We start from the raw sequence: 56,876 nt of genomic DNA, 5'->3' as shown, positions 1-56,876 counted from the left end.
GGCGCTGGGCGTCCGTCGGCGGATTCCAGCGGCTGAACGCGACAGACCCCCAGGGGCTCGCAGTGCTCTCGTCGTCCGGCCGCTCGTAAACGGAACGTCGACCTCGGCGGCCGCGAGACGGCTTGAAGGCTCATCGAGCACGACGTCGCCGGCGTCGGCCCGTCGCCGCATGAAGTTTTCGGGTGACTCGCCCGCGGGGCCTCCCCGGGCCTTCCTCGGGCGGCCCGAGGTCGGTACGCTTGCGAGGCCCGCCCGGCGTCGCGCCGGGACGGGCCGACGCACCCACGTATCGATGGAGTTTCAGGTCTCATGCTGCGATTTTTGGGCCTCGCGATGCTGGCGCTGGCGACGACCGGCCGGGCGTCGGCCGGGACGGACCGGCACGTCGTGGTGATCTCGCTCGACGGATTCCCGGCCTGGTACCTCGACGACCCCGAGGTCTCGCTGCCGGTGATCCGCGGCCTCCGCGACGCCGGGGCCTCGACGGCCGAGGGCATGCACGTCGCCAACCCGTCGGTCACCTGGCCGAACCACACGACGCTGATGACGGGCGTCCGCCCCGAGAAGCACGGCGTCCTGTTCAACGGCCTGCCGAGGCGCGAGGCGGGCGCCCCCACCGTCGTCGCGGCCGAGCGGACGCAGGACGAGCTGGTCCGCATCCCGCTGCTGTTCGACCTGATCAAGGCGAAGGGCCTGACCTCGGCCGCGATCAACTGGCCCTGCACCGCCGGGTCCGCGAGCATCGACGACAACTGGCCCGACGTCCCCCGGTCGCTCGCCCACGCCACGCCACGCCTCAGGGCCGAGATCGAGAAAGCGGGCCAGGTCGAGGCGTTCGAGCGAGGCGGCGGCGCGGGCCGCGACGAGATCTGGGCCGAGGTCGCCGCCCGGGTCTTCCGCGAGCGCAAGCCGAACCTGCTGACCCTCCACCTCCTCGAACTCGACTCGACCCACCACCAGCACGGGCCCAACACGCCCCAGGGCCGCATCGTGGCGGGCAAGCTCGACGCCCTCGTCGGCAAGGTGGTCCAGGCCGTCGACGACGCCGGGCTCCGCGAGAAGACCACGGTGTTCGTCGTGGCCGACCACGGGTTCATCGCCCATTCCAAAACCCTGCGTCCCAACGCGATCCTCCGCAAGGAGGGCCTTCTGACCGAGAAGGACGACAAGGTGACCGCCGCGCGAGTGTACGTCGTCCCCGAGGGGGGCATCGGCATGGTCTACCTGACCCACCCGGCCACGAAGGACGAGGACCGCAAGACGGTGCATCGCCTGTTTGAAGGCGCCGAGGGCGTCGCGGCGGTGCTCGACCCCGCCGACTTCTCGCGCTACGGCCTGCCCAGGCCGGAAGACCACCCCGGCATGGCCGACATGATCGTCGCCGCCCAAGACGGCTACGGCGTCGCCGGCGGCGTGGCCGGCGATTCGCTCGTCCAGGAGCACTCCCAGAAGGGGAGCCACGGCTTCCTCGCGACCGAGCCCAAGATGAACGCCCTGTTCGTCGCCTCGGGCTCGGGCGTCAAGCCAGGCGCGAAGCTCCCCTCCATCGAGAACGTCGACGTCGCCCCCACCATCGCGCGACTTCTGGGCGTCCCCCTGGAGAACCCGACCGGCCGCGTGCTGACCGAGTTCCTCGTCGAGCCGAGGTGACGCCGAAGCCCATCAAGAGCCCTCGGCCGACAACGCCAAGTCGGCCGGAGGCGGGGCGATCGAGATCCGCCGGCGCTGGTCGTCGGAGAGGTGCGGGTCGGGGCCGACGACGACGGCCTCGCCCGATGTCAGGCCCGAGCGGACCTCGGTCGTCTCGGCGTTCGAGAGGCCGGGGACGACCTCGCGCCATTCGACGTCGCCGGCGGCCCCTCGAACGCCGACGTGGAACGCGCCGTCGTACCAGAGCAGGGCCTTCGTCGGCACGCCGAGCGCCCTTTCCGGGGCGTCGACCGCGAAGACGGCCTCCACCCCCTGCCCCGACCGGAGCCGGACCGACGGGGGCGGGTCCGGCAACGTGATCTGAACGGCGAAGAGCGTCTCACCCGGCCCGTCCTGGCTCGACCGATCGGGCCACGAGGCGATCGACTCGATGGTACCGTCCAGCGTCGATCCTCCGGGGACGACGACTTTCGCGGGCTGACCGCGTTCGAGAAGGTCGATCCGCGACTCCGGGACCATCGCCTCCGCCATCAGCCGGCCGTTGGGAGCCTGGACGAGGGCGAGCATCTGCGCCTCCAGGACCTGGCTCCCCGCCTTCAAGCGACCGCCGCCCCTCGTCTGCGCCTCGACGACGACCCCGTTGATGGGCGAGCGGATCGAGCATTGGGCGATCTGTCGCTCAAGCCTCGTCGCCTTTTCCTTCTCCCAACTTAGTTTCCTCTTGCCCGCCTCCTCATCCGAACGGGCCTTCTCGACGCGGAATTGGTGTTCCTTCGTCACCTTGGGATGGGTGAATTTCTCCAGGAGTTCGAGCTCGGACCGGGCCAGTTCCAGGGCGAACCGGTCCTTCTTCAGGTTCAGATCGGAGTAAGTCAGGCGATCGCCCAGCTCCTGGTCGGCCAGCACGTCGAGAGGCGTTTTGGCCTCCCCTCGCTTCTCCAGCAACTGGGCCGACAGCTCGTGGAACCGCTTCATCCGCTCCGCCTGTTTCTCGGATCGGGCCAGATCGGCCTCGGCGAGCTGCACCTTCTGAAGGGCCCCCGCCTTCTCTTGGGCATAGACCGTCTGCTCGTACATCTGGACGTCGATCTCGGCGAGATTGCGGGCCAGCTTGGCCTGCTCATACGTAAGCTCGACCGCCTGGCTCGCGATCGTCTGTTTGAAGAGCGACTCCCGGAGGTCCGCCGCGTCCAGCTCGACGACGATGTCTCCTGTCTTGACCTTCGTCCCGGAGGGGAGGATGGAGACGATCCGGACGCGTCCCTCCACCGGAGAGTACAGGGCCGTCCTCCCCGACGCCGTGAGCCTGGCCTTCGCCCGGACCTCCACCCGGATCGGGACGGGCCGGGCCTCGACGGTCGCGATCGCCGCCGCGGCCCGGGCGGGAGGCTCCTCGACGACGTTGAAGGCGGACGTCGCCACGACGGCCGACGCCGTCGCGGCCAGGGTCGACAGGACGGCGAGGGCTTTGCTGATCATGGCTCGGAGGGCTCCCGGAACGAGCGAAAGACGACGCCCGAAGCAAGACATCTCGATCGCGCCGATTCGACGCCGCCGAATCCAGTAGAACACCCGCCTCGGCCGCCGCATCCAGGAATCCGGAATTCCGACCTGGGTTCCATCAGGCCCGCCCGCTCATCCAGGGCCGTCGCCCGGCGGAAAGGCCGGCAGGGCCCGTTCGGCCGGGGGCGGGGCGATCGAGATCCGCCGGCGCTGGTCGTCGGAGAGGTGCCGGCCGGGCTCGACGACCACGGCCTCGCCCGGCTTGAGGCCCGAGCGGATCTCGGTCGTCTCGCCGTTGGAGAGGCCGACGACCACCTCGCGCCACGCGATCGCGCCGTCGGCCCCCGGGATGCCGACGTGGTGCGCGCCGTCGTACCAGACCAGGGCCCCCGCCGGCACGCCGAGCGCGTCTTTCGGGGCGTCCACGGTGATGACGACGTCTGCCTTCTGCCCCGCCATCAGCCGGGCCGCGGGGGGCTCGGTGAGCTTGATCCAGACGCTGACGAGGGCCTCGTCTTCCCCCTCCAGCCGATTCAACGGGTCGGGCGACGCGGCGATCGACTCGACCGTCCCGGCCAGCGGGGCGTCGCTCACCAGGCCGTCGACCAGGGTCACCTGGGCCGGCTGCCCCTTCCGAATCACCCCGATTCGGGATTCGGGGACCCTGGCCTGCGGCGCCAGACGGCCGTCGGGCCCCTGGACGTAGGCGAGCGTGCAGCCCCGCCAGACCTCGGTCCCCGCACGCAGGCGACCGGCCGTCGATGGCTTCGCCTCGGCGACGACCCCGTCGACGGGGGAACGCAGCTTGTAGGCGCCCCGCTCTCGCTCGACGGACTCTTCGTGCTCCCGCTCGATCGCCAGTTCCTGCTCCTTCACCTTCTCCTCGACGAAGGCCTTTTCGAACCGAGACCGGCACTCCTTGATCTTGACGCCTCGCGTGAATTTCTCCAGGACTTCGAGCTTCGCCTGCGCCTGCTCCAGGGCGAGGCCCGCTTTCAGGGACGTGAGGTCGGCGGCAGTCAGGCGATTGGCCGCCTGCTCGTCGGCCTGGACATCGATGGGCGTTTTCGCCCCCCCTTGCTTCTCCAGCAAGCGAGCCGACTCCTCGCGCAGGGCCTTCAGCCGCTCCGCCTCCCGCCGGGATCGGGCGAGGTCGGCCTCGGCCAGCTTGATCTCCCCCTGGGCGGCCGCCCGGTCTTGCGGGTAGATGCCGTCCTCGTATTCCTTGACGCCGATCTCGGCGATCTCGCGGGCCAGCTTGGCTTCCTCATAGGCGGCCTCGGCCTTCTGCGTCGCGATCTTCCGCTCGATCAGCTTTTCCTGTAAGTCCTTCGAGTCGAGTTCGACGACGACGTCCCCCTTCCGGACCTTCGTCCCTGAAGGAAGGATGGAGACGATCCGTTCCAGTCCGGAGCCCGAGCATGTGAGCGGAAACCTCCTCGTCGGCGCGACGAGGCCCTTAACCCCGACTTTCGACCGGATCGTAGCGGGCCGGGCCTCCGCCGTGCGGACGTCCGCGGCGTCCTTCGGGGCTGCGGCCTGGACGGGAGGCTCTTCCACGACGCGGGCGAGCGTCGCGACGACCCCGGACGTCGACGCGGCGAGGGTCGTTGCGAGTGCGACGGCTTTCCAGGTCATGGCGCGGAGGGCTCCCGGAGCGAGCGGGCGGCGGCGTCTCGATCGATACGAGATATCTGGATCACGCCGACCCGACGCTTCCGCATCCAATTAGAACAACCGCGGCGGGCGATGGTTCCAGGAATCCGGGATTCGTGCGGGGTTTCTCCGGGGCCCCGGCGGCCGGCCGGGCGTCACCGCCGCGTGCCGGGGCCCCGACGGCGCAGGGGCGAGGCGGGTCGGCGCACGCGGGCGGGGGGCGGCGCCGGGGCGCGGACTTCGAGGTCGGCGGCGGCGATCGCGATGTTGGTGTTCGGGCCGGTATCGGCGAGGATCTTCTGCGCGAGCTTCGCGTTGATCGGCGCGAGGATGGAGAAGTGGTCGCCGCTCGCCGCGGGGTGGAAGCTGACGAGGGGGTTCTTCGACGCGGCCTGCATCGCCTGGAGGGAGGGCATATTGCCATCCTTGCCCTCGAAGACGAACGTCCGGCTCCGGATCGAGTCCAGCCAGTTGATGGGAGAGCGCAGCTGGATCTCGCGGGGGTTGGCGACGTCGAACGGGAGGAAGACGGGCGGGTAGCCGGCGACGTCGTCCACCGGGCCGAACGAGAAGACGCCGCGGTAGCGGTCGGTCGAGGCGGCGACCAGCATGACGAGCGTGCCGCCCGTGCTGTGGCCGCCGAGGTAGATCCGCGACGGGTCGACGTAGGGCTGTTTGGCCAGGAGGTCGGTCGCGGCGAGCACGTCGTCGACCTCGCCGAGGAAGCCCTCCTTCGTCCCCGGCCCGTCGTTCCCGCCCCGGAGCGCGGGGAACATCATGACGATCCCGGCCTGGCGATACGCGGCGGCCGTCTGGTCGTTCGCCGAATCGGCCGACGACCAGACGTCGCCCACCGAATTGCAATCGCCGCCGGTGATCCAGACGATCGCCGGGTGCTTCGCGCCGTCCTTCGGGTCCGGGGTCAGGTAGGCCGACAGGGCCCCGGCTTTGGCCGGATACGTCACCTTGAGGAACGTCCCCGACGGCGGGTCGGGCACGGGGTCGCGGTCCACGCCCCGCGCGACGAGCTTCGGCTTGAACCCCTTGCGCGCCTCCACCAGCGGCGTCGCCGCCGCCGATTGTCCGCGCGCGACGTCGACCGACCAGGCCGCGACCACCATCCCCGCGACGACCCAGGCACCCGCGATCCGATGACGCATCGTCGGTCCTCCCCCGCGCGACGTCGACCGACCCCCGGCCTTGCGACGCGACGCCCGGGATTATCGCCGTGCGGCATCCACGCCCGCAAGGACCTGCGTCGGATCGGGTCGGGGGTGTCGTCCCCGCGCGGGGAGGGCTATCGTCGTAAGATGGCCGCGCCGGCGCGTCGATCGCCCCCGACGGCCCCTCGCCCATTCCTCTTCAAGGAACAACCTCATGACGAGTCTACGGTCGCTGGCCTGCTGCGCGTTGATCGGCCTGGGGGCCGTCGCCGCGCCGGCCCGGGGGGCCGACGAGCCCCTCGCGAAGCTGAAGGGGGTGCCGTTCACCGACGTCGCGATCGCCGACGCCTTCTGGGCCCCCCGGCGCGAGACGAACCGCACGGCCTCGATCCCGCTCAGCCTGGCGAAGCTCGCGGAGTACGGCAACATCGCCAACCTGGACCTGGCCGCGAAGAAGGCCCGCGAGGGCTACCACGGCCCCGTCTTCATGGATTCCGACCTGTACAAGGCCCTCGAAGCCGCCTCGTACTCGCTGGCCACCCACCCCGACCCGGACCTCGACGCCCAGGTCGACGACGTCGTCGCCAGGATCGCCGCCGCGCAGCAGTCCGACGGCTATCTCGACACCTGGTTCACCGTCAACGCGCCCGAGCGCCGCTGGACCAACCTCCGCGACCAGCACGAACTCTACTGCGCCGGGCACATGTTCGAGGCGGCCGTCGCCCACTTCCAGGCGACCGGCAAGCGGAACTTCCTGGACGTCGCCGTCAAGCTGGCCGACCACATCGACGCCACCTTCGGGCCCGGCAAGCGGATGGGCTACTGCGGGCACCCCGAGGTCGAGCTGGCGCTCGTCAAGCTCGCGAAGGCGACCGGCGACGACCGCTACTTCCAGCTCGCCCGCTTCTTCATCGAGAGCCGGGGCCGCAAGTTCTTCGCCGAGGAGCATCACGAGGATCCGGCCCGCTACGACGGCGCGTACTGGCAGGACGACGTGCCGATCTGCGACCACAAGAACATCAAGGGCCACGCCGTCCGCGCCGCGTACCTGCTCAGCGGGGCCACCGACGTCGCCGCCCGGACCGGCGACCCCGCGCTCCTGAAGATGATCCGCCGGGTCTGGCGGAACACGACCGAGAAGAACATGTACATCACCGGCGGCATCGGCCCGAGCGCCGCCAACGAGGGCTTCACGCACGACTACGACCTGCCCAACCGCACGGCCTACCAGGAGACCTGCGCCTCGATCGCGCTGGCCCAGTGGAACCACCGCCTCGCCCTGCTCTACGGCGACGCGCGCTACGCCGACGTCGTCGAGCGCTCGCTGTACAACGGCGTGCTGGCGGGCGTCGCGCTCGACGGCAGGCGGTTCTTCTACGTCAACCCGCTGGAGAGCGACGGCGGCCACCACCGCGCCGACTGGTTCAGCTGCGCCTGCTGCCCGCCCAACGTCACCCGCACCCTGGCCGCGCTGGGCGGCTACGCCTACGCCGTCGACGCCGAGGCGCTCTGGGTCAACCTGTACATCCAGGGGTCGGTCAAGGCCTCGTTCAACGGCCATGCCGCCGTCGTGGACGTCGAGACCGACTACCCCTGGGACGGCAAGGTGACGCTCAAGCCCAAGGTCGACGGGCCGACGACCTTCGCGCTGCGGCTCCGCGTGCCCGGCTGGTGCCAGGGCGCCACGGTCGCCGTCGACGGCGAGCCGGTCTCGTCGCCGCCGGTCGAGCGCGGCTACCTCGTGGTGGCCCGGACGTGGAAGCCGGGCGACGTCGCGACGCTCGACCTGCCGATGCCCGTGCGGCGCGTCGCCGCCAACCCGAACGTCGAGGCCGACGCCGGCCGGCTGGCCCTCCAGCGCGGGCCGATCGTCTACTGCGTGGAGGCCGTCGACAACGAGGCCGACCTGGCGTCGCTCTACCTGCCGCGCGACGCCGCGGTGGTGGCGGAGAAGGCGCCCGACTTGCTCGGCGGCGTGGTCGTGCTGGAGGGGACGGCCCGGACCAGCCCCGACCTGCCCTGGGACCGCACGCTCTACCAGGCCGCCCCCGCCGGCGAGCCAGCCCCGATCCGGGCCGTCCCGTACTACGCGTGGGACAACCGCAAGCCCGGCCCGATGAAGGTCTGGCTGCCCGTCGAGCCCCAGGCGACGCTCGCCGGCCCCGGCGAGAAGGGGGCGCGGGTGTCGATGTCGCACGTCAACTCCAACTGCCAGCCCGAGGCCGTCCGCGACGGCGTCGAGCCCGCGAGCAGCGGCGACCAGCCCGTCGCCAACTGCCACTGGTGGCCCCGCAAGGGGACCGAGGAATGGGTGCAATACACCTGGCCCGCGGCCCGGACGATCCGGGGCGCGAAGGCCTACTGGTTCGACGACGCGGGCCGCGGCGAGTGCCGCATCCCCGCCTCGTGGCGCATCGAGTACCGCGACGGCGACGCCTGGAAGCCCGTCGCCGCGACGGCCCCCTACGGCGTCGCCAAGGACGCCTGGAACGCCGTCGACTTCGCCCCCGTCGCCACCGACGCCCTCCGCCTCGTCGTCCAGCTCCAGCCCGGCTGGGCCGCCGGCGTCCACGAGTGGAAGGTGGAAGAGGCCGACGACTGAGCGACGCTTCCTGAAGGTCGACGGCCGGGGCCTCCCCCGACGGCCTTCCCCCCTCGCGGGCTTGCAGGGGGAGGTATTTTGCTCGACTTATGGCAGAGGGGTATGAGACGGGGCACGGGCCCGGTTTACAGCGGACGGCTTACCACGGCTGTCCGCCCATCGACCGGGAGGATCCCTGCCCCGCCCCGAGCCACTCTGCCAGTGGGCCGACCGCGTCGCGAGCCGGTTCCCCGGGCTCTCGACCTGCCAGGCCCGTGTCCTGGCCTGGTACAGCTTCGGCATGGTCCTGGCCCGCTCCGGCGGCCTGGACCGCGTGTCGATCCACCTGGCGGCCCTGCTGGGCGTCGGGGCCGGCACGGTCCGCCAGCGGCTCCGCGAGTTCTACCGCCCGGCCGCCTCGAAGCGCGGGCGGTCCCGCCGCGATCTCGACCCGGAGGCCTGCTTCGGCCCGCTGCTGGAGTGGGCCCTCTCCGGCTGGGGGGGACGGGCCCCTGGCCCTGGCGGTCGACGCGACCTCGCCGGGCGACCGGATGACCGTCCTGTGCGTCTCGGCCGTCTATCGGGCCTGCGCCGTGCCGAACGCCCGCAGCGGGGCGTTGAAGCGGCGGGCCGAGAGGGCGGCCATGTACAGGGCGTCGCGGACCGGCTTGCGGCCCCCTGGATCCGCCGGCGGCCCCGCCACGCGCCGCTCTCGGCGGCCATCGGCGCCGCGCCGACCAGGGCCGCGATCCGGCCGCCGGTCAGCCGGCCCAGTTCGGGCAGGGCGGCCAGGAGCGTCCGGCTCAGGACCGGGCCGATCCCCGGCGCCTCGCGCAGCAGGTCGTCCTTCTCGCGCCAGGCCGGGCTCGATCGGATCTTCTCGTCCAGCTCGCGGTCGACGCCCTCGAGGTGCGACTCGAGCCGGCGGACGTGCGCCTCCAGGTCGCGGGCCACCCGCCGCGACGGCGTCGCGGCCGGCCGGTCGGCCTCCATCGTCCGCATGCCGGCCAGCTGGCGGCGGGCCAGCAGCGCCTCCAGCTCGCGGGCGGCGGCGCCGGGCCGCGGCCGGGGCCGCAGGGGCGAGAGCCGGGCGGCCAGCCCGGCGTGGCCCTCGGGCGTGTTGGGCAGGGTGAACGCCGGGCCGTCGTCGCCGACGGCGACGGCCGGCTCGGCCTTGGACACGTCGACACCGACGAACGTCTCCGGGATGGGAGCCTCCATCGTGCGATCCTCTCGGGCCCGGGCCCTCGGCCCGGGCGTGGGCCTCGGCTCGGGTGCGTCGCGCGGCCCCTCCCTGCCATGCGGCCTCGAAGGCCGCTCGACCGTCCGGGCTCGGCGACGCGGCGTTGAAGTGCGGGGCGGCGCCCCGTGCTCATCCACGGCCTCCGAGGGCCCAGGGGGTGTCGGTCTGCCGCCTCGCGTCCCCTTGCAATGTGAAGCCATCTCAAGGCGCCTTTCAACATACAAGGGGGAGGTCGAGCGAGGCCCCGTCGGGATTCGCGATTCCGAGACACGATGGGCCGACGGCTTGCGTGCTCGTCCCCCCCTCATCCGGCCGTTCCGGCCACCTTCCCCCGCGAGGGGGGGATCTTGTGGTTCACGACCGCCCTCCGAAGGCCTTCGTCGCACGACCGTCGATGGCTTGGGCGGTTCCCCGCGCGGGGCGTGGGCCGTATGATGGAACTCGCGGGCGAGGGCCCGCCCGTCTTCCCGCGTGGACGGTCCATCCCCGTCGACCCCAGCCGGCGCATTGCGACCATGAACGACACCTCCGCCCCGACCGCCGACCCCTCCCCGTACATCCTCGACGCGACGACGGCGACGTTCGCGGCCGACGTCGTCGAGCGTTCGAAGTCGGTGCCGGTCGTGGTCGACGTCTGGGCGACGTGGTGCGGCCCCTGCAAGTTGCTGGGCCCGGTGCTGGAGAAGCTGGCGCGGGAGTACGACGGCCGGTTCGTGCTAGCGAAGGTCGACTCCGACCGCTCGCCCGAGATCGCCGCGAACCTGCGCGTGCGGTCGATCCCCAGCGTCTTCGGCGTCCGCGACGGCCAGATCCTCGACAGCTTCGCCGGCGTCCAGTCGGAGGCGTTCCTCCGCCAGTGGATCGACCGCCTGCTCCCCTCGCAGGCCGAGACCCTCGTCGCCGAGGCCCGCGCGCTGGAGGCGTCCGACCCGGAGGCCGCCGGGGCCCGCTTCGCCGAGGCCCTGGCGCTCGACCCCGAGCTGGGCCCGGCCCGCGTCGGCCTGGGCCGCCTGGCCCTGGCGGCCGGCCGCATCGAGGAGGCGCAGGCCGCGGTCCTGGAGCTGGAGCGGCGGGGCTTCATGGAGCCCGAGGCCGAGAAGCTCAAGGCCGAGCTGGTCCTGAAGGCCCAGTCCGAGGGCGCCTCCGACGTCGACTCCGCCCGCGCCCGGGCCGACGCCGACCCGGCCGACAAGACGCTGCGGCTCCGCCTGGCCGAGTCCCTCGCCTCCGCCGGCCGGTACGACGAGGCGCTGGCGATCGCGTTGGACCTCGTCGAACGCGACCGCAAGGGGACCGGCGAGGCCGCCCGCAAGCTGATGGTCGCCGTCTTCCAGCTCCTCCCCGACGACTCCGAGCTGGCCTTCGAATACCGCCGCCGGCTCTCGTTCGCACTCTGACACGACACGACACGAACCGGCCCGATCGCATCGCACGGAGACCCCGCGATGATCCCCCGACCCGACGACGACAACCGGATCAAGATCGCCCCGTCGATCCTCTCGGCCGACCTGTCCCGGCTGGCGGAGCAGGTGCGCGAGGTCGAGGCGGCCGGCGCCGACCGGATCCACGTCGACGTGATGGACGGCCGGTTCGTGCCCAACATCACGTTCGGCCCGGTGCTGGTGAGATGGCTGCGGCCCGTCACCAAGCTGCCCCTCGAAGCCCACCTAATGATCCACGCGCCCGACGAATTCCTCGACGCCTTCGCCGCGGCCGGGATCAACACCCTGATCGTCCACGTCGAGGGCGCGATCCACCTGAACCGCACGATCCAGCGCATCAAGGAGCTGGGCCTCAAGGCGGGGGTCGCGATCAACCCGGCGACGCCCGCGGTGATGCTCGAAGAGGTCGTCGCCGACCTGGACCTCGTCCTGGCGATGACCGTCAACCCCGGCTTCGGCGGCCAGGCGTTCCTGCCCGGGACGCTCAAGAAGATCCAGACGATTCGACATATGATCGACGAGGCCCAGCCCGCCTGCGAGCTGGAGGTCGACGGCGGCGTCGACCCCGAGACCGCGCCGAGGCTCGTCGAGGCCGGCGCGCGGGTGCTGGTCGCCGGCTCGTCCGTCTACGGCGCCGCCGACGGCCCCACCGCGGGGCTGAAGCGGCTGGCGCGCTCCGTCGGCCTGTGAGCGAGGACGCCCTCATGACCGAGTTCGAGGCCGAGTTCGAGCCCGGCGACGTCGACGCCGAGATCGAGGAGCTGTGCGACCTGGGCGTGGACCTCGCCGAGGCGGGGAGCTTCGCCAAGGCCCTCGAGGCCTACGAGGCCGCCTGGGAGCTGCTCGACGACCCGGCCGAGGAGCAGGAGGGCTCGGCCTGGATCCTGGGGAACATCGGCTACACGAAGTTCCTCCAGGGCCACTACGCCGCCGGCCGCGTCGACCTCGCCCGCGCCCTGACCCTCCCCGGCGGCGCCGGCAACGCCTTCCTCCACCTCCGCCTCGGCCAGTGCCTCTTCGAACTCGACGACCTCCCCCGCGCCGCCGAGCAGCTCCGCCTCGCCTTCCTCATCGAGGACGAGGCCGTCTTCGTGGACGAGGACCCCAAGTACCGCGCCCTGATCGACGGACGGCCCTCCTGAAGACGGGCCTTCGTCGGCGCGACGCGCCGATCGCCGGCGGGAGGGTCGCGTCCGGATTTGCGAGGCGGCTCCTCGGCGGGCCGTCCATCAGGGTTTGCACCGCTCCCATTTCTCGTCGATCTCGTAGTCCTGGCCATTCACCTGGATCGTCCCGATCTTGGTGAGCGTGTCGCCCTCGATCTTGACGGTGAACTCGAACGACTTGCCCACGAACGAATCGACCGCCTCCCCGCCGTTCGCGTATTCGACGATCTCGGTGAACTTGTCCTTCTCGACCTTGTAGCGACCGCCGGCCAGGCTTACGGCCTTCCCGTCCCTGACGATGATCCAGACGAACCGACCGCCGACGATGTAGTCGGTCATCACCGTCCCGCTTGGAGGTCTCTCGTAGGACGGGGCCCCGCCGTTCTTCTGCTCGACCTGCCTCCAGGCCCCTTCGACCGTCGCCGCCTTCTCCTCGGCGTCGGTTGTGGGCGCGAGCGTGGATAAGGCCATCAGGAGGAGTCCGGCCGTTCGGATCGTGCGATACATGAGAGGCTCCGGGAGGGTGGGTGGCGATCGGACGAGATTGTACGAAACAAGTTCGGCGCTTTCCGTCAATTATGTCGACGACCCGACGGACGCGACGTTTCCCGATCCCCCGGGCGGGGTTGAAGAAGCCGGCGACGGCTGGGGTCCCTGGCGTCCGACCCGGCGGGCGGTTACCCTCATGCGCATCGACGATGAACGACGAGCGACGTCGCGGAATTTCGGATGCGAAGCCGGGAGGGCGGACATGAAGGGCGCGTGGTGGGTCGCGGTGGTGGTCCTGGGGGCGGCCTGGGCGGGCGACGCGATCGCGCAGCCGACGCCGCATGCGAAGCAGGTGGGCGTGGAGCTGGACGGCCTCGGCGACGGCGGCCGAGCGCGGCCGTTCGTGGACCTGGCGAAGACGCTTCGGGGTTGGATGAAGGCGCAGGGCGAGGGCGACGCGCCCGTCGACGCCAAGGGCTGGCCGACGACCGACGCCAGGACCGTCCTGTTCGACGTCCGCCCGGCGTTCGCCTGGGCCCCGCCGATCGACGACCCCGACGCCTACCAGCCCGACTGGGGCGGCTCGTATCCGTTCACGCTCCAGGGCCGGGCCGAGGTCGCCATCGCCGAGGGGCCCGGCTGCAGGGTCGAGGGCGTGCGGTACGACGCGAAGACGAACGCGACCACCGGCCGGATCGTCGTCCCCAAGGCGTGCGGCATCCTGGTCGTCTCGTTCACCAAGACCCGGCGTGACCCGAAGGCCTCCGAAGGCTCGGGGATCTCCGGCCTCCGCATCATCCGGCCCGGCTATCCGGCCGATACCAAGCAGGTCTTCACGAACGAGTTCCTCAACAGCCTCCGCCCGTTCGCCGCGCTCCGCTACATGGACTGGCTCGACACCAACCACAACCCCGGCTTCTACGGCGACACCGGCCACCACGCCCTCGAATGGGCCGACCGCCGGCCGGCCGACTACGCGACCCAGTCCGGGACGCCCCAGGGCAAGTACGGCGTCGCCTGGGAGTACGTCGCGGCCCTGGCGAACGAGACCGGCAAGGACCTCTGGATCAACGTCCCGGTCGCCGCCACCGACGGCTACGTCCGCGAACTGGCCCGGTTCCTCAAGGCCGAGCTGAAGCCGGGGCTGAAGCTCTACATCGAGCACTCGAACGAGGTCTGGAACTTCGGCTTCCCGCAGTACATCTACAACAAGCTCGCGGCGATCGACGAGGCCAAGCGCGGCGGCTCGCCGCTGAACGCCGACGGCTCGAAGGACGAGGAGATCTGGACCCACCGCCGGCACGCCAAGCGGCTCGTCGAGATCGGCAAGACGTTCCGCGAGGTCTTCGGCCAGGATCAGGCCGACCGCATCCGGCCGATCTACGCCTCGTGGGCGATCTCCGCGGAGCCCCACTTCGCCGACGTCCTCGCCTGGGTGAAGGCGACCTACGGCGAGCCCCGCGACCACTTCTTCGGCCTCGCCGACGCGTCGTACTACAACGTCGCTAAAGCGGCGAAAGACGCGACCCCGGAGCAGCTCGTCGCGGCCATGCGGGCCAACTCCGACGAGAACCTCGCCAACCGCGAGAAGATCCGCAAGATCGCCGACCGGTACCGCCTGCAGCATTGCCAGTACGAGATCGGCCCCGACGTCGGCGGCGGCGACCCCACGAACGTCGCCAACCGCATCCGCGCCAACCGACTCCCCGCGATGGAGCCGCTCCTGCTCCACGACGCCGTCGACAACTGGTTCGACCGCGGAGGCGGCCTCTACATGTACTTCGCCCACATCAGCACGGCCAGCCGCTACGGCTGCTGGGGCCTGAGCGAGGACGTCGACCAGCTCGACACCCCCAAGTGGCGCGCGATCTACAAGCTGACCGGGACGTCGAAGCCCGCGAAGTGACGAGGCCCGTGGAAACGACATGAGCGATCCCTTGCGGCACGTCGCGACCTCGACGAACGGCCTGAGCCTCCACGTCGTCGAGGCGGGGCCGGAGGACGGGCCGCCGGTGATCCTGCTGCACGGCTTCCCCGAGACCTGGCTGTGCTGGCGGCGGCAGATCGGGCCGCTGGCCGAGGCCGGGCTCCGCGTGCTGGCGCCCGACCAGCGCGGGTATGATGCGAGCGACAAGCCGGGGCCGGTCTCCGCCTACGCGCTCGACACCCTCGCCGACGATGTGATTGGGCTGATCGAATCGACGGGCCGCCCCCGCGCCGCGCTGGTGGGCCACGACTGGGGCGGGATCGTCGCCTGGTGGGTCGCGACCCGAAACCCCGAGCGGGTGGAACGGCTCGCCATCCTCAACGCCCCGCACCCGGCCGCCTCGCGGCGCTACCTGCTCGGCTCGCCTCGGCAACTGATGAAGAGCTGGTACGTCTTCTTCTTCCAGACTCCCTGGCTGCCTGAGGCCCTGTGCCGCCGGAAGAACTGGCGGATGCTGACCGAGAGCCTGCTCAGCACCAGCCGCCCGGGGACGTTCAGCGAAGCCGATCTCGACGCCTACCGCGCGGCCTGGTCGCGGCCGGGCGCGATCACGGCGATGATCCACTGGTACCGGGCCCTGCTGCGATACGGCCCCTCGTTCGGCCCCGACCGGCGCGTGACGGTACCGACCCTCGTCCTGTGGGGCGCCGGCGACCGATTCCTGGAGCGCGGAATCGCCGAGGCGAGCCTCGACCTGTGCGACCGGGGCGAGCTGGAGTTCTTCGAAGAGGCCACCCACTGGATCCAGCACGAGGAGCCCGACCGGGTGAACCGCCGGCTCGTCGAGTTCCTGCGCGGGGGCGAGGTCACGCCTCGGTGAGCCGAGTCCGCTCACGGGGTCGCCGGGGGGAAGCGGCTGTCGCGTCTGGCAGGGCGTGCGCCGCGCGGATAGCCTGGTCTTCTTGAAGCCGACGCAACGAGGATCGGGAAGCCGGGAGGCGACGGATGAAGTCGAGCCGCGCGGGGCGGAAGTTGGGGATCATCGGGGGCTTGCTCGCAGGGCTGCTGGCGGGCCGGGCCCGCGCGGTGGACACGTCAGACACGCGGATGCTGGCGGCGCCGGCGATCGCGCCGGGGCGGATCGCGTTCGTCTACGCGGACGACGTCTGGACGGCCGACGAGGACGGCGCGCACGCGCGGCGGCTGACGTCGCACCCGGGGGCGGAGACGAACCCCCGGATCTCGCCCGACGGCGAGACGATCGCGTTCTCGGCCTCGTACGACGGCAACGTCGACGTCTACGTCGTCCCGGCCGCCGGCGGCGAGCCCCGGCGGCTGACCTGGCACCCGGGAGACGACCTCGTCCGCGGCTTCACGCCCGACGGCAAGGTCCTCTTCGCGTCGCAGCGCGAGGTGTTCACGAACCGCCACGCCCAGCTCTTCGCCGTCGCCCCGGCCGGCGGCGCGCCCGAGCGGCTCCCCGCCCCTTCGGCCGACATGGGCGCGCTCTCGCCCGACGGCGCGTCGCTGGCCTACACGCCGATCGCCGAGCGGTTCCGGCAGTGGAAGAACTACCGCGGCGGCACGGCCTCGCGGATCTGGGTGCTCAAGCTCGCGGACCTCTCGCACGTCGAGATCCCCAAGCCGGCCGGCGGCTGCAACGACACCATGCCCATGTGGGTCGGCCCGCTCGTCTACTTCCTCTCCGACCGCGACGGCGAGTTCAACCTCTTCTCGTTCGACCCCGCGACGAAGGCCGTCGCGCGGCTGACCGACCACCAGGACTTCCCGATCGACTCCGCCTCCGCCGGCGCGGGGAAGGTGATCTACGAGCAGGCGGGCTACCTCCACGTCTACGACCCCGCGAAGAAGGCGTCGACCCGGCTGAAGGTGGCGGTGGCCGCCGACCTGGCCGAGGCCCGGCCCCGGCGGGCCTCGAACCCCAAGCTGGTGCGAGGGGCCGACGTCTCGCCCAGCGGCAAGCGGCTCGTGCTGGAGTATCGCGGCGAGATCGTGACCGTGCCGGCCAAGAAGGGGGATCCGCGCAACCTGACCGACACTCCCGGCGTCCACGAACGCTCGCCGATCTGGTCGCCCGACGGCAAGTCGATCGCCTACTTCAGCGACGCCTCCGGCGAGTACGCGCTGCACGTCCGGCCCCAGGACGGCAAGGGCGAGGTCGCCGTGTACCCCCTGCACGGGCCGGGCTACTACCAGGACCCCGTCTGGTCGCCCGACTCGAAGAAGATCGCCTACGTCGACAACGCCAAGGCCCTGTCCTACATCGACCTGTCCTCGTCCGCCGTCAAGAAGGTCGCGAACGAGCCCTTCTTCGGGCTCGACGACATCCCCGCCGGGCGCTGGTCGCCCGACTCGAAGTGGCTCGCCTACACCATCGACACCCGGGCGGGCATCCGGACGATCGGCCTCTATTCGCTCGACCAGGACAAGACCTTCCCGCTGACCGACGGCCTCGTCGAGGCCGGCGTCCCCGCCTTCGACGTCGGCGGGAAATACTTATACTTCGCGGCCTCGACCGACGCCGGCCCGGTCAAGAACTCGTTCGACCAGTCCTCGACCGACGCCCCCGTCTCGTCGACCCTCTACCTCGTCAGCCTCCAGAAGGCGACGCCGAACCCGCTCCTCAAGGAGAGCGACGAGGAGGGCGACGAGGAGAAGGGCAAGGATAAAGACAAGGACAAGCCGAAGGACGACAAGGAGAAGGCGAAGAAGGACGAGGCCGACAAGGACAAGAAGGACGCGCCCGACGCGGAGCCGCCGAAGCCTGTGAAGCCGGTGGTGATCGACCTGGACGGGATCTCGGGCCGGATCATCCCCCTGCCGGCGGCGGAGGGCCTGATCGCGAACGTGGCGGCGGGCGACGAGGGCCAGGTCTACTACCTCCACCGGCCGGTCGCGCGGCCGATCCAGGAGGGGGGCGGGGCCAAGACCTCGCTGCGGCGGTTCGACCTCAAGACCCGCGAGGAGCAGACGCTCGCCGAGGGGATCGCCGACTTCCGGATCTCGGCCGACCGCAAGAAGATCCTGTACCGGGCCGACGACGTCGTCGGGGTCGTCGACGCCGGCAAGTTCGCCAAGGGCGACGGCGCGATCGGCGCGGTCGCCGCCGTCTCGATCGCCATCGACCCCCGCGCCGAGTGGCCGCAGATGTTCCACGAGGCCTGGCGGATCAACCGCGACCACTTCTACGCCCCCAACATGCACGGGGCCGACTGGGACGCCGTCCGGGCCAAATACGAGGCCTTCCTGCCCCACCTGGCGACGCGGACCGACCTCAACCGGGTCATCCGCTGGATGCTCAGCGAGCTGTCCGTCGGCCACAGCTATCTCGGCGGCGGCGAGCGGCTGTACGAGCCCAAGAAGGTCCCCGTCGGCCTGCTCGGCGCCGACTATCAGGTCGCCGACGGCCGCTACAAGTTCAAGACGATCTACGGCGGCGCGTTCTGGGATCCGACCCTTCGCGCCCCCCTGGCCGCCCCCGGGGTCGACGTCAAGGTCGGCGACTACCTGCTGGCCGTCGACGGCCGCGACGTGAAGGCCGACGCCGAGGTCTACAAGCCCTTCGAGGGGACCGTCGGCCGCCGGACCGAGCTGAAGGTCGGCCCCAAGGCCGACGGCTCCGAGTCGCGCACGGTCGTCGTCGAGCCCATCGCCGACGAGTCGGCCCTGCGCAACCGGGCGTGGGTCGAGGGGAACCTGCGGAAGGTCCACGAGCGGACCCAGGGCCGGGCCGCGTACATCTACGTCCCCAACACGGCCGAGCCCGGCTTCTCGTACTTCAAGCGCTACTTCTTCCCGCAGGCCGACAAGGACGCGGTGATCGTCGACGAGCGGTTCAACGGCGGCGGCCAGATCGCCGACTATTACATCACCCTGCTGCGCCGCCCCCTGATCGCCTACTGGGCGGCCCGATTCGGCGAGGCCCAGCGCTCGCCCAACGCGACGATCCTGGGGCCCAAGGTCATGCTCATCGACGAGACGGCCGGCTCCGGCGGCGACGTCCTCCCCTGGATGTTCCGCAAGTTCGGCCTCGGCCCGCTCGTCGGCAAGCGGACCTGGGGCGGCGTCGTCGGCATCACCGACATGCCCGTCCTCATGGACGGCGGCGGCGTCACCGCGCCCAACCTCGCCAACTTCACCGAGGACGGCTGGATCATCGAGAACATCGGCGTCCCGCCCGACGTCGACGTCGAGCAGGACCCCGCCCTCGTCGCCGCCGGCAAGGACCCCCAGCTCGACAAGGCCATCGAGATGATCCTCGAAGCCCTGGAAAAATCCCCGCCCCCGAAACGCCCCGCGGCCCCCGCCCTCCCCATCCGCGTCCGCCGACCGGCCGAGGCCAAATGAGGTCGCCGGTCTCGGGCTCGTCCTTCTGCCGCCGGGAGAAGGCGCCCGGCGGCAGATCTGGGTCGTCGGAGTTCGGGGGGAATGACGACGATGAGGGGCGCGGGCCCTCGCGAAGCGCCGCGACCCTCATCCGGCCCTTCGGGGCGGCTCAGTGCAGGATCTGGTAGTACCGACCGAGGCCCGGCGAGGCGCCGGACATGGCCGACCACGTCCAGCGGTCGTAGGCGTGGCCGTACGCCTGGCCCTGGTACGTGAAGGTGTCGGACGGGCCGTACGGGACGTACGTCCGCGCGGGGTTGGGGAAGTCGATGTAATAGCTGTAAGGGTGGATCGGCCCCGACTGCGACGTCGACGGACCCCCGAGGTAGATCGGGCTCGGCGAGCCGATGATCGTCCCCTCGATCGCCCCGCCCATGGGCGAGCCCACGATCACGCCGTCGCCGATCACGGGGCTGGGCGTGCCGATGATCGTACCGTCGGCGATGGGCCCGGCGATCGGGTAGGGGGACGGCTGGCCGACGATCTCCTGAGCCGAGGCCTGCGCCGAGAGGCCGACAAGGCCCACGATCCCCAGCGCGATCCACGATGTCCTCAACATGGGTGCTTCCCTCTTCTGGTGCTCAAATCTCGAAGCAGACGACTCCGCTTGCCCATATAGTATAGGTCGCGCAAATTTCGCAAATAAACCAGGTTCCCCGGATTCCTCGGCCGGGCGCAAAGAAAACGGCGGACCTCCCCAGGGGGTGGCCCGCCGTTCGGTCCTCTTCCTTCCGGCTCGTTCTCGGGCGAGATCATCCGCCCGCTCAGTTAGGTCAGGGCTTGGGGGCGGCCTTGGCGGGGGGGCGGCCCCCCTTCTTGGTCAGGGCGAACTGCTCGTACGCCTTGGCCTGGCTCTCGGACTCCGCCTTGTTGATGGGCGACGCCTGTTCGCCGTCGCCGCCGCCGTCGCAGCCGGGGAGGGCGAACAGGGCCAGCGCGCCCGTGAGCGCGAGGATCGATGCGGAGAGGGAGACGATTCGGAACGCTCGCATGCACAACCTCGATTCGGTTCTCGCCGGACTGGGGACGGATCTCGCGTCGGCCGGCCCGCCTCAGGATCAGGATCAGTAGCTGTCCGAGCCTACGACCTCGCCGCTGTCGCGGGTGCCCAGCGACCACCAGGTCGGCCGGGCGACCGAGTCCTTGACGAACCGGACCGAGCCGTCGGCGAAGAGGACGTTCACGCCCCCCGAGTGGTTGCTCTGGGCCCCGACCGACCAGGACTGGTCGAGCCCGCAGTCGTCGCAGCCGAACTGGCACGAGCCGAACTTGAACTGGCTGTCGTTGGGGGCCTGGATCGTCTGGAAGAGCGAGTACGCCCGCGCCCCGAAGCCCCAGAGCTGGCCCTTGTTGGTGGCGATCTTCTGGTTGTTCTTGAACGCATCGGCGCAGTTCTGGAGGCCCTTGAGGATCAGGTCGGGACGGGTCGCGGCGTTGTACATCACGATCCCGGGGTCGGCGACGCCCCGCGTGCTGTTGCCGCGGTACTGGTTGCCGACGTTCTCCTTGCCGGTCAGCGACTCGGAATAGGCGACCGCGTTGGCCGTGCCGTCGGTGATGTCGGCGATCCCGTACGTCATGAAGTAGGTGAAGACGCCGGTGCTGCCGGTCGGCTTGCAGTTGGGGTTGATGTTCCCCCAGCAGTCGTTGGTCATGAAGTCGGTCGTCGTGCCCACCGAGGCGTAATAGTTGTTGATGTTCGGCCGACCGGCGTTGGCGTCCGACGGGCAGAGGAAGGCGTTGAGCCGGGTGTTGGCGACCGTGCTGTTGATGTAGTAGCACGGGTCGCCGTAGGGGTTGATCCCCCACGCGAAGTTGGCCGCGCTGTAGAGGGCCGACTGCTCCAGGTAGGGGAGCAAGAGCGCGTTGGCGCCCCACGAAGCCCAGATCAGGTCGCTGTCCCCCGCCCAGTTCTTGGCGTTCTTCGACGCCCCCTGGGGGAAGCTGTTGGTGGTGCTGTGGTAGTTGTGCATGCCCAGGCCGATCTGCTTCAGGTTGTTGACGCACTGCGACCGCCGGGCGGCCTCGCGCGCCGCCTGCACGGCGGGGAGCAAGAGGGCTATCAGAACCGCGATGATCGCGATGACGACGAGCAGCTCGATGAGCGTGAATCCGCTCATGCGTCGGGGGCGCATGGCATAATCTCCATGACGATTCCGCACGATTGCGGAGATGGGATCGGGGCACGACGGGACGCGGACGGACGTGGACCGCAGGTTCCGGCATACCCCGCCCGCGCGCCGGTCGTCAAGCATGTTGATCTTTGATTGTCATGGATATACGACGACGTTATTAGGACTCTCGCCGCAGCGATCCGCCTCCGCGGGCCCCCTGGCGGATCACGAGGCGGAGCGTGCGAGCCACTCGTCGAAACGCGTCGCACCGAGGATGGGGCCGTCGCCGGGAGTGAGGCTCCGGTCGTCCAGCTCGGCGCCGAAGTAGCGGGCGTGCGCGTCCGTGGCCACCTCCCGGGGGTCGCGCCTCGCCTCCAGGTAGCGTCGGATCAGGTCGTCGAGCGGGATCGGCTCGGGGCCCGCCAGCTCGACGACGCCGTTCCGCGGCGCCGCGACGGCGACCTCGGCGAGCGCGGCGGCGACGTCGTCCGAGGCGATGGGCTGGACGTGGGCGTGCGGCAGGCGGATCGTCCCGCCGTCGTCGGCCGATTGGGCGATCCCCCCCGCGAACTCGAAGAACTGGGTCGCGCGAAGGATCGTATAGGGGATCGCGGAGGCCCTGATCAGGTCCTCCTGCGCCACCTTCGCGCGGAGGTATCCGCTGGCTGGGAGGCGGTCGGCGCCGACGACCGACAGCGCGACGTGGTGGCCCACCCCGGCGACGGCCTCCGCGGCGAGCAGGTTCCGCCCCGTCGTCTCGAAGAACTCCAGGACGGCCCGGTCCTCGAACGACGGCGAGTTCGCCACGTCGACGACGACCGCGGCGCCCGCGAGCGCCCCGGCCAGCCCCTCGCCGGTGCGGGCGTCGACGCCCGAGGAGGGGGACGCCGCCACGACCTCGTGGCCTCCCTGCCGCAGGATCTTCACGAGCTTCGATCCGATGAGTCCGCTGCCGCCGATGACCACGATCTTCAAGTTTCACCTCCCAGTAGTTCGAAATTCCGACCTCGACGACCGGCCCCTCCGGCACCGCCCGCCACTCACTTCTTCGGTTCCGGGACGGCGATCGGCCCGGAGTCCCTCGGCTGCAAGACCACGGCGAGGACGCGGGTCTTCCCCTTCGCGGCCGGGTTTCGGGATACGCGGTGCAGGCACCCGGTCGGCTCGTAGAACGTCTCGCCGACCTTGAGCACCCTGGCCGGCTGGTCGTCGACGGCCCACTCATACTCGCCCTCCAAGACGTACCCGAACCCGGGGCCGGGGTGGCGATGGGGGGCGCCCTCCTCGCCCGGCCCGATCGTCACCTCGACGAACGTCGCCTTCGCCGCCTTGCCGTCCAGCTTCTCGGCGATCTCCCCCTCGAAGACGACGGCCACCTTCTCGCCCTCGTCGTGAGCCGCGGCCATGCCGACGACCCCGACGCCGATGCCCACCACGAGAGCCAATGCCGTCCGGACCATGACTGTTCCTCCAACAGGTGCGCTTCAAGCGTTGTACGCGGGCGATCTCCCGCCGTTCCACCTGCCAAGGACGCACGGTCGGGGTGGTTTTGTGACGATCCGCGGCGATTTCCGGGAGTCCGGCTTGCGGGCGCTCGCCCCTCGGTCCGCCCCGGCGGGTTCCCCGAAGCCGCCGGAAGCCTTAGAATCGCGGGGGCCGGGGCGTCCGCGGCCGCCAGGGAGACGACCGGAACGAGAGCGAGGTTGGTATGTCCTGGAAGATCCGGCGGCCTTCGCCGTCGACCCTGTTACTCTGGTGCTTCATGACGACGCTCACCGCCTCGGAGGCCCTCGGGGCCGAACCGATCCGCTATTTCCTGCGGTTCCCCGCGCCCCAGACGCATTACGTGGAGGTCGAGGCCCGCATCCCGGCCGCCGGCAAGGCCGAGGTCGAGCTGATGATGCCGGTCTGGACGCCGGGCTCGTACCTGGTCCGCGAGTACGCCAAGGGGGTCGAGAACCTCGTCGCCCGCAAGGCCGACGGCTCGGCCCTGGAGGCCGTCAAGAGCCGCAAGAACCGCTGGAAGGTCGCGACCGGCGGGGCCGACGAGGTGGTCCTGAGCTATCGCGTCTACGGCCGGACGATGGCCGTGCAGGCGAACTGGATCGACTCCGCCTTCGCGATGCTCCAGGGGGCGGCGACCTTCCTGACCCTCGCCGACGGCGTCGCCCGCCCCCACGAGGTCGTCGTCGACCCGGCGCAGGGCTGGAAGCAGAGCGTCACGAGCCTCCGCGCCGCGCCCGGGGGCAAGCCGCACCACTACGTCGCCGCCGACTACGACGACCTGGTCGACAGCCCCCTCTACGCCGGCAGCCCGGCGATCTACGAGTTCACCGTCGACGGCGTCCCCCACGTCCTCTTGAACGAGGGCGAGGGGGGCCTGTGGGACGGCCCGCGGTCGGCCCGCGACGTCGAGGCGATCGTCCGCGCCGAGAAGGCCTTCTGGGGCTCGCTCCCCTACGAGCGCTACGTCTTCTTCAACATCCTGGGCGAGGCCGGCGGCGGCCTGGAGCACAAGAACTCGACGGTCTTGATGGGCAGCCGCTGGGCCACCCGCACGCGGGCCAGCTACCTCGCCTGGCTGAACCTCGTCGCCCACGAGTTCTTCCACACCTGGAACGTCAAGCGGCTGCGGCCCCGGGAGCTGGGCCCGTTCGACTACGAGAACGAGGTCCACACGCCGAGCCTCTGGGTCGCCGAGGGGATCACCAGCTATTACGACCGTCTCATCGTCCGCCGGGCCGGCCTGTGCAGCCTCGCCGAGTACCTCGCGGGCGACCCGCCCTCGGCCGGCGAGGACCGGACGATCAACGATATCGAGCGGCTCCAGACCACGCCGGGGCGGCTGGTGCAGCCGCTGGAGGAGTCGTCGTACGACGCCTGGATCAAGTTCTACCGCCGCGACGAGAACACCCCGAACACCCAGGTCAGCTACTACGTCAAGGGCGCCGTCGTCGCCTTCCTGCTCGACGCCCGGATCCGGAAGGCCACCGACGGCGCCAAGAGCCTCGACGACGTGATGCGCCTGGCCTATTCGCGCTACTCGGGCGACCGGGGCTTCACCGCCGAGGAATTCCAGAAGACGGCCGCCGAGGTCGCCGGCGCGGACCTCGGCGACTTCTTCCGGCGGGCGCTGCGGACCACCGACGAGCTCGACTACGCCGAGGCCTGCGGCTGGTACGGCCTCCGCTTCGGCCGGGACAAGCCCGACAAGAAGGCCGAAGCCGACAAGGACAAGCCGGCCAAGGCCTGGCTGGGCCTGACGACCAAGGTCGAGGACGGCCGCCTGATGGTGAGCCAGGTGAAGCGCGAGACCCCCGGGTTCGACGCCGGGTTCAACGTCGGCGACGAGATCCTGGGCGTCGGCGAGGACCGCATCCCGCCCGGCCAGTGGTCGAAGCGGCTGGAGGCCTTCCGCCCCGGCGACAAGGTCTCCGTCCTCATCGCCCGCCGCGACCGCTTCCAGCGCCTGGAAATCGCCTTCGGCCTGGAGCCCCCGCGCGACTGGACGCTCGAGGTCCTCCCCGACGCGAGCGACGCCCAGAAGGCCCACCGCAAGGCCTGGCTCGGCGAGTGAGCCGTCGCCGCCGCCTTCACGGGTCGTTGCGGAGCACCGCGAGCGCGGGCTCCGCGACGACCTGGTACGCGGCCTGGACCGTCCGCGTCGCCTTCTTCCTGTCCGTGATCGTCAGCTCGACCGGATAGTCGACGACGTGGTCGACCGTCGTCGGGTCGTCCCCGGGCTTGTAGCCGTCGAGCCTCGCGCCGGCCGCCTGGTCGGGGTCGACGAACCGGATCGGCGGCGACGCCGAGGCCAGCCCCTTCACCTTCCCCGCCCTCCAGGCGTCGAGCGCCGTCACCAGATGCCTCCGCGCCTCGTCGACCGGCGGCGCCTTCGCCGTCGTCCCCGGGCCCCCGCAGCCCGCCGCGGCCGTCGACGCGATGATCATCAGCACGTTCGCAGTCCGACGCATGAACGAACCCTTCTCCTGTCGAACGCGGACGTCGGTCAGTACGCGTCCGCCGAGACCACCTCGCCGCCGGCGACGCTGCCCAGGGCGCGCCAGGTCCAGCCGTTGATGGAGTCCTTGACGAAGCGGACGGAACCGTCGGCCATCAGGGCGTTAACGCCGCCGGCGTGGTAGCTGCGGGCGGTCACGGCGGCGAACGACGGCCGGCCGAGCTTCTCGCGGCTGCAGTTGACGTCGACGTCGGCGTAGATCCTGTTGGGCCCGCCCGGGGTCTTCTTGTTGGGCGGCCAGGCGGTGGTGAATCCGTTGTGGTGGACGCCCGACTCGAACCACTGCGTCCGCCCCTCCTCGACCCGCAGGGCGCAGCCGCCGAGGTATTCGGGCACGACCGCGTACGGGTCGGCGTCCGGGCCCGGCACGTTGTTCGGGTCGTTGACGATGCTGAAGGTCGGGCAGTCGCGGTAGTACGTCAGGTAGGCTTTCCCCTCGGACATGAACAGGGTGTTGCTCGTGCCGTCGGTGAACTCCGCGAGGCTCCGGCTCTGGTTCACTCCGAAGGCGGTCCGGTTCCGGGTCGCGCCGCCGAAGCCGCCCCAGACGAACCAGTCGCCGCCGCAATAGGCGTAGTTGGCGATGCCGTACGGGGCCCCGGTCGTCGTCGCCCGCGTCGACGGCTTGATCTCGCTCGGGCAGATCAGGAACGGGGTCACGACGGCGGTCGCCGTGGTGTTCATCGGCGTCTGCATGTCGACGGCGAAGTTGCAGGCGTCGAACAGGTTCGACCGCTCCGCGAACGACAGCACCCGCGCGTGCGCGCCCCACGAGTTCGTCCAGGTTACGGTCGTCCCGGTCCCGGAGATCGACAGCGTCATCGGCAGCGCCCCGACGGCCGACACGTAGTTGTGCAGCGCCAGCCCCATCTGCTTGAGGTTGTTCGTGCACTGGATCCGCCGGGCCGCCTCGCGCGCCGCCTGCACGGCCGGCAGCAGCAGGGCGATCAGCACGGCGATGATCGCGATGACGACGAGAAGCTCGATGAGCGTGAAACCGCGGGGGCGTCTCATGGACGGGCCTCGAAAGGTGAGGGCGTGGCTGCGACCTCGGTCCCCTCGACGCAATCGCCGCGCCCCCGCGGACCAATCGCCCAACGACTTGCGGTTTCACGAATTATGGAATCATTTGCATTATTTAATGCATTGTCGGCGGCGGGGTTTTGTCCGCGCGCGGCGGAAAATCAGCCGCCGGCCGGCTCGCGGGGGGACAGCTCCGGGAGCTGTTCGGCGGGCGTGGCCAGCATCTCCTGGGTCCGCTTGGCGAGGAGCAGGAAGTTGAAGGCGATGATCGCGGACATGAAGACGATCAGGCCCGACCGCACGGGGTCGGCGACGTAGAGCGCGACGGCGACCAGGCCGATCGCCTGCACGCCGAAGATCATGGCCTGGACGAGCCAGAAGACGGGCCAGTTGACGACGGCCTTGCCGCCGCGACGGCCGACGAGCGTGATCCCGCGTCTGGACATGAGTCGGCGTCTCCGAGATCGGGCGGGTCGGTGGGTTCAGGGGGTCGCGACGACGGTCGCGGTCAGGTCGTCGAAGGAGGAGCGGGCGTCGGACTTCGACCACAGGCCGATGCGGCCGGCGTCGGGGAAGGTGGAATCCTCGGCGACGAGGAGCTTGACGCCGTCGAGCCAGCCGGTGATCTCGCGGCCCGTCATGACGATCCGCAGGGTGTGCCAGTTCTTGTCGCCGGGGGCGTCGGCGTGGTCGAGCTGGGTCCGCCGCCCCGACTCGACCTTGTACACCCGGAGGTTGTCCTCCATGGGATTGTAGCGGGCGACGTAGTAATTGTCCCGGTCTTTCGCCCGCCAGACGATCCCGCCCCCCTGGTCGATCGCCCCGGCGTCGGCCCGCACGCGCACCGAGAGGTCGACGTCCCGATAGCTCGTCCCGTCGACGAGGGCGACGTTGAACGTCGGCTTCGGGCTCTCGGCCCGCTGGGCCAGGACGTGCGAGCCGCCGGCCTCGGCGACCTCCCAACGGCCGACCTCGGCGCGGATTCCCCTCGCCGCCGCGCCGACGGCGTCGCGCTCGAAATCCCAACGCTCGGGCGCCGCCGAGGCCGCCAGGGCCGCGACCGCCGCCAGTCCCGCCGCGGCCCGCCGTCGCAGGCCGGTTCCGATTCGATCGCCCATCGTCCACCTTCCTCGGCCGTCGCGTTTGGACATGTGTCGTTTCCGCACTCTATCCGGACGACCGTCGCGAGTCGAGAAGCTTGGGGCCTGCCGCTCCGTCCGGCGTCTCGTCGTCCGGTCTCGCCTGCATGATCCGGGAGCCGCTCGCGTTACAATATCGCCGACCGCCCCCGCGGGGGCGGTCGGCCAAGCCCGGCCGAGCCGCAGGGGGTCGCAAGCGAGCGGCAGGTCGTGGCCGCGCCTTGCGAAGCCGAGCGGCTCGCGAAACTCAGGAGACATGCGATGAGCGTCGTGCATCGACTCGGGCGTCCCCTGTCCGCCCTGATCGCGTGGGCCTTGGCGGCGACGTCGGCCGCCGCGGCCGAGCCCCCGGCCGCGCGGCTCGCGCACGTCCCCCTCGCCCGCGTGAAGATCGACGACGCCTTCTGGGCCCCGAAGCTCAAGACCTGGCGGACGGTGACGGTCGCCGACGGCTTCGACAAGTTCGAGAAGGACGGCGCCCTCCGGAACTTCGACCACGTCGCCCGCGGCGAGCTGGACGCCCCCCACGGCGGGCCGCCGTGGTACGACGGGCTGATCTACGAGATGATCCGGGGCGCGGCCGACCTGATGGCGCAGGAGCCCGCCCCCGACCTGGAGGCGAAGATCGACGGCTACATCGACCGGATCGCCGCGGCCGCGGCGCGCGACCCCGACGGATACATCAACACGTACACGCAGATGCGCGAGCCCTCGCACCGCTGGGGCCAGGACGGCGGCGACGACCGCCAGCAGCACGACCTGTATAACATCGGCTGCCTCGTGGAGGCCGGCGTCCACTACGAACGCGCCACGGGCAAGACGAAGCTGCTCGCCACGGCCGTGCGGGCGGCGAACGGCATGATCGCGCTGATGGGACCTCCGCCGCGGAAGAACATCATCCCCGGCCACGCGCTGGGCGAGGAGTCGTTCGTCCGCCTGTACGAGCTGTTCCGGGACCGCCCCGGGCTCAAGAAGGACCTGGGCGTCCCGGTCGACGAGAAGGGCTATCTCGACCTCGCCCGCTTCTGGATCGACGCCCGCGGCCATCACGAGGGCCGGCGAGACTTCGCCGAGTACGGCCAGGACCATCTCCCGGTGCTGCAGCAGGCGACGATCGAAGGTCACGCCGTGCGGGCCGTGCTTCTCGCCTCGGGCGTCGCCGCGTTCGGCGTCGCGGCCGATCAGCCTCCTTACATCCAGGCGGCCGACCGCCTCTGGAGCAACATGGTCACCCGCCGCCTGTACATCACCGGCGGCGTCGGAGCGATCGCCAAGGACGAGAAGTTCGGCGGCGACTTCGTGCTGCCGAACGACGGCTACCTGGAGACCTGCGCCGCGGTCGGGTGCGCCTTTCTCGACGACAATCTATTCCTCGCCACGGGCGACGCCCCGAAGGTCGACGAGCTGGAACGCTCGCTCTACAACGGAGCCCTCGCCGGCGTCTCGCTGCACGGGGACGCCTACTTCTACGAGAACCCCCTGGAGGCCGGCCGGGATCGCGCCCGGTGGTCCTGGCACGGCTGCCCATGCTGCCCGCCGATGTTCCTGAAGCTCATGGGGGCGCTACCCGGCGCCATCTACGCCCAGGACGGCGAAGGGGTCTACGTCAACCTCTTCATCGGTTCGCTCGCCCGGATCGACCTCGGCGGCGAGCCGGGGACGCGGCTCGGCCTCGTCCAGACGACGAACTACCCGTGGGAGGGGGACGTCCGGCTGGCCGTCGATCCCGAGCGGCCGGCGACGTTCGACGTCCGCATCCGCGTCCCCGCCTGGTGTCGCGGCGGCGCGATGAACGGCGGCCTCTACACCACGCCGGCGGCCGGGCCGGACGCCTTCCGCGTCGCCGTCAACGGCCGACCCGTCGCCGCGCCGCCGATCGTCCGCGGCTACGCGGTCATCCATCGCGAGTGGCGCGCGGGCGACGCGATCGACGTCCACATGGACATGCCGACGCGTCGCGTCGCCGCCGACCCGCGCGTCGAGAGCGATCGCGGCCGGGTCGCCCTCATGCGCGGGCCGATCGTCTACTGCCTGGAGTCCCCCGACAACCAGGGCCGGGTCCGGGACCTGTTCCTCCCGGAGGGCAAGCCCATCGCCGCCGAACGGCGTCCCGACCTGCTCGGCGGCGTGACGATCCTCCGCGCCGGGGCCGGCCGCCTGCCGGTCGACGGCGGAGCGCCCGTCGACGTCGAGGCGGTCGCCGTCCCCTACCACGCGAACGCGAATCGCGGCCCCGCCGAGATGATCGTCTGGGCGCCGACCGCCCCGTCCGGTGCGCAGCCCGCGACGATCGCGTCGCTCGCCACCCCGACGGCCTCGCACTGCTTCGTCGGCGACACGGTGGACGCGATGAACGACGGCGTCGCGCCGAAGGGCTCGTCGGACGAGAAGCGGAAGCGGTTCACCTGGTGGGACCGCAGGGGGACGGACGAGTGGGCCCAGTACGACTTCGGCCGGCCGCGGGCCGTCGGCTCCGCGAGCGTCTACTGGTGGGACGACCACCGGCTCGGCCGCCACTGCGCCCCGCCGGCGAGTTGGCGGATGGTCTTCCGCAAGCCCGACGGCTCCTGGGAGCCCGTCCGGGTTCGCGGCGAATACGGCACGAAGCTGGACGCGCCCAACACGGTCGAGTTCGAGCCCGTCGAGACGACGGCGCTCCGCATCGAGGCGAAGCTCCAGCCGGGCCTGTCGGCCGGGATCCTCCAGTGGCAGGTGTCCCCGGCCCCGACCGAGCGATGACCCTCGCCCCGGCGAACGGCCCCCGGGCTAGAAGTCGGCGTCGAGGACGATCCGATAGCGCGCCTTGCCCGCTTGCAGCCGCTCGAGCGCCTCGTTGATCCGGCTCATCGGGAAGTGCTCGGTGGTCGGGGCGACGCCGTGCCGGGCCGCGAACTCGAGCATCGTCGCGATCGCGACCGGCGGGCCGGTGGGGGACGCCGACACGCTCGCCTGCTTGAACAGGATCGGGAACACCGCCACGGGGATCGGCTCCAGCACCGCGCCCACGACGTGCATCCGGCCCTTCGGGGCGAGGGTCGACAGCATGGCGTCCCAGTCGAGCGGGACGTTCGTGGTGACGAGCAGCAGGTCCAGGCTCCGGCCCAGCTTGCGGACCTCCTCGGAATCGCGGGTCGCGACGACGTGGTGGGCCCCGAAGCCGCGGGCCTCCTCGAACTTGCCCGGGTTGGAGGTGAACGCGGTCACGTCGCAGCCGTAAGCCGCCGCGAACTTCAGCGCCATGTGCCCGAGACCGCCGATCCCCACCACCCCGACCCGGCTCGTCGGTAGGGCGTACAGGGCCAGCGGGTTGAAGACGGTGATCCCGCCGCAGAGGAGCGGCCCGGCCTCGCCGGCCGGCAGCCCTTCGGGGATCGGGATCGTCCAGGCCCAGTGCGAACGGACGCGGCTGGCGAACCCGCCCCGGCGGCCGACGATCGTCGCCTGGACCTCGGCGCAGAGGTGCTGGTCGCCCGAGAGGCACGGGCGGCAGTGCATGCAGCTCCCGGCGTTCCAGCCGACGCCCACGCGCTGGCCGACCTGGATCCCCTTGGCGGCCCGCCCGACATCGACCACCCGGCCGACCGCCTCGTGGCCCAGTACGGCGGGGTACTGGGTGACCCCCCAGTCGTCGGCCCACACCGAAAGGTCGGAATGGCACAGGCCGCAGGACTCGACCTGGATCTCGACGTCCTCGTCCCCGAGCGGGCCGAGGTCGACCTGCTGACGGGTCAGCGCCTGCCTGGCCGCCGGGGCGACCCACGCGTCGATCACGGACATCCGCATCCTCCCGAAAGTGATGCCTCGCCCCGGGAAGCCGGCGACGAGGATTCGCTCTCCTGGGCCGTCTCCGGCCCGCCTCGATCTCCCCGGGGCTCCTCTGTACCACAGAGGACGATTGGAAGGAAAGGGTGAGGATGAGGAGATAAGTCGAGGGGTCGATCGGTCGGAGCGGCGCCACGCCGGCGGTTCGGGCGCGGCGGTTCGACGCGAGGGGGGCGTGCTCGCATCGGAATCAAGGCGCAGGCGCCCTCGACGCCGGCGTGCGGCCGGCGTCGAGGGCGGCGAACAGGTCGAGGAGGGTGGCGACGATCTTGGGGGAGGCCTCGGGCTCGACGAAGTTGGTCCCCATCCAGGTCTCGTAGCCGCCGATCGCGAAGTGGCGAGGGCTGGGCAGGTAGCCGTAGAGGCCGTTGGCCAGCTCGATGGTGAACGTCGGCTTGAAGGGGCTCTTCGCCTTGATCTCCAGGCCGATCTCGGTGAAGACCTCGAACGGGATGGCGGCGATGCCCAGGTCGCCGACGCGGAAGGCCTGGAGCATGATCGAGACCTCGTCGGGGGCGTCGGCGAGCGCGAGCGTCCGCTCGGCGTAGATGCGCTCCAGGCCGTGGGCCCGGGGGGCGTCCTCGGGTTTGGCCAGGATCTTGCGGGCGTAGTCGAGCTGCTCGGGCGTCGGCCTGCGGGCCTTCAGGACCAGCTCGCGATGCGCCGCGGCCAGCGGGACCCAGTCGCGGAAGGCGACGCCGCGGTACGTCCCGGCGACGCGGTTCGCCAGGTCGTCGGCGACGCGGTCCATCTGCTCGTACGGGCCCGGGGGCGTCGCGGGCGGGGGCCCCTGGACGTCGATGTTGTTGACGTCGCCGCTCGTGCCGTTCGACAGGACGCCGACGAACGGGGGGTCGCGGAGCGGGTCGACGCCCAGCCGCTCGCCGACCTTGCGAGCGAAGACCGCGAAGTAGTCGGCCGAGACGTGCCCGGCCGGGACCCCGCCGACGTAGTGCAGTGAGTAGTTCGCCAGGAGCGCGATCGGCCGCCCGTCCGGGGCCTGCACGGCCAGGAACGCGACCTGCGGGTCGGTCGGCCCGGCCGGCTCGTGGATCTTGGGATGCCGCCCGGGGTTCATCACCGCGCGGTCCAGGCCGCCGAACGGGTTCGGAACGGTCTCGCCGGCCTTGAGGAGCCAACGGCGGTTGAACAGGTGTTCGGGGGCGTCGACGGTCCCCCAGCCCACCTTCGCCGGCGCCAGGTTGCCGGCGGCGAGGCGGATCGCGTCGGCGATGCGGCGGGACAGGATCCGCGCGTACTCCGAGGGTACCGCGTCCGGCTTGAGGAACTCCTTCGAGCCTCCACGGGTGGCCGAATGCGTGTGCGTCGCCGCGGCCAGGATATTCCCCGGCGGCAACCCCGCCTTCTCGGCCGCGAGCTTGCGCGCGGCGTCGAGCACCTCGCGGGTGATCCCCACGCTGTCGACGAGCACGAACGCGAGCCGGGTGGAGCCGTCGTCGAGCACGAGCGCCCGCGCGTGCAGCGGGTCGTGGACGTGGGCCGCCGGCGGCGCCACGTAGTTGCCGACGATCGGGTCGTCGAGGAAGGGCGTCACGTCGACGGCCGCCGCCCCCGCGCGGAAGGCCCGGTCCGCAGCCTGAGCCTCGGGGAAGGTCGCCCAGGCGAGCGTCGCCAGGGCCGCCGTCATCCAGGAACGTCGATGTGTCCGCATGGTGGCACCGGGTCGGGTTGGGGTGTCGAGGATCGGGGACGCGATTGACGGAGGCGGGCGGGGCCGTATCATCCTGACCGGGGATTACGTTTGGAAGCTTGGAATGCGACGCCCCCTTCGTCAGCTTCGCCTGCCCATCGGTGCGGACGAGCCAAGACCTTAGCGTACGATTTCGTCCGTTCCGAGGAGTGACCCCAGGTACAGCTGGCCGGGCCCAAGCGACTGGCAGGCCTCAGGGCCGCGGGCCGCCCGACCAGACCAAGACCCCGGTAACGAGGAAGACGACGAAATAGAAAACGATGAAGACGCGAAGGAAGCAGATGACCCGGAACGCCTCACCGTCGGGAAGTTCGCGAGGGCCCGAGGAATAGAGAAATCTGAGGAACGAAAGCCCTGAGCGGGGGGAATTGTCCCAGAAGAGGCTGGGAGTGCCGATCTTCCCATAGACCGAAGCATGTCGGGTGCGGAGGCGATGGAACAGCCAAACGAGTGAGGCGAGCCAGACGCCCGTCATGGCCATGAGTAGTACGATCCCGACCCCCGCGGGATAGGTGAGCCGGAATCCCCCCGGCCCAAAGGCTGCGATGCACGTTAAATCCTTAGGTATCATGCGGGATGCCCTCTAACGGGTGAGGGCGCGACAATACCCCGAAGGCCGGACGCCGGCAAGCGGGTCGCCCCGCGGCGGTCGATCACCCCTCGCGTCGGGTCGTAACGTCGGCTCGCCGGGTGGGTTCGGGGTCGGCGGCGATCGCCGGGGGCGAGACGACCCGGGGCCGGCCCGCCGCGACGTCGCGATCGTGAAGGACCGCGGAAAGATCGAGGTGCTTGCTGAGAAGCCCTCCAGGTCCTAGGATGAACTTTAGGACCCTGGACGGCGCGGCGACGCTCGACCCGATCTGGTCCCCGTCCCCGCCCCTTCGCTCCGGGACGCCCCGAGGGGCCTTGTCGATTTCGCCTCTCTCCTCGCCGACCGAAGCCGCCGGCGCGCGGCTCGCCTGAGACCCAAACGAGGTGGACGTGATCGGTCAGACACCGGATCGGCTGAAGACGCGGAGGCCCCGGCCGTTCGACCTGGGCGTTTCGGCCCGCTGGCTCGAGGCCCACGTGCGGCCGGTGATCCGCCGGGGGCCGCTGTCGCCCCGCGAGTCGGCCCTCGCCGACCGGATCAAGCACCTCAAGAAGGAGGCCGGGTCGCACTCCCCGAGCGCGCCGACCATCCTCAAGCTGATCCCCGAGCTGCGGATGCGGGTCGACGCCTGCTTCCTGTCGAACCCCTACGCCACCGAGCTGTTCCTCGACAACCTCTACCGCGAGGTGATCCGGCCCGGCAAGCTCCGCAAGCTCCTGGAGTTCTACCCGTCGCAGAACCGGGTCATCGCCGACAAGCTGGCGAACGGCCTGGGGCTGGCGACCGACCGCCTGTTCATCGGCAACGGCGCCATCGAGATCATCCAGGCGATCCTCCACCGCTTCACCGGCGGCAAGATCCTGGTCAACTTGCCGACGTTCTCCCCCTACCACGAGTTCGTCCGCCCCGACACCGAGGTCGTCTACAACGTCCTGCGCAAGGAGGACGACTTCCGCCTCGACCTCGGCGAGTACATCCAGACGGTGCGTCGGGAGCGGCCCGACACGATCGTGCTCATCAACCCCAACAACCCCGACGGCGGCTACATCCCGTACGCCAAGCTCGTGGCCCTGCTGGAAGAGCTGGCCGACGTCCCCAACATCCTGGTCGACGAGAGCTTCATCCACTTCGCCTGCGAGGGCGACGGCTTCGCCTTCCGCAGCCTGACCCGCGAGATCGACCGGTTCCCGAACGTGATGGTCGTGAAGAGCATGTCCAAGGACTTCGGCGTCGCCGGCATCCGCGCCGGCTACGCCGTGATGGCCCCGGACCGCGTCAAGGCGCTGCTCGACAACGGCTACCTGTGGAACTCGTCGGGCCTGGCCGAGTACTTCTTCGACCTCTACTCGCGGCCCGAGTTCCAGGCCGATTATGAGCGCAAACGGGTCCACTACGTCCGCCACTCGCGGCGGTTCTTCAAGGCGCTGACGACCCTGCCGGGCGTCCACGTCTACCCGACCCACGCCAACTTCGCGCTGGTCGAGCTGCGCCGCGACGACATGACCGCCGAGGACCTGGTCTGCCGCCTGCTAGTCCGCCGCGGCATCTACACCCGCGCCTGCGACGACAAGAAGGGCCTCGAGCCCGGCCGGTTCATCCGCGTCGCCTCGCGCACCCGCTCCGAGAACCGCTACATCCTCCGCGGCCTCAAGGAAGCCCTGCGCTGAGCAGGGCCCGCCCCCGGCTCATCCTATCAAGGCCCTCCCCCCCTCGCGGGGATCGCGATCCTTCAGTGCCGGATGAGGGCTCTCGCATTTCGACTCGCTCCGGATCGATCATGAGTTCCGCGCCCCGACGACCTTCATCGTCTCCGATGGGAGACGATGAAGGTCGCGTCTTCTCGAGCGTCAGGGGCGGCCGAAAGCCGACGAGATGACCGGGCCGGCCTTGGGCTGGTAGGCGTTGTAGTCCTCGCCGAGCAGGGCGGCGAGGGTCGCGGCGAGCTGGTTCTGGTCGGCGGTGGTGAGCGTGGCGTCGCCCTTCGGGGGGGTGTCGGGGCCGAGGACGCCGACCCAGATCCGCTCGGAGCCCTTGATCTTCTCGCCGTGGCTCTTCCACTCGGAGGGGGCGTCGCCGCGGCCGTGGTCGGCGGTGAGGATCAGGGTCGTCGAGTCCTTGTACTCGGGCATGGCCTGCAAGGTCTCCCACAGGAGCTTCATGGAGGCGTCGAACTTGTGGGCCGAGGTCAGGTAGTGGTCGTAGCGGCCGGCGTGGGCGAACTCGTCGGTCTCGCCCAGGCCGATGAAGGTGACGCGGGGCTTCTCGCGCTTGAGGTTCTCGAGCGCGGCGTAGAAGCTGAAGGCGTCGTAGCCGCAGTCGGACCAGAGCCGGTGGACGTTGGCGTTGATCTCGCCCAGCAGCTTCTCCTGGGGCGTGAGCCCCTCGCCCGTGGGGGGCTCCCAGCAGGCGACGATCTTCATCCCGCTGCGCTCGCGGTTGAGGATGTAGGGGAAGACGTCCCAGGTGCCGTAAGCGGCGACCTTGCCCCGGAAGTCGGGCTTGGCGTCGAGCCACTCGAAGACGGTGACGTTGGGGTTGTTGAACTTGTCGTTGCTGTCGATGCGGGGGTCGCCGAAGCCGGTGAAGACCTCATTGTAGCCGGGGTACGAGAAGTTCTTGCCGTTGGTCACGCGGCATTCGTTGCCGACGTCGCCGTACAGCCGCCCCTGTTTGGCGACGACCTTCGAGAGGAACGGGAGGAGGGCCTCGCGGCGGGCCTCGGGCGTCTCCTGGCCGTAGGCGGCCTGGACCGCCTCGACCTCGGCCACGCCGCCGTCCTTCTTGTTGATCAGGGCCGGGTCGGCGCCGCCGAAGACCTCCTGCCAGCGGAGGCCGTCGGACATCACCAGGACGACGTTCTTCGTCTTCGTCGCGGGCTTCGGGGCGTCTTGGGCGCGGGCGACGACGCCGGCGGCCGCCGCGGCGAAGGCCAGGGCCGCGATCGCGATGCGGGACGGATTCATGAGCAGCTTCCGGGAAGGTGGGGCGGGGTGGGAGAGGCGCGTCGCCGCGCGGCGACGCTCGCCGCGTCCCCCGGCTTCCGCTTCGAGCCGGAGGGGGCGGGGAGGTCCATTGGAACCGATCGCCGACCCCGGTTCAACGCGCGGGTCGATCGCCGTCGGGCCGAAATTCGGTGGCGGGGGGGCGGTCGGATCGGATAGGATCGGGATCGATGAGTCCGCGGCCGCCCCGGCCCGGCCGGTCGTGCGAAGACCCCGCGCCTGCTCCCGGACGATCGGCGCCGGCCTCCCGAGCCCGGGAGCCCCGCCCCAACCCCCGCGCCCCGGCCCGCCGGCCCCGCCGAGAACCTCCGCCACGAGGGAGACCCGATATGAGTCGACCGCAAGGTTCCTCCGTCGCCGCCCGCGTCGTCGCGCCCTGGGCGCTCGGCCTGGCCGCGGCCCTCGCCGGCCCCGCGGCTGCGCAGGCCGACGACGGCCTCGTCTACAACCGGGACGTCCGGCCGATCCTGGCGGAGAACTGCTTCGCCTGCCACGGCCCCGACTCCGCCGCCCGCAAGGCCGACCTCCGGCTCGACAAGCGCGAGGCCGCCGTCGAGGCGGGCGCCGTCGAGCCCGGCAAGCCCGACGAGAGCACCCTGGTCGAGCGCATCGACTCGGCCGACAAGCACGAGGTGATGCCCCCGCCGACCTCGCACAAGACCCTGACCGCCGCGCAGAAGGACGTCCTCAAGCGCTGGATCGCCGGCGGGGCCGAGTACCAGCCCCACTGGTCGCTGATCGCGCCCGTGCGTCCCGCCCCGCCCCAGGTCGCCGACGGCTCGTGGGGCCGCACGCCGATCGACGCCTTCGTCCTGGCGGCGCTCGAAACCAAAGGCCTGAAGCCGGCCCCCGAGGCCGACCGCCGGACTCTCGCCCGCCGCCTGAGCCTGGACCTGACGGGCCTGCCCCCGAAGCCGGCCGAGGTCGAGGCGTTCGTCGCCGACGCCGCGCCCGACGCCTACGAGAAGTACGTCGACGTGCTGCTGCAGTCGCCGGCCTGGGGCGAGCACCGGGGCCGCTATTGGCTCGACGCCGCCCGCTACGCCGACACCCACGGCTTCCACTTCGACAACTACCGCGAGATGTGGTCGTACCGCGACTGGGTCATCGAGGCCTTCAACGCCAACATGCCGTTCGACCGCTTCACGATCGAGCAGCTCGCCGGCGATTTGCTCCCCGACCGCACGCTCGCCCAGCAGGTGGCCTCGGGCTTCAGCCGCTGCGCCATGTCGACCAACGAGGGGGGGACGATCGCCGAGGAGAACCTGGTCGGCTACACCCGCGACCGGACCGAGACCGTGGGGCAGGTCTTCCTGGGGCTGACCGTCGGCTGCGCGGTCTGCCACGACCACAAGTTCGACCCGATCCCCCAGAAGGAGTTCTACGAGCTGTCGGCCTTCTTCAACAACATCACGCAGCCCGCCTACGACGGCAACGTGAAGGACTCGGCCCCGATCCTCCCCGTGCCCCGCGCCGAGGACGCCCCCCGCTGGCAGGCGCTGCCGGGCCTGATCGCCGCGGCCAAGTCCGAGGTCGACGCCCGCGCCCAGGCCGCCCGGGCCGGGTTCGACGCCTGGCTCGGCCCCCAGACGCCCGACGCCCTGGCCGCGATGCTCCCCGCGGCCGACCTCAAGCTGAGCGTCGGCCTGCCGGCCCGCGGCGACGACGCCCCCCGGGTCGTCTTCGAGTCGGCCGAGGCCGGCGACTTCGAGAGGGACCAGGGCTTCTCGTTCGGCGCCTGGATCAAGCTCCCCAAGGAAGGCGCGACCGGCGCGGTGCTCGCCCGGATGGACGACCCGAACCGCCACCGCGGCTGGGACCTGTGGGTCGCCGGCCGCAAGGTGGGGACGCACATCGTCAGCGACTGGCCCTCCGACGCGCTGCGGGTCATGACCGCGGAGGACGTCCCGGTCGAGGCCTGGACCCACGTGTTCGTCACCTACGACGGCAAGGGGAAGGGGGCCGGCGTGAAGATCTACGTCGACGGCTCCCCCCGGACGGCGACGGTCACGAACGACGACCTCAAGGGGACGATCCGCACGGGCGTCGCGCTCCGGGTCGGCCGCCGGCAGACCTCGGACAGGCTCATGACCGTCGGTATCGCCGACGTCCGCGTCCACGCCCGGACCCTCCCCGACTCCGAGGTCGCCGACCTGGCCGGCCTGGGCCGGGCCTGGGCCCTGATCGCGAAGCCCGCCGACAAGCGGCCCGCCGCCGAGGCCGACGCGGTCTACGCCTGGTGGCTCGCCGCCCGCGACCCGGCCGCCCGCGACCTGCGGGCGAAGCTCGCCGCCCTGGAGAAGGAGAAGGCCGACATCTCGGCCCGCGGCACGATCGCCTACGTCATGCAGGAGAAGACCGAGGAGGCCGCCGCCTTCCTGCTCTTCCGGGGCCAGTACGACCAGCGCCGGGATCCCCTCAAGCCCCACACGCCGGCCGCCCTCCCCCCTATGCCCGAGGAGCTGCCCCGCAACCGGCTGGGGTTCGCCCAGTGGCTGCTGCGGCCCGAACACCCGCTGACCGCCCGCGTGACGGTCAACCGCTTCTGGCAGGAGGTCTTCGGCCAGGGCCTCGTGCGCACGACCGGCGACCTGGGCGTCAGCGGCGAGCTCCCCAGCCACCCCGAGCTGCTCGACTGGATGGCGGTCGAGTTCCGCGAGTCGGGCTGGGACGTCAAGCGGTTCTACAAGCTGCTGGTGACGTCGTCGGCCTACCGCCAGTCGGCCGCGGCGAGCCCGGAGAAGCTGGAGAAGGACCCGTCGAACCGCCTGCTCTCGCGGGGGCCGCGGTTCCGCATGGACGCCGAAGTCGTCCGCGACTACGCCCTGGCCGCGTCCGGCCTGCTCGTCGGCAAGGTCGGCGGCCCGAGCGTCCGGCCCTACCAGCCCGAGGGCGTGTGGGAGGCCGTCGCCATGCCCGAGAGCAACACCAAGAAGTACGTGCCCGACCGGGGCGACGGCCTGTACCGCCGCAGCCTCTACACGTTCTGGAAGCGGGCCGCGCCCCCGGCCTCGCTGGAGGTCTTCAACGCCCCCAGCCGCGAGGTCTGCACCGTCCGCCGCGAGCGCACCGACACGCCGCTCCAGGCCCTCGTCGCGCTCAACGACCCCCAGTTCGTCGAGGCCGCCCGGGCGCTCGCCCAGCGCGTCCTGGCCGAGACGCCCGCCTTCGAGGCCCGCGCCGACTCCCTGGCCCGCCGCGTCCTCGCGCGGCCCCTGCGGGAAGAGGAGGCGTCGGTCGTCCGCGAGTCGCTCGGCCGCCTCGCCGCCTACTACCAGGCCCACCCCGACGACGCCGAGAAGCTGCTGGCCGTCGGCGCGTCGCCCCGCGACCCCAACCTCGTCCCGGCCGAGGCCGCCGCCTGGACCATGCTCGCCAACGAGCTGCTCAACCTGGACGAAGTGCTGAACAAGTAAGAGCCGGCCGTCCGCGGATCAACCCCTCCCAGGCGCAAGCGAGGCCCGATATGAACCCGATCGACGATTACGTCCGGTCCGAGACGCGCCGGCGGTTCTTCCGGCGCGGCGGCAACGCCGTCGGCTCCGCGGGCCTGATGTCGCTCCTGGCCCGCGACGGCCTGATCCCGCAGGCCCGGGCCGGCGACGCGGGCAAGGGCGCCGCGCACGTCCCGCCGATCCCGACCCACTTCGCCCCCAAGGCCAAGCGGGTCGTCTACCTGCACATGGTCGGCGGGCCCTCGCAGATGGACCTGTACGACTACAAGCCGGCCATGGCCGACTGGTACGACAAGGACCTGCCGCAGTCGATCCGCCAGGGCCAGCGCCTGACGACGATGACCAGCGGCCAGGCCCGGTTCCCGATCGCGCCGTCGAAGTACAAGTTCGCCCAGCACGGCCGGTCGGGGATGTGGGTCAGCGAGATGCTCCCCTACACGGCCAAGATGGTCGACGACCTCTGCTTCATCCGGAGCATGCACACCGAGGCCATCAACCACGAGCCGGCCATCTCGTACATCCAGACCGGCAACCAGATCACCGGACGGCCCTGCCTGGGGAGCTGGGTCTCGTACGGCCTGGGCTCGCTGAACGACGACCTGCCGACGTTCGTCGTGCTGGTCGCGCGGCCGTCGAACACCGAGCAGATCCAGGCCATCTCGGGCCGGCTCTGGTCGTCGGGCTACCTGCCGGGCGAGCACGCCGGGGTCTCGTTCCGCAGCGCGGGCGACCCGATCCTGTTCATCAACAACCCGCCGGGCGTCCCCCCCGAGATCCGCCGCAACACGCTCGACGGCCTCCGCGCCCTCAACGAGATGAACTACCGCCAGGTGGGCGACCCCGAGACCCACACCCGGATTGAGCAGTACGAGCTGGCCTTCCGGATGCAGGCGAGCGTCCCCGAGCTGACCAACACGGCCGGCGAGCCCGAGTCCACCTACCGGCTCTACGGCGAGGACGCCCGCAAGCCCGGCAGCTTCGCCAACTCGATCCTGCTGACCCGCCGCATGCTCGAACGGGGCGTCCGGTTCGTGCAGATCTACCACAACAACTGGGACCACCACGGCAACCTCGGCGGCCGCATGCCCAGCCAGTGCAAGGACGTCGACCAGCCCTGCTGGGGCTTCATCCAGGACCTCAAGCAGCGCGGGATGCTCGACGACACCCTGGTCATCTGGGGCGGCGAGTTCGGCCGGACCATCTACAGCCAGGGCGGCCTCTCGAAGGACAACTACGGCCGCGACCACCACCCCCGCTGCTTCACCATGTGGATGGCCGGCGGCGGATCCAAGCCGGGCGCGATCTACGGCGAGACCGACGAGTTCAGCTACAACATCATCAAGGACCCGGTCCACATCCGCGACTTCCACGCCACGGTCCTGCAACTCCTCGGCTACGACCACGAGCGCTTCACCCACCGCTACCAGGGCCTCGACCAGAAGCTCACCGGCGTCGAGCCCGCCCGCGTCATCAAGGAACTGCTGGCCTGAGCGATCGGCTTCGCTCGCGACGGAGCGAAGCCGATTTTTATGACGTAAGTTCTAGTTTTATAAAGCTTTGCGTTATAAAAAATCGGCTTCGTTCGTGTGATTTCGACATGCTTTTTCGGCTTTCGTGGTTCGCGTCGGCGGGTCGTCGAGGAGGCCGCGGACGCAGCATCCCTTACTTCCAAGGATGCACCGATTCGCCGAATTGGGGCGCGGATCCGTCGATCGGCTAGTAGAAGTAGGGAAGATCGCGGACGACCAACACGACGCCCGGACCCGTCGCGATCAGGGCGACGGCGAGCAGGCGGCCCAGGCGATCGATCCAGCTCGGCTCGGGTCGCCAGCGGCCGCCCAGCGCGAGCGTCGTCCATGACGAGAGGATCGCCAGGCTGACGGCCGCGGGGATGCCCAGGATTCGCGCCTCGATCAGGTCGGCCCTCAGCCCCATCCACGCGCTCGACATCATGAGGGGCACGACCAACGCGACGACGGCCGCGAAAGCCATGACGAGGGACGTGGAGCAGGCCGCCGCCATGCCGGGCTGAGCCGCCAGGCGTCGCCGGGGCGGCCGGGGCGCGATCAGGCGGATCGGGATCAAGGCCGCCATCCAGGCCGTCATCACCGGCCAGGCGAACATCGCGGGCGCGAGCAGGATGCCGGCCGGGACGAGAGAAAACTCCTGAAACAGGATCTCCTCATAGACCCACCGCGCCCCGGCGAGCCCCACGCCCGTCGCCGCCGTCAGGATCAGGACGTCGACCAGCCGGAAGGGCCGCCCGGCCGGGCGAGCCCGCGTCGTCGATCGCGCCGTCGCCGGATCCATGTCGCCCCTCCCCCCTCCAGACGTAACGCCCGAATCATGAAATCATCATGCGGTCGCCGCGTGCGTCCGGCAAGGAGTTTCCGACCGACGCCTCAGCCGTGATCGGGCAGCCGACTCTCCAGGTAGAGGCGGGTCATGGCCCGCATCTCGGCCGCGGCGGGGGCGTCGTCGGCGGTCAGGGCCTTCACGGCCTTCATGTTCTGCAGCACGACGACGGCGAGGCTCCGGGCCGCCTCGGGGTCCAGGCCGGGCGAGCGGATCGTGAGCGTCGCGGCGATGCGCCGCAGCATCCTGTCGAGCAGGTCGCGGCCCTTCGCCGACCATTCCTCGCGGGCCTCCAGCAGGGGGACGAGCGCCTTCGACTCGCCGCGGATGTCGAGCATCAGGTCGAGCAGGGCGTCCGCCAGGTCCCCGCTCGACATCGAGCCGGCGCGGGCGTCGATCGCGTCGAAGGCCTCGTCGAGGATCCCCTCGAACCGCCGGATCAGCGCCTCGCCGACCGCCTCCTTGTTCGGGAAGAAGTGGTAGAGCGAACCGACCAGGGCCCCGGCCCGCGCGGCGATCTCGGTCATCGTCGCCGCCTCGTAGCCCCGCTCGGCGATCACCGCGGCCGCCGCCGCCAGCAAGGCCGCCACCCGCTCCTTGCCCGGCCGCCGACGCGGCTCCACGGCGCTCCGCTCGCGCTTGACCCTTGACTTATTTGAGTCCATCCTCAATTATCCTGTTGGTTGAGTCGCCCCTCAAGTAGTGTAGCGGTCGGCGGGACGAAAGCACGGAAAAAAGGAGTCGACGCGATGACGAGCGAGCAGAAGCCCATCGGTTCGGGATTCGGGGCCACGACGACGGCCGAGGAGGCGCTCGGCGGGCGCGACCTGTCGGGCAAGGTGGCCGTCGTGACCGGCGGCTATTCGGGGATCGGCGTGGAGACGACGCGGGTGCTGAGCGAGGCGGGCGCGACGGTGGTCGTGCCGGCGCGGACGCCCGACAAGGCCCGCGCCAACGTGGGCCGCATGCCCCGGGTCGAGCTGGCCGCGCTCGACCTCGCCGACCCGGGCTCGATCGACGCCTTCGCCCGCGACTTCCTGGCGAGCGGCCGGCCGATCCATTTCCTGATCAACAGCGCCGGCGTGATGGCGTGCCCGCTGACGCGCGACGCCCGCGGAAACGAGCTGCAATTCTCGGCCAACCACCTCGGCCACTTCCAGCTCACCGCCCGGCTCTGGCCCGCGCTCGTCAAGGCGGGCGGGGCCCGTGTGGTCGCGCTGACGTCGCGCGGCCATCGCTTCGCCGGGGTCGACTTCGACGACCCGAACTTCGAGCGCAGGCCCTACGACAAGTGGCAGGCGTATGGCCAGTCCAAGTCCGCGAACGCGCTCTTCGCGCTGGGCCTCGACCGGCGCGGCGAGCCGCACGGCGTGCGGGCGTTCTCGGTGCATCCGGGCGGCATCCTCACCGACCTGGCGCGCCACCTCACCGACGAGGACCTTGCGAGGTACGGCCTGAGCCGCCTGCCCGACGGCCGCATCGACGTCGGCCGGACGACCGAGCCATTGAAGACCGTCCCCCAGGGGGCCGCGACGTCGATCTGGTGCGCGACCAGCCCTCGGCTCGACGGCGAGGGGGGCGTGTATTGCGAGGACTGCGACGTCTCGGAAGCCACCCCCGGCGACATGGCCCTGCGGACCGGCGTCGCCCCCTGGGCCTGCGACCCCGAACTCGCCGAGCGGCTGTGGACGCTCAGCGAGGCGTTCACCGGCGTGCGGTTCTGATCGAGCGATCCGCCGTCGCCCCACCTGAGCCGTCGCGGTCGGTATGCTGGACGCGTCGGGTCGAACGATCAGCAGAGGCAAGGCGGAGCCGAAATGGGCCGGCGCGGGCAGACCGTCTGGGTGGTGATGCACTACGAGATCATGGGCCTGCCGGCCGCCCCCCGGGTGGACTCGGTCCAGTTCCATGTGTCCTCGTCCCTGGAGAAGGCCGAGGAATACGTCCGCGGCGTGTGCGTGGACGCCCACTCCTGGTGGCAAGTCCACCCGCACGTCGTCGACGCCGCCGACCTGCCCGAGGGGGCGGAGGTGCATTTCTACAGCCACCGCGGAAGCCGGTTGAAGGCGGCCCCGATGCGCCGGGCCATTGCGGCCTTCGGCCGGCACGCCGCCCGCCACCCCGAGTCTTACCCGGCGCCTCCACAGGACGAGCCGTAACGGCCTATGGGATGCGCCGGGCCGTCGCGTCGCCGCGTCCCGCGCGGATCAGGCCGAGGCCGAGGAGCAGGAACGCGACGCCCGAGCCCAGGAAGGCGAGGTCCCATTTCAGGTGGCCGGGGCCCTCGACGACGTGGTGCAGGCCCAGCACCTGGTGGTCGATCAGGCCCTCGACGAGGTTGAACAGGCCCCAGCCCGCCGCGAGGGCGCCGACGAAGGTGCGGGTCGACCAGGCGACGTCCGATCGCAGGCCGGCGCGCCAGAGCAGGGCCAGGCCGAGGGCGGTCGTCATCCACGTAAAGGCGTGGAAGAGGCCGTCCCAGAACATGGTGATCTCGACGTTCACCAGCGTCGTGGGCGGGCGGACCGCCGAGAGCATGTTGTGGAGCTGCAGGATCTGGTGGAAGGCGATGCCGTCGACGAAGCCCCCCATCCCGACCCCCAGCAGGAGGCCCGACGAGAGGATCGGCCGACGGTCGAGCGCAATGGGCTCGCTCATCGTTCCCGCCCCCCGTCCGGCGCGAAATGCACGGCCGCCGCGACGCCCAGGCAGACGCCGAACGGCAGCGCCGCGGCCAGCAGGTTGAGGCCGAAGCCGCCGTCGAAGATCCCCGCCCGCACCGCGCGGCCCGCCGGCCGGGAGCAGACCGGGCACGCCTCCGCCGTCGCGGCGAGGCCCGTCGAGAACATCGCCGCGAGGGAGATCCGCCGTAGTCGCGTCATGTCGTCAGGTCTCGATGGCGATGATTGAGGTAGTCGTCGGCCTCGGGCTTCGCCGGCCCGTCCCGCGAAGCCTGGACGGGAGGATCGCTGCGAATCGCATGCCGCGCCCCTCAGCCGCGACGGCGTCGGAGCACGGCGATCCCTCCGCCGGCCGCGGCGAGGAAGACCAGCGCCGAGCCGGGCTCGGGGACGGGCGTCGCGGTGAAGGTCAGGACGTACTGGCTATCGTCGGGGAGCGACGCCCCAGGCCTCCGCCCGACGGTGATCACCGCCGTCAGCCCGCGGAACCAGTCCGGGATGGTGGCGGGGTCGACCCCCGGCCAGACCGAGAACTCGCTCACGGTGGCTTCGCCTTGGCCCGATATCGTCGTCATGACCTCACCGGGCGAGCGGCGTGCGATGAAGCCTTCGATCGTCCCCGTCAGCGTGACATCGGCGAGTGGTCGGCCCCCCGCCTCGTACAGGCTCGCCCGGAACCACATCGCCTCGCTGAAGGGCTTGCGGCTCACCTCGCTCGGCCACTCGCGGGCGGAGGGCGAGATCGAGTCGCGCTCGACCCGGATCTCCGGGAGGCCGTTGCCGGCGTCGAAGGCCCCGCCGATGCCGGGGCTCCCCCCTCCATAGATGCTGAGCCGCAGCGGCGCCGCTTCCGTCCGCTCAGCGCCTGCGAGCAGGAACATCGCCGTCACGCCCGCGAACCATCCGAATCGACGCATGGGGTCCTCCCGGCCTCGAATTCCATCCCTGTCGCTCGCCGCCCGGCGGCCGAGCCCCGAAACGATCCCAAAGATGTCAAATCCGACGTGATCGGTCAAGGTCGGTTGATGCATGGTCGGGTGAAGCGCGAGCGGTCGGGAAGGCGGGGAGGGGCGATCTCGGGCGTCGTCCCGCGCGGGCCGCGGGCTCGGCCTCGCAGCGAGGAAATCGAAGACGGCCTGGGTGGGCTCGTCGCCGGGCTGGCCCATCTCGCGGGGGTCTTGGACGGGAATGCGGCCAGGGTCGCCGCGACGAATCGCCCGCCGCGCCGCGTCTATTCGGCGTGGGTCGCTCCCGCGCCGTACCATCGGACCGCGATCCGCTCCAGCTCCATCAGGACCGGCCCGATCTCGGCCATCTTCTCGGTCAGCGCGTAGGTGACCTGCGGCGGGACCGTCGGCTCGTAGTGTCGCGACACGAGCCCTTCCGACTCCAGCGACCTGAGGCGCTCGGTGAGCGTCTTGGTCGACACGCCCCCCAGGCGCGTGCGGAGCGCGCCGAAGCGGATCGGCCCCTTGTGCAGGACGCACAGGATGTGGAGCGTCCACGCCCCGGAGAGGAGGCCCAAAAGCCTCGGCAACCCTTCCAACGTCTCGGGTGCTCGTTCTTCGGCCTGCATGTGGGCTTTCCCAAAGTGAAGCGGCTTCCCTTTTTGAGCCTACTTTACGAAGGGAAGCGTTGGGAATACCCTTCCCACATGTCGGGGCGAGTCCGTCCCGGCCGCCCGGGTTCGAGGGGGTTCACCAGAAGGTGGTTTCATGAAGCTGTTGCATGTCGATTCGAGCGTCCTCGGGGCGAATTCCGTCTCGCGGCGGCTCTCGGCCGCCGTCGTCGCCGAGTTCGGCCGGCGGTCGCCGGGCCTCGAGGTGACGTATCGGGACCTGGCCGTCGAGCCGCTGGGCGACGTGTCGCCGGCGCTCGTCGCGGCCCAACGCGGGGCCGAGCCGGCCGAGCGAAGCCCCGAGCTGGAGCGGGAGCTGGCGACCGCGGCGGCGGTCGTCGACGAGTTCCTGGGCGCCGACGTCGTGGTGGTCGGGGCCCCGATGTACAACTTCAACATCCCCAGCTCGCTCAAGGCGTGGGTCGACCGCCTCTGCGTCGCCGGCCGGACGTTCCGCTACTCGTCGGCGGGCGTCGAGGGCCTGGCCGGCGGCCGGAAGCTCGTCGTCGCCTCGTCGCGCGGCGCGGTCTACGCCGCGAACTCTCCCTGGGCCGCGCTCGACCACCAGGAGCCGTACCTGAGGAGCGTCTTCACCTTCCTCGGCGTGACCGACCTCGAATTCGTGACGGCCGAGGGGGTCGCCATGGGCGAGGAGCAGCGGGCCCTGGCGCTGGCGGACGCCGAGAGTCGCATCGCCGCCCTCAAGATCGCCTGAGCCGCCGAGGCCCGCCGAGCGACCGTCGCGTCATTCGCGCCGGGCCTTGCTGCGGGCGTCGAGGAAGTCGAAGACGGCCTGGGTGGGCTTGTCGCCGGCCTGGCCCATCTCGCGGTTGATGGTCATGTGGGTCTTGGACGGGAACGGGGCCAGGGTCGCCGCGACGCCCGCCTCGCGGAGCCTCGCCGCGAGGGCCCCCGACTGCGCCCGGGAGTCGGCCCGGCCGACGTGCAGGAGGAGGAACGGCGGGACGCCCTTGCCCCCGGCGACGTGGGCGATCGGCGAGGCGTCTTGCTGGATCTTGAGATCCTCGCCGAAGACGCCCGTGTACATCGCCCGGATGCGCGGCATCACCGATTCGCGGACCTGCCGGGGCACGTCGTAGCCCGCGCCGTCGACGAGGATCGCCCCCGAGAGGGCGCCAAGGTCCAGGCCCGCGTCCTTCAGGTAGCGTTCGTCGGTCGCCGTCAGGGCGGCGAGGTGGGCCCCGGCGCTGTGGCCCATCAGGAAGATCCGCTCGGGGTCGCCGCCGAACTCCTTCGCGTGGTCGCGCGCCCAGCGCACCGCCCGCGCGACGTCGCCGGCCTGCTCCTTGTATGTGACCTGGGGGACGAACCGATACTCGACGCCGACCCAGACGTAGCCCCGCTTCGTGAACGCCGCCGGCTGGCCCTGGATGAAGTCCTTGTCGCCGAACCGCCAGGCCCCGCCGTGGATCCAGACGACGATCGGATGCCCGTCGCCCTCCGCCGGCGCGTCGACGTTCAATTTGGTCGTGGGGCCGGCGTCGGAATAGGCGACGTCCCGCCGCACCCGCGCGCCGCCGTCCCCGGCCCTCGCGAGCCCGCCCGTGACGACGACCAGCCAGAGCGCGGCGCATACGATCGATCGGAACCGGGTCATGACGGCGTCTCCAAACTCGGGATGTCTCGCCGAGACATGAAACACCCGCGAGGCCGAATGGTTCCGCGGGACCGCGGATGGGTAGGACTTGACGGCCGTCGGTCGATCTATGACAATTGAAAGACGACAACTGTCGTAGTTTCGGCCAGGGGAACTCGCGACTCGCGAAGGGGGCCGCTCATGACGGATCCGGAGGTGCGGGGACGCTCGGGGATGACCCTGATCGAGCTGCTGGTGGTGATCGCGATCGCGGGGCTGCTGGCGGCCCTGTTGATCCCCGCGGTGCAGTCGAGTCGCGAGGCCGCGCGGGCGACGACGTGCCGGAACAACCTCCGCCAGGTGATGCTCGGCGTGCTGAACCACGAGTCGGCCGCGCGGGCGCTGCCGGACCTGTACAACGGCGGGTTCCTGCCCCGGCCGCGGTCGGCCATCGACGAGTTCCACTTCCACCCGTGGCGGACGGCGATCCTGCCCGGCCTGGAGCGGTCGGACGTCTTGGCGAGCCTGAACCTCGACCTGCCGGCGACGACCCACGCCAACCAGACGGGGATCAACGCGGCGATCGCGACGTTCGTCTGCCCGTCGTCGTCCAACCCGACGCCGAACCTGCCCGACGTCCACGAATGGCAAGCGTCGTGGACCCCCGGGATCGCCGGCCCCTTGATCGGCGCGGCGGCCCGCGCGGATTACGAGGTCGTCGGCGGCGTCCGGACGCGGCCGCCGGGCACGGCCGTCAACGGCGGCGTCGTGCTGACGATGATCCTCGACGGGATCGAGTTCGGCGCCTGGGGCGAGCCGACGTACCAGGCGCCGACCGTCGCACCGGTGGGCTACCGCAAGGCGAGGCTCGCGGACGTCCGCGACGGGCTCTCGAACACCGTCTTCGTGGGCGAGCGAGCCGGCCGGCCCGACTGCTACGATCAGAGATCGTCGGTCGACCCCTATCCGTACCCGAATCATCCCAACGGGTGCGGGGACAGCCACCAGGCGGCGTGGGCGATCAGCACCCATTTCCCGTGGCTCGTCTTCGCCGCCCAGCAGCCCGTGAACCAGACCAACGTGACCGGGTTCTACGCGTTCCACCCCGCCGGGGCGTACGCCGCGATGGGCGACGGCTCCGTGCGGCTGCTCCGGGCGACCGCCGCCCCCGCCGTCACGAAGGCCCTCGCCACCCGCGCCGGGGGCGAGGCCGGCGCCTCGGATTTCTGATCGGCCGGGCGACGGATCCGGCCCGGCTTCGGGAACCGACATTGCCCGAGGGGGGCGGCCGGGTACCATGACGCGGGTGGGAACGTGGTAGGGCGGGCTTGTCCCGACATCGCGATGCGCTTTCGGAGGTCAGGGATGACGCTTTACGACGGGGTGATGATCGGCCTGATCGTCGCGGGCATGACCTGGGGCGCGGTCCGGGGGTTCTCCTGGGGGATCGCCAGCATCGCGGCGGTCATTGTGGGCTATTCGTGCGCGCACCTGGCCTCGGCGTCCATGATGCCCTTCCTGGCGCGCAGCCTGCGCTGCGAGCCGGCGGTCCAGCGCGCCGGGGCGATGCTCCTGTCGTTCGGGGTCGTCTCCGGCGGCAGCCTGCTCGCCGCCTGGAAGTCGAAGGCGACGCTGAGGAAGATGAAGTTCGAACTCCACGACCGCAATCTGGGAGTCCTCCTCGGCGGGATCGAGGCGGTGCTCCTGCTGCTGATCGGCGCCATGTTCGTCGCGGGCCTGGCCCCGCAGTCGCGGGGGCCGATCTTCTCCAGCCACGCGGGGCGACTCGTCGCCCGGGCGATGGCCGCCGCCGGGCCCGTCGTCCCTCCCGAGATTCGCAAGGTCGTCGCCCCCTCCTGGGGCGATGCGGCCGCGCCGACGCCGGAGACCCCGCAGCCGGCCCTCGCGAGTCGGCCGGACGAGGCCGAGGTCCAGCACGTAGCCGAGGTCCAGCACGTAGCCGAGGTCGAGCCAGAGCCCGAGCCCGAGGCTGAGGTCAAGATCGAGCGAGTCGGCAAGAGCGAGGCCTGGAAGCCGAGCCGACGGCGATGAGCGTGGGGTCGCACGGCCCGAGGAATCGGGCTCGGCGAAGACGCCCGCGCGAGGCCCTGGGGCGGTCGCGCGGGCGTCTCGGCGCCGGGTCGTCGGCGTGAGCGAGGGCTCAGGAGCCCTTCTTGGGGGCGGCCTTGGCGGTGTCGGCGGAGGTGGGGCCGGTGGGCTTGGGGGCGGCCTGGAATTCCTCGGCGGACATCGTCTTGGTGGTCATGTCCTTGAGCAAGACGTATCCCCCCTTGGTGGGGACGTCCGCCTTGTAGGCGAGGATCTCGGTCGAAGGCTCTTCGGGCGTGGGGGCGACCCCCCAGTAGACGATGATCTCACCCTTCCGGAGGGCGTTGGCGCCGCCCACGAAGAGGTCGGCCTTGTTGAGGTCCTTCATCGAAACCGGCGGCTTCTTCTTGGTGTTGTACGAGGAGAGGTAGAGGTCGCCGACCTCGTCGAGCGAGCCGATGTCGTAGTGCTCGGGCGAGTTGGAGACGGACTGCGCCGGGCCGCAGCCGGGCGCGGAGGCCGAGGCGAGCGCCGCGGCGACGATCAGGGCGGCGGGGACGCGGGCGAAGGATGCCATGGAAGGACCCGTTGTCGAAGGAAGCGAGCCGCCCGGGGGGTCGGGCGGCTCGCGAGGATGAGGGTCGGCCCGAGAGCGGCGAGGGCCGCTCAGAACGCGTCGGCGCTGACGATCTCGCCGCCGGCCCGGGTGCCGAGCGCCTGCCACGTCGGCAGGCTGATCGAGTCCTTGATGAACTTGACCGAGCCGTCGCAGAAGGCGGTGTTCACGCCGCCGGCATGGTAGCTCCGCGCGGCCATGTGCGCGTTCGTGAAGGCCCCGTCGCCGCAGTCCATGTTGCGGGTGTTGGGCGTCTGGGTGTGGTTGTAGTAGGCCAGCTCGGGGATGTTGCCCCGGTAATACTGCTGCCCCTTGTAGGTGATCCGCGTGTTGTACGGGACGCCGTTGCAGGCCGCGTTCGGGAGGTAGTTGTCGGTCGCGGCGTTCCACGCGGAGGTGATGTAGACCGTCTGGGCGTCCATCGGCTTGTTGGCCGTGACCGGGAACGGGATGGAGGAGATCCGGATCTCCGAGAACATGGCGGTGTTGCTGGTGCCGTCGGTGATCGAGCTGATCGTCGTCTTGCTGGTCACCTTGCGGTAGTCGGGGCTGGGGACGGTGGCCGTCGGCCTCAGCGCCGTGACGTTGATCGACACGTTGAACACGCCCACGCTGGACGTGTTCGACTCGTTGTTGGGGAAGGGGACGGTGGGGCTGCCGCCGGCCGAGTTGTAGGCCTGGGCGGCCGTCGCGCCATTGCTGCCGTAGTAGTTGCTCTGGCCCCAGCTCCCGGTGCTCTGGGCGTAGGTCCGCGTGCCCGGCGAGCGGAAGCCCTTGCCGTCGGAGGGGCAGAGGAAGGCGCCGATCTGCTGGCAGCGGGCCGTGTCGTTCTCGCCCGTCGAGTTGATCTCGAGCTGGAGGTTGAACGTGCCGTACAGGCTGGCCTGCTCCAGATAGGGCAGGATCAACGCCTGCACGCCCACCCGAGTGCCCTCGCCCAGGCTGGGGGCGGCGAGCGGCGCGGGGCCGACGCCCGGCGGGAACTCGCCGTTGGTGCTCTCGAAGTTGTGGACTCCCAGGCCGATCTGCTTGAGGTTGTTCGTGCACTGGGCGCGGCGGGCGGCCTCGCGGGCCGACTGCACGGCGGGGAGCAGCAGGGCGATCAGGACCGCGATGATCGCGATCACCACCAGCAGCTCGATCAGCGTGAAACCACGACGGGTCTTCATGCGAGGCAATCTCCATGGCTTGATGCGGAAGATCGGATGAGGACGCACGGACGGATGCCCGCGGGCGCGAAGCGCCGACCGGGGATGGCGATGGTTCGGGACGTCTCCAGGACGTCGCGACCGCGAGGCGGCGGCTAGGGGGCGTGGTCGGGTCGCGGGCGAGGTTCGGATCCCGATCGGAACGTGCCGAGGCGTCCCGCCGCGACCCGCCTCATGGGCGAGCGGCGACGGATCCCTTCAAGGGGCGAGCGCTTATGACTGACTGCATCATATAGTGCGATGGGAGAGTGATAAGAACATACCTCGGACCGCGACGAGATTCCAGAGCGTAACGAGAAATAATGCAGCAACTTACAACGAATTCTTTAAACCTACAAATGTCTTACTGGGGATGATCTTAGGACGACGCTCAGGCCGGCCCGCCTCGCCCTCGGGCGGGGCCGGGGGCGATGGTCGGGCCGGCCGGCGCGGGGCCGTCTCCCAAGGGTCGTCTGCGCCTTCTGCCATCGCGGGCCCGCCGTGCATGACCACGCGCGAGGCGTCGGCCCGCACCAGGAACAGCCGGCCGACGGCCGGCCAGCCGCGGTCGTGGCCGACCGAGTCGGCCTCGCGGTCGACGACGTGGACCGCGAGGCCGCGGCCGCCGCCCGGCCTCGGCGGCGGCCGTGGGGTCTCCCAGCTCGTCGACGCGGCCCGGCGGCAGGTCGGCCCCGCCGAGGCGCGTCGTGGGCATCCGGGCGGCGGTGCGGAGCCGGAACTCAATCGGACCCAGCGGCCGGCCGGCGGCCGCGCCGACGGCCAGGGCCGGGCCCGATGCCGACGATCCAGGAGGCCGAGGTGGTGGCCATGCCGGCCCACCTTACGCCGACGGCCGTCGACCCACCCGTCAAAAGTTGCGACCATGCCTATGCCGCGAGGGGCAAGGCCGCATCATCGACGCCTTCCGTCAGCCGGCCGGCCAGCGATAGCTCTTGGCGCCGTTGGGCTTGATGCGCATCCAGCGGCCGTCGAAGGTGGGCGTGACCCAGGGCGATTCGCCGCCGTCGGCGCGGATCTCGGCGGGCTTGCCGAAACGCGTCGCGTCGAGCTGGAGCGAGAACGACCGGTCGCGCGGGAAGACGTGGGCGACCCACTCGCCCCCCACCTTCCGGATCGAGACGCCGCCGTCGGTCTTGATCGCGCCGAAGTCGACGACCTTGCCGTCCTTGTTCAGGTCGGCCAGGCTGACGGCCGCGCGATCGGCCTCCGGCTTCTGGGGCGTGAAGCGGAGCGACTTGCCCCCCTCGGCGACGCGGATCACGCCCAGGATGTTGCGGCCGGAGCGGTCGGTCGGGCCTTCCAGGGTCACCCGGCCCGCGCCCGGCGTGTGGAAGCCGATCGTCCACGCGTATTCGCCGTCGGGGAGGTCGTCCGGGACGTGGATCGTGTACGGGCCGTCGTCGACGGTCGTCCCGGCCTTCCACTTCGAGGTCGGCGTCGCCAGGCCGTGATCCTGCTGGAAGCGGATGTCCTCCTCCTTCGCGCCCGCCTTGCCGAAGTGGACGAAGGCGTGGAAGTCGGTTTTCATAGGCTCGCGGACCTTCCACGCGTAGGCGGCGGTGAAGGTCCGGGGTCCGGTCTGGCGAAAGGCGGCGACCGTCGGCAGCACGCGCCGGACGCCCGAGAAGTCCCAGTCGACGGCCGAGCGGGCGTTGGCGAACGACGCGTCGGGCGTCTCGACCGAATCGGTCACGATCCCGTTGCGAAGGGTGGTGCCGGCCGTCAGGCCCTCGCCGCGGGCGATCCAGCCGAACTGAGGCAGCTCGACCCCCTCGACCTTCAGCGGCTCGGCCGACTGGTTGGCGACGACGGTCAGGCCGCCGTCGTAGCGGACGCGGACGCGGTTCCAGGCGTCGGGCGTCGAGACGCCGGACCGGACAACGGCCGACGCGTCGACCCAGTGGCCTTCCAGCTCGTACTGGATCTGGGTCACGGCCGACGCGGCGTACCTCGGCACCACCGGCGCCATCAGGTTGTATTCGAGCCAGGCGAGCGGCGGCGAGGCCCAGGCCGAGCCGCTCAGGAACCCGGCGTGGCCGAAGGCGATTTCCTGCATCCGGTACTGGTCGAGCACCGCGACCGGCGGCAGCGAGCCGCGGGGCACCCGCGAGCCGTCCCACCAGCGCTCGTAATAGCCCATGCCGTGGTTGAGCTGGAGGGGGTGGATCTTCAGCAGGTCGAAGTCGACGAACAGGGGGGCGTCGAGCCCCGCCTCGCCGGCCCAGCCCGAGCCGAACTGGGCCTCGGCCCCGTCGAGCAGGCCGCTCCAGTACCAGTGGTGGTTCCCCTCGCCGAAGACCGGCCCGCCGTGGGTCTCGCGGAGGAACTGCCAGGTCTCGCGGTGGGCCTTGCGGACCCGCTGGAACGTCCCCGCGCCGTCGACGCCGGCCTGCTGGTCGACGTGGAACCAGGGGGGGACCGACGAGTTCACGTCCAGGAACGAGCCGGTCGTGTCGTACCGGCGATGGATCTCGGGCGACTGCGTCTTCGCCAGGTCGAGCATCGCCGTCGGCTTGATCGCGAACGACTGGATCTTGTTGCCGGGGTGGAACCAGGCGTTCTGGCGCTTGCCCTCGGAATCGACGGCGATATCCTTCTCGGCGAACCCCTCGAAGTTCGGGTAATAGTCGACGTAGTTCTCGTGCAGGGCGACGAGATACCCCAGCCGCTTTCCGGTCGCTTCGAGGGTCCTCATGCCGGCCTCGCCCCCCTTGTCCTCGGCGGCCGGGAAGTGGGCCGGCAGGCCGTTGTCGTACCCGCTGCGCTGCCAGTCGTGGATGATGACGGCCAGGCGTCGCAGGCCGAGGTCGTGGAGCGTCTCCAGCTTGCGGGCGATGTCGGCGTAGCGTCCCCCCCAGATGTCGAGGACGACGCGGTCGGAGAGGTCCTTGATGTACGGCGACGGCGGGTTGGGGATGTTCGGCAGCACCTCGTCGATGTTCCAGGCGGCCGAGTAGAGGAACCGCTCGACCGGGACGTTGCGGGTCTTGTCGGTCAGGGCCAGGTAATCGACCCGCGTCGCCTCGTCGTGCCGCGAGGCGGCCGAGACGGTCCAGTCGACCTGGCTGGAGACGAACAGGTCTTCGGCCGGCAGGTAGGAGACCTTGTTGTTGTAATAGGGCGTCGGCACGTCGCGACGGCCGGCGACCGGGCCCCACGAGCCGCCGTCGATCTGCTCGACGGCCGGCCGGTCGAGGCTCACGTCGAGGGCCAGGCTGCGGCCGGCGATCGAGCCCTTGACGCGGAGCGTGACGGCCTTGCCGTCGACGTCGAAGACGCGGACCAGGGTCGGCCCCTCGGCGGATTCCTCCCAGCGGATCTCCTTCGACGCCGCCCGCCCGCCCCAGCGGATCCGGGCCGTGGTGGCGAGCGGGACGCGGACGGGCGAGTCGCCCGTGCGGTCGGCCTCCAGGACGATAGCGCCGAAGACGCCGTTCTCGCTCAGGATCGTGGGGGCGGCGGTCGGCTGCGGCGGGGGCGTCCAGCGGTAGCTGAACGAGCCGTAGTCGTCGGTCGAGCGGAGGACGAAGCCGTCCCCCTCGCGGCGGACGTCGAGCTTGACCGACGTGGTCGCCGGCGGGGCCAGGCCCTTGCCCGGCTTCGAGGCCAGGCCGCGGAACGACGTCGGCGGGGCCGCGGCGTGCGCGACCGGGGCCGCCCGGAAGCCGTCGAGGACGAGCGCGCGGTCGGCCCACAGGCCGAAGTCGAAGCTGGAGTCGCCCTTGGGGCCGGGGTCGGTCTCGAACCGGAGGACGACCGCCCGGCCGGCCTTCTTCGTCAGGTCGAATTCGAAAGGCTTCCAGGCGGCGTCGAGGCGGACCTCGTCGAGCAGGGCCTCGCCGTCGGCCAGGAGTCGGAACCGGACGCCGTCGGACTTGCCCACGCCGTCCTCGCGCAGCGCCGTGGCGCCCTTGACGACGATCCGCCCGGACGTCGGCAGCTGGACGTGGAACTCCTGGAAGGTGGTCCCGGTGCCGCCCCGCCAGGGGCAATGCTGCAAGACCGCCGCGCGGCCGTTGCGCAGGCCGTCGGACGCCAGGGTCACGCCCGTGCGCTCGTCGAACCGGCCCGTCCAGCCGACGGGGAATTCCTCCTCGGGCTGGCCTCGGTAGGCGAATCCGACGCGGTAGAGGCCCACCTCGTCCAGGTTCCACGTCGCCTTGTCGGGGCGGACCAGCAGGGGGTCGGCCGGCGGCGCCGCCGCGCCGAGGACCGCCAGGCCCATGATGAGAATCGAACCGCGCATCGCGAATCCCTCCACGGCGGGCTCACGGCTCCGCGGGGGGATGCCCGCCGCGGACGCGCGTCATCGCGGTCCCTGGATCGACGTCGACCATCGACCGCCTCGCACGCGGAAGTCGACCCGCCTCATCCCCCGTTATAGAGCATCCCCGAGGACCGCGAAACCACCCGGCGGCCGATCCGTCGAAGGAATTCGGACCGCCCACTCCCCGAAGAAGTCCTGACGCGGCACGTCGTTTCGGCGGCCCCTCAAGCGGCCCGGAAGGGAGACGAACCCGGGGGGAGCCGCCGGTGTCGGGATCTGGACTCCGCGGAAATGTGGTCGTCTCGGGGAATTGGATCGGCTTTTGCATTTTGGGCCGGCCGTCCTCAGGTATCTCAGAACACGCCCCACTCGGTCGCCA

Annotated in this window: 46 protein-coding genes (1 of these 46 running past the window's edge); 19 read left to right on the top strand and 27 right to left on the bottom strand. The window is 70.9% G+C overall.

Translation table 11 applies throughout. The annotated features are described in order from the left end of the window. On the top strand, positions 1 to 89 hold the final stretch of the coding sequence (locus PZE19_RS29305) for a hypothetical protein (RefSeq protein ID WP_277864150.1). It extends 2,314 nt beyond the left edge of the window; only the last 89 of its 2,403 coding nucleotides appear in the window; the start codon falls outside the window, past its left edge; it ends in the stop codon at positions 87 to 89. A gap of 220 nt (positions 90 to 309) precedes the next feature. After that, a complete protein-coding gene (locus PZE19_RS29300; protein WP_277864149.1) occupies positions 310 to 1,650 on the top strand; it encodes an alkaline phosphatase family protein in 1,341 nt (446 codons plus the stop codon). Positions 1,651 to 1,662: 12 nt separating this feature from the next. On the opposite strand, the gene PZE19_RS29295 is transcribed toward PZE19_RS29300, so the two are convergent. The 3 genes from PZE19_RS29295 to PZE19_RS29285 all read right to left on the bottom strand — a co-directional run bounded on the left by PZE19_RS29295 (position 1,663) and on the right by PZE19_RS29285 (position 5,969). Further along, the gene (locus PZE19_RS29295) at positions 1,663 to 3,129 is read right to left on the bottom strand and encodes an efflux RND transporter periplasmic adaptor subunit (RefSeq protein WP_277864148.1); all 1,467 of its coding nucleotides are present in this window, start codon (positions 3,127 to 3,129) and stop codon (positions 1,663 to 1,665) included. Between the two features lie 156 nt (positions 3,130 to 3,285). Then, positions 3,286 to 4,791, bottom strand: coding sequence for an efflux RND transporter periplasmic adaptor subunit (locus PZE19_RS29290; protein ID WP_277864147.1), 1,506 nt, complete (start codon positions 4,789 to 4,791; stop codon positions 3,286 to 3,288). Positions 4,792 to 4,964: 173 nt separating this feature from the next. Further along, a complete protein-coding gene (locus PZE19_RS29285) occupies positions 4,965 to 5,969 on the bottom strand; it encodes an alpha/beta hydrolase family protein (RefSeq protein ID WP_277864146.1) in 1,005 nt (334 codons plus the stop codon). A gap of 217 nt (positions 5,970 to 6,186) precedes the next feature. Between PZE19_RS29285 and PZE19_RS29280 the strand changes: the two genes are divergently transcribed. Beyond that, positions 6,187 to 8,574: a glycoside hydrolase family 127 protein gene (locus tag PZE19_RS29280; RefSeq protein WP_277864145.1), complete on the top strand. Its 2,388-nt coding sequence runs from the start codon at positions 6,187 to 6,189 to the stop codon at positions 8,572 to 8,574. Positions 8,575 to 8,955: 381 nt separating this feature from the next. Here the strand turns inward: PZE19_RS29280 and PZE19_RS33395 are convergent, their stop codons facing one another. Beyond that, positions 8,956 to 9,774, bottom strand: a complete 819-nt coding sequence (locus PZE19_RS33395; RefSeq protein WP_438269986.1) for a transposase — start codon at positions 9,772 to 9,774, stop codon at positions 8,956 to 8,958. Positions 9,775 to 10,311: 537 nt separating this feature from the next. Here PZE19_RS33395 and PZE19_RS32805 point away from each other — a divergent pair. The 3 genes from PZE19_RS32805 to PZE19_RS29255 are packed head-to-tail and all read left to right on the top strand — an operon-like array spanning position 10,312 to position 12,380. Further along, complete coding sequence (locus PZE19_RS32805) at positions 10,312 to 11,193, top strand: tetratricopeptide repeat protein (RefSeq protein ID WP_303652650.1); 882 nt, start codon at positions 10,312 to 10,314, stop codon at positions 11,191 to 11,193. A gap of 48 nt (positions 11,194 to 11,241) precedes the next feature. Further along, entirely contained in the window at positions 11,242 to 11,928 is a 687-nt protein-coding gene (gene rpe / locus PZE19_RS29260; protein ID WP_277864144.1) for a ribulose-phosphate 3-epimerase, read from the top strand. A gap of 14 nt (positions 11,929 to 11,942) precedes the next feature. Continuing rightward, positions 11,943 to 12,380, top strand: a complete 438-nt coding sequence (locus tag PZE19_RS29255) for a hypothetical protein (protein ID WP_277864143.1) — start codon at positions 11,943 to 11,945, stop codon at positions 12,378 to 12,380. An 87-nt stretch (positions 12,381 to 12,467) separates the two neighbouring features. Here the strand turns inward: PZE19_RS29255 and PZE19_RS29250 are convergent, their stop codons facing one another. After that, the gene (locus PZE19_RS29250; protein ID WP_277864142.1) at positions 12,468 to 12,911 is read right to left on the bottom strand and encodes a hypothetical protein; all 444 of its coding nucleotides are present in this window, start codon (positions 12,909 to 12,911) and stop codon (positions 12,468 to 12,470) included. Between the two features lie 244 nt (positions 12,912 to 13,155). Here PZE19_RS29250 and PZE19_RS29245 point away from each other — a divergent pair, with 244 nt between their 5' ends. From PZE19_RS29245 to PZE19_RS29235, 3 genes are all read left to right on the top strand, one after another. Then, positions 13,156 to 14,799 (top strand): hypothetical protein, encoded by a 1,644-nt coding sequence (locus PZE19_RS29245; protein ID WP_277864141.1) that lies wholly within the window; start codon positions 13,156 to 13,158, stop codon positions 14,797 to 14,799. 19 nt (positions 14,800 to 14,818) lie between these two features. Then, positions 14,819 to 15,700 carry an alpha/beta fold hydrolase gene (locus PZE19_RS29240; protein ID WP_277864140.1) on the top strand — a complete coding sequence of 294 codons (882 nt, stop codon included), beginning with the start codon at positions 14,819 to 14,821 and terminating at the stop codon, positions 15,698 to 15,700. Between the two features lie 125 nt (positions 15,701 to 15,825). Then, the gene (locus PZE19_RS29235; RefSeq protein ID WP_277864139.1) at positions 15,826 to 19,188 is read left to right on the top strand and encodes a S41 family peptidase; all 3,363 of its coding nucleotides are present in this window, start codon (positions 15,826 to 15,828) and stop codon (positions 19,186 to 19,188) included. A gap of 148 nt (positions 19,189 to 19,336) precedes the next feature. Here the strand turns inward: PZE19_RS29235 and PZE19_RS29230 are convergent, their stop codons facing one another. From PZE19_RS29230 to PZE19_RS29210, 5 genes are all read right to left on the bottom strand, one after another. Then, a complete protein-coding gene (locus PZE19_RS29230; protein WP_277864138.1) occupies positions 19,337 to 19,786 on the bottom strand; it encodes a hypothetical protein in 450 nt (149 codons plus the stop codon). Between the two features lie 214 nt (positions 19,787 to 20,000). After that, on the bottom strand, positions 20,001 to 20,219 hold the full coding sequence (locus PZE19_RS29225) for a hypothetical protein (RefSeq protein ID WP_277864137.1): 219 nt from the start codon (positions 20,217 to 20,219) through the stop codon (positions 20,001 to 20,003). Between the two features lie 72 nt (positions 20,220 to 20,291). Next, positions 20,292 to 21,362 (bottom strand): DUF1559 domain-containing protein, encoded by a 1,071-nt coding sequence (locus tag PZE19_RS29220; protein ID WP_277864136.1) that lies wholly within the window; start codon positions 21,360 to 21,362, stop codon positions 20,292 to 20,294. Between the two features lie 204 nt (positions 21,363 to 21,566). Next, positions 21,567 to 22,316 carry an SDR family oxidoreductase gene (locus PZE19_RS29215; protein WP_303652649.1) on the bottom strand — a complete coding sequence of 250 codons (750 nt, stop codon included), beginning with the start codon at positions 22,314 to 22,316 and terminating at the stop codon, positions 21,567 to 21,569. Between the two features lie 65 nt (positions 22,317 to 22,381). After that, positions 22,382 to 22,801 carry a cupin domain-containing protein gene (locus tag PZE19_RS29210; protein ID WP_277864135.1) on the bottom strand — a complete coding sequence of 140 codons (420 nt, stop codon included), beginning with the start codon at positions 22,799 to 22,801 and terminating at the stop codon, positions 22,382 to 22,384. A gap of 248 nt (positions 22,802 to 23,049) precedes the next feature. Here PZE19_RS29210 and PZE19_RS29205 point away from each other — a divergent pair, with 248 nt between their 5' ends. Next, positions 23,050 to 24,918, top strand: coding sequence for a M61 family metallopeptidase (locus PZE19_RS29205; protein WP_277864134.1), 1,869 nt, complete (start codon positions 23,050 to 23,052; stop codon positions 24,916 to 24,918). Between the two features lie 16 nt (positions 24,919 to 24,934). Here PZE19_RS29205 and PZE19_RS29200 read toward each other — a convergent pair whose 3' ends face one another. The 4 genes from PZE19_RS29200 to PZE19_RS29185 all read right to left on the bottom strand — a co-directional run bounded on the left by PZE19_RS29200 (position 24,935) and on the right by PZE19_RS29185 (position 27,503). Further along, the gene (locus PZE19_RS29200) at positions 24,935 to 25,315 is read right to left on the bottom strand and encodes a hypothetical protein (RefSeq protein ID WP_277864133.1); all 381 of its coding nucleotides are present in this window, start codon (positions 25,313 to 25,315) and stop codon (positions 24,935 to 24,937) included. Between the two features lie 35 nt (positions 25,316 to 25,350). After that, positions 25,351 to 26,376: a DUF1559 family PulG-like putative transporter gene (locus PZE19_RS29195; protein ID WP_277864132.1), complete on the bottom strand. Its 1,026-nt coding sequence runs from the start codon at positions 26,374 to 26,376 to the stop codon at positions 25,351 to 25,353. Positions 26,377 to 26,546: 170 nt separating this feature from the next. Continuing rightward, complete coding sequence (locus PZE19_RS29190) at positions 26,547 to 26,831, bottom strand: hypothetical protein (RefSeq protein WP_277864131.1); 285 nt, start codon at positions 26,829 to 26,831, stop codon at positions 26,547 to 26,549. 36 nt (positions 26,832 to 26,867) lie between these two features. Next, on the bottom strand, positions 26,868 to 27,503 hold the full coding sequence (locus PZE19_RS29185; RefSeq protein WP_277864130.1) for a 3-keto-alpha-glucoside-1,2-lyase-like domain-containing protein: 636 nt from the start codon (positions 27,501 to 27,503) through the stop codon (positions 26,868 to 26,870). A gap of 282 nt (positions 27,504 to 27,785) precedes the next feature. Between PZE19_RS29185 and PZE19_RS29180 the strand changes: the two genes are divergently transcribed. After that, on the top strand, positions 27,786 to 30,263 hold the full coding sequence (locus PZE19_RS29180; protein ID WP_277864129.1) for a glycoside hydrolase family 127 protein: 2,478 nt from the start codon (positions 27,786 to 27,788) through the stop codon (positions 30,261 to 30,263). A 27-nt stretch (positions 30,264 to 30,290) separates the two neighbouring features. Here the strand turns inward: PZE19_RS29180 and ahr are convergent, their stop codons facing one another. Further along, positions 30,291 to 31,301: an NADPH-dependent aldehyde reductase Ahr gene (ahr, locus tag PZE19_RS29175; RefSeq protein WP_277864128.1), complete on the bottom strand. Its 1,011-nt coding sequence runs from the start codon at positions 31,299 to 31,301 to the stop codon at positions 30,291 to 30,293. 235 nt (positions 31,302 to 31,536) lie between these two features. Further along, positions 31,537 to 33,018, bottom strand: a complete 1,482-nt coding sequence (locus tag PZE19_RS29170; protein ID WP_277864127.1) for a hypothetical protein — start codon at positions 33,016 to 33,018, stop codon at positions 31,537 to 31,539. A gap of 1,020 nt (positions 33,019 to 34,038) precedes the next feature. Here PZE19_RS29170 and PZE19_RS29165 point away from each other — a divergent pair. Then, positions 34,039 to 35,316, top strand: a complete 1,278-nt coding sequence (locus PZE19_RS29165; RefSeq protein ID WP_277864126.1) for a pyridoxal phosphate-dependent aminotransferase — start codon at positions 34,039 to 34,041, stop codon at positions 35,314 to 35,316. Positions 35,317 to 35,496: 180 nt separating this feature from the next. Here PZE19_RS29165 and PZE19_RS29160 read toward each other — a convergent pair whose 3' ends face one another. Next, on the bottom strand, positions 35,497 to 36,612 hold the full coding sequence (locus tag PZE19_RS29160; RefSeq protein WP_277864125.1) for an alkaline phosphatase family protein: 1,116 nt from the start codon (positions 36,610 to 36,612) through the stop codon (positions 35,497 to 35,499). 368 nt (positions 36,613 to 36,980) lie between these two features. On the opposite strand from PZE19_RS29160, the gene PZE19_RS29155 reads away from it, so the two are divergent. Next, positions 36,981 to 40,067 carry a DUF1553 domain-containing protein gene (locus PZE19_RS29155; RefSeq protein ID WP_277864124.1) on the top strand — a complete coding sequence of 1,029 codons (3,087 nt, stop codon included), beginning with the start codon at positions 36,981 to 36,983 and terminating at the stop codon, positions 40,065 to 40,067. Positions 40,068 to 40,117: 50 nt separating this feature from the next. Then, positions 40,118 to 41,596 carry a DUF1501 domain-containing protein gene (locus PZE19_RS29150; RefSeq protein WP_277864123.1) on the top strand — a complete coding sequence of 493 codons (1,479 nt, stop codon included), beginning with the start codon at positions 40,118 to 40,120 and terminating at the stop codon, positions 41,594 to 41,596. Between the two features lie 226 nt (positions 41,597 to 41,822). Here the strand turns inward: PZE19_RS29150 and PZE19_RS29145 are convergent, their stop codons facing one another. Next, positions 41,823 to 42,416 (bottom strand): hypothetical protein, encoded by a 594-nt coding sequence (locus tag PZE19_RS29145; protein WP_277864122.1) that lies wholly within the window; start codon positions 42,414 to 42,416, stop codon positions 41,823 to 41,825. A gap of 92 nt (positions 42,417 to 42,508) precedes the next feature. Continuing rightward, entirely contained in the window at positions 42,509 to 43,126 is a 618-nt protein-coding gene (locus tag PZE19_RS29140; RefSeq protein WP_277864121.1) for a TetR/AcrR family transcriptional regulator, read from the bottom strand. 84 nt (positions 43,127 to 43,210) lie between these two features. On the opposite strand from PZE19_RS29140, the gene PZE19_RS29135 reads away from it, so the two are divergent. Further along, complete coding sequence (locus PZE19_RS29135; RefSeq protein WP_277864120.1) at positions 43,211 to 44,185, top strand: oxidoreductase; 975 nt, start codon at positions 43,211 to 43,213, stop codon at positions 44,183 to 44,185. 93 nt (positions 44,186 to 44,278) lie between these two features. Continuing rightward, positions 44,279 to 44,620, top strand: coding sequence for a hypothetical protein (locus PZE19_RS29130; protein ID WP_277864119.1), 342 nt, complete (start codon positions 44,279 to 44,281; stop codon positions 44,618 to 44,620). Between the two features lie 4 nt (positions 44,621 to 44,624). Here PZE19_RS29130 and PZE19_RS29125 read toward each other — a convergent pair whose 3' ends face one another. From PZE19_RS29125 to PZE19_RS29110, 4 genes are all read right to left on the bottom strand, one after another. After that, complete coding sequence (locus PZE19_RS29125; protein WP_277864118.1) at positions 44,625 to 45,119, bottom strand: DUF2243 domain-containing protein; 495 nt, start codon at positions 45,117 to 45,119, stop codon at positions 44,625 to 44,627. Further along, on the bottom strand, positions 45,116 to 45,343 hold the full coding sequence (locus tag PZE19_RS29120; protein ID WP_277864117.1) for a hypothetical protein: 228 nt from the start codon (positions 45,341 to 45,343) through the stop codon (positions 45,116 to 45,118). Before PZE19_RS29120 ends, PZE19_RS29125 begins: the two co-directional genes overlap by 4 nt. 110 nt (positions 45,344 to 45,453) lie before the next feature. Then, entirely contained in the window at positions 45,454 to 46,059 is a 606-nt protein-coding gene (locus PZE19_RS29115; protein WP_277864116.1) for a PEP-CTERM sorting domain-containing protein, read from the bottom strand. A gap of 314 nt (positions 46,060 to 46,373) precedes the next feature. Continuing rightward, positions 46,374 to 46,718 carry a winged helix-turn-helix transcriptional regulator gene (locus PZE19_RS29110; RefSeq protein WP_277864115.1) on the bottom strand — a complete coding sequence of 115 codons (345 nt, stop codon included), beginning with the start codon at positions 46,716 to 46,718 and terminating at the stop codon, positions 46,374 to 46,376. A gap of 139 nt (positions 46,719 to 46,857) precedes the next feature. Here PZE19_RS29110 and PZE19_RS29105 point away from each other — a divergent pair, with 139 nt between their 5' ends. Further along, the gene (locus PZE19_RS29105) at positions 46,858 to 47,475 is read left to right on the top strand and encodes an FMN-dependent NADH-azoreductase (RefSeq protein ID WP_277864114.1); all 618 of its coding nucleotides are present in this window, start codon (positions 46,858 to 46,860) and stop codon (positions 47,473 to 47,475) included. Between the two features lie 30 nt (positions 47,476 to 47,505). On the opposite strand, the gene PZE19_RS29100 is transcribed toward PZE19_RS29105, so the two are convergent. Further along, positions 47,506 to 48,378, bottom strand: a complete 873-nt coding sequence (locus PZE19_RS29100; RefSeq protein ID WP_277864113.1) for an alpha/beta hydrolase — start codon at positions 48,376 to 48,378, stop codon at positions 47,506 to 47,508. Between the two features lie 180 nt (positions 48,379 to 48,558). Between PZE19_RS29100 and PZE19_RS29095 the strand changes: the two genes are divergently transcribed. Further along, on the top strand, positions 48,559 to 49,587 hold the full coding sequence (locus PZE19_RS29095; protein ID WP_277864112.1) for a DUF1559 family PulG-like putative transporter: 1,029 nt from the start codon (positions 48,559 to 48,561) through the stop codon (positions 49,585 to 49,587). A gap of 135 nt (positions 49,588 to 49,722) precedes the next feature. After that, complete coding sequence (locus PZE19_RS29090; protein WP_277864111.1) at positions 49,723 to 50,409, top strand: CvpA family protein; 687 nt, start codon at positions 49,723 to 49,725, stop codon at positions 50,407 to 50,409. Between the two features lie 109 nt (positions 50,410 to 50,518). Here PZE19_RS29090 and PZE19_RS29085 read toward each other — a convergent pair whose 3' ends face one another. The 3 genes from PZE19_RS29085 to PZE19_RS29075 all read right to left on the bottom strand — a co-directional run bounded on the left by PZE19_RS29085 (position 50,519) and on the right by PZE19_RS29075 (position 56,476). Then, a complete protein-coding gene (locus PZE19_RS29085) occupies positions 50,519 to 50,983 on the bottom strand; it encodes a hypothetical protein (RefSeq protein ID WP_277864110.1) in 465 nt (154 codons plus the stop codon). Between the two features lie 89 nt (positions 50,984 to 51,072). Beyond that, on the bottom strand, positions 51,073 to 52,191 hold the full coding sequence (locus PZE19_RS29080) for a DUF1559 domain-containing protein (protein ID WP_277864109.1): 1,119 nt from the start codon (positions 52,189 to 52,191) through the stop codon (positions 51,073 to 51,075). Between the two features lie 946 nt (positions 52,192 to 53,137). Next, complete coding sequence (locus tag PZE19_RS29075) at positions 53,138 to 56,476, bottom strand: DUF5696 domain-containing protein (protein ID WP_277864108.1); 3,339 nt, start codon at positions 56,474 to 56,476, stop codon at positions 53,138 to 53,140. Positions 56,477 to 56,876 lie beyond the last annotated feature (400 nt).

Source organism: Paludisphaera mucosa (assembly GCF_029589435.1).
Classification (GTDB): domain Bacteria; phylum Planctomycetota; class Planctomycetia; order Isosphaerales; family Isosphaeraceae; genus Paludisphaera; species Paludisphaera mucosa.
The sequence above is the reverse complement of the archived record's forward strand: the minus strand, read 5'-3'. Positions and strand labels throughout refer to the sequence as shown.

Bases quoted from the DNA above. Each gene is read 5' to 3' on its own strand.
- PZE19_RS29300 (WP_277864149.1), top strand. From the start codon at position 310: ATGCTGCGATTTTTGGGCCTCGCGATGCTGGCGCTGGCGACGACCGGC.
- PZE19_RS29295 (WP_277864148.1), bottom strand. From the start codon at position 3,129: ATGATCAGCAAAGCCCTCGCCGTCCTGTCGACCCTGGCCGCGACGGCG.
- PZE19_RS29290 (WP_277864147.1), bottom strand. From the start codon at position 4,791: ATGACCTGGAAAGCCGTCGCACTCGCAACGACCCTCGCCGCGTCGACG.
- PZE19_RS29285 (WP_277864146.1), bottom strand. From the start codon at position 5,969: ATGCGTCATCGGATCGCGGGTGCCTGGGTCGTCGCGGGGATGGTGGTC.
- PZE19_RS29280 (WP_277864145.1), top strand. From the start codon at position 6,187: ATGACGAGTCTACGGTCGCTGGCCTGCTGCGCGTTGATCGGCCTGGGG.
- PZE19_RS33395 (WP_438269986.1), bottom strand. From the start codon at position 9,774: ATGGAGGCTCCCATCCCGGAGACGTTCGTCGGTGTCGACGTGTCCAAG.
- PZE19_RS32805 (WP_303652650.1), top strand. From the start codon at position 10,312: ATGAACGACACCTCCGCCCCGACCGCCGACCCCTCCCCGTACATCCTC.
- rpe (WP_277864144.1), top strand. From the start codon at position 11,242: ATGATCCCCCGACCCGACGACGACAACCGGATCAAGATCGCCCCGTCG.
- PZE19_RS29255 (WP_277864143.1), top strand. From the start codon at position 11,943: ATGACCGAGTTCGAGGCCGAGTTCGAGCCCGGCGACGTCGACGCCGAG.
- PZE19_RS29250 (WP_277864142.1), bottom strand. From the start codon at position 12,911: ATGTATCGCACGATCCGAACGGCCGGACTCCTCCTGATGGCCTTATCC.
- PZE19_RS29245 (WP_277864141.1), top strand. From the start codon at position 13,156: ATGAAGGGCGCGTGGTGGGTCGCGGTGGTGGTCCTGGGGGCGGCCTGG.
- PZE19_RS29240 (WP_277864140.1), top strand. From the start codon at position 14,819: ATGAGCGATCCCTTGCGGCACGTCGCGACCTCGACGAACGGCCTGAGC.
- PZE19_RS29235 (WP_277864139.1), top strand. From the start codon at position 15,826: ATGAAGTCGAGCCGCGCGGGGCGGAAGTTGGGGATCATCGGGGGCTTG.
- PZE19_RS29230 (WP_277864138.1), bottom strand. From the start codon at position 19,786: ATGTTGAGGACATCGTGGATCGCGCTGGGGATCGTGGGCCTTGTCGGC.
- PZE19_RS29225 (WP_277864137.1), bottom strand. From the start codon at position 20,219: ATGCGAGCGTTCCGAATCGTCTCCCTCTCCGCATCGATCCTCGCGCTC.
- PZE19_RS29220 (WP_277864136.1), bottom strand. From the start codon at position 21,362: ATGCGCCCCCGACGCATGAGCGGATTCACGCTCATCGAGCTGCTCGTC.
- PZE19_RS29210 (WP_277864135.1), bottom strand. From the start codon at position 22,801: ATGGTCCGGACGGCATTGGCTCTCGTGGTGGGCATCGGCGTCGGGGTC.
- PZE19_RS29205 (WP_277864134.1), top strand. From the start codon at position 23,050: ATGTCCTGGAAGATCCGGCGGCCTTCGCCGTCGACCCTGTTACTCTGG.
- PZE19_RS29200 (WP_277864133.1), bottom strand. From the start codon at position 25,315: ATGCGTCGGACTGCGAACGTGCTGATGATCATCGCGTCGACGGCCGCG.
- PZE19_RS29195 (WP_277864132.1), bottom strand. From the start codon at position 26,376: ATGAGACGCCCCCGCGGTTTCACGCTCATCGAGCTTCTCGTCGTCATC.
- PZE19_RS29190 (WP_277864131.1), bottom strand. From the start codon at position 26,831: ATGTCCAGACGCGGGATCACGCTCGTCGGCCGTCGCGGCGGCAAGGCC.
- PZE19_RS29185 (WP_277864130.1), bottom strand. From the start codon at position 27,503: ATGGGCGATCGAATCGGAACCGGCCTGCGACGGCGGGCCGCGGCGGGA.
- PZE19_RS29180 (WP_277864129.1), top strand. From the start codon at position 27,786: ATGAGCGTCGTGCATCGACTCGGGCGTCCCCTGTCCGCCCTGATCGCG.
- ahr (WP_277864128.1), bottom strand. From the start codon at position 31,301: ATGTCCGTGATCGACGCGTGGGTCGCCCCGGCGGCCAGGCAGGCGCTG.
- PZE19_RS29170 (WP_277864127.1), bottom strand. From the start codon at position 33,018: ATGCGGACACATCGACGTTCCTGGATGACGGCGGCCCTGGCGACGCTC.
- PZE19_RS29160 (WP_277864125.1), bottom strand. From the start codon at position 36,612: ATGAATCCGTCCCGCATCGCGATCGCGGCCCTGGCCTTCGCCGCGGCG.
- PZE19_RS29155 (WP_277864124.1), top strand. From the start codon at position 36,981: ATGAGTCGACCGCAAGGTTCCTCCGTCGCCGCCCGCGTCGTCGCGCCC.
- PZE19_RS29150 (WP_277864123.1), top strand. From the start codon at position 40,118: ATGAACCCGATCGACGATTACGTCCGGTCCGAGACGCGCCGGCGGTTC.
- PZE19_RS29145 (WP_277864122.1), bottom strand. From the start codon at position 42,416: ATGGATCCGGCGACGGCGCGATCGACGACGCGGGCTCGCCCGGCCGGG.
- PZE19_RS29140 (WP_277864121.1), bottom strand. From the start codon at position 43,126: ATGGACTCAAATAAGTCAAGGGTCAAGCGCGAGCGGAGCGCCGTGGAG.
- PZE19_RS29135 (WP_277864120.1), top strand. From the start codon at position 43,211: ATGACGAGCGAGCAGAAGCCCATCGGTTCGGGATTCGGGGCCACGACG.
- PZE19_RS29130 (WP_277864119.1), top strand. From the start codon at position 44,279: ATGGGCCGGCGCGGGCAGACCGTCTGGGTGGTGATGCACTACGAGATC.
- PZE19_RS29125 (WP_277864118.1), bottom strand. From the start codon at position 45,119: ATGAGCGAGCCCATTGCGCTCGACCGTCGGCCGATCCTCTCGTCGGGC.
- PZE19_RS29120 (WP_277864117.1), bottom strand. From the start codon at position 45,343: ATGACGCGACTACGGCGGATCTCCCTCGCGGCGATGTTCTCGACGGGC.
- PZE19_RS29115 (WP_277864116.1), bottom strand. From the start codon at position 46,059: ATGCGTCGATTCGGATGGTTCGCGGGCGTGACGGCGATGTTCCTGCTC.
- PZE19_RS29110 (WP_277864115.1), bottom strand. From the start codon at position 46,718: ATGCAGGCCGAAGAACGAGCACCCGAGACGTTGGAAGGGTTGCCGAGG.
- PZE19_RS29105 (WP_277864114.1), top strand. From the start codon at position 46,858: ATGAAGCTGTTGCATGTCGATTCGAGCGTCCTCGGGGCGAATTCCGTC.
- PZE19_RS29100 (WP_277864113.1), bottom strand. From the start codon at position 48,378: ATGACCCGGTTCCGATCGATCGTATGCGCCGCGCTCTGGCTGGTCGTC.
- PZE19_RS29095 (WP_277864112.1), top strand. From the start codon at position 48,559: ATGACGGATCCGGAGGTGCGGGGACGCTCGGGGATGACCCTGATCGAG.
- PZE19_RS29090 (WP_277864111.1), top strand. From the start codon at position 49,723: ATGACGCTTTACGACGGGGTGATGATCGGCCTGATCGTCGCGGGCATG.
- PZE19_RS29085 (WP_277864110.1), bottom strand. From the start codon at position 50,983: ATGGCATCCTTCGCCCGCGTCCCCGCCGCCCTGATCGTCGCCGCGGCG.
- PZE19_RS29080 (WP_277864109.1), bottom strand. From the start codon at position 52,191: ATGAAGACCCGTCGTGGTTTCACGCTGATCGAGCTGCTGGTGGTGATC.
- PZE19_RS29075 (WP_277864108.1), bottom strand. From the start codon at position 56,476: ATGCGCGGTTCGATTCTCATCATGGGCCTGGCGGTCCTCGGCGCGGCG.